The organism is Pseudotabrizicola sp., assembly GCF_030656345.1.
In the GTDB taxonomy this organism is placed as follows: domain Bacteria; phylum Pseudomonadota; class Alphaproteobacteria; order Rhodobacterales; family Rhodobacteraceae; genus Pseudotabrizicola.
On the sequence record NZ_JAUSNR010000042.1, the window covers coordinates 1 to 57,504 of the forward strand.

The following is a 57,504-nucleotide window of genomic DNA, read 5'->3' on the forward strand; positions in this document are numbered from 1 at the left end:
GAACTGGACGCAGCACCCTTGCTTGCAACCTGGTGCGCAGGTGTGATGGATCCAACACCACGCCTGTTCGGCAAGGTCACGGGTCATCCGCGCCTTCGCGACGGTGCGCGGATTATCACATCGCCCTATCTGCAAGTGAACCCGGAACAGGCTTGGGCGCGCACATGGAGCCGCTATTACAGGCTGGGCGATCATGAGCCCCGCTTTCTTGCAGAGCTGATCCTCGACGGCGTTGTCCCGTCCTCATCGGGGATGATCGATCTTCTGATCATGGGGTCCGTCTCCGGCAAATCCAGGCCCTGACAGTGTCGAACGCACATGCTGCGCGCGAGGTCGTTTTCCACGATGGCCTCAGCATGCCCAATCAGAGGGTCACCATGTCGCCTATTGTTGTCCCATATGTCACCGGCAGACTGATCATTCTGGCCGATCTGCATATGGATCATTATCCCAGGTCCAACAGAGATCCATTTGCTGCTCATGGCCTCGATCAGGTCGACTGGTCGGGCATAGACGCCCTCATTGTCGCTGGCGACCTTGCCAACAATCCGACACAGACCTGGCCAGACGTGTTCAGGTTCTTGCGCCGCTATATTCCGTCCGACCGGACGTATGTTTTTCCGGGCAACCATGATTTCTACCGGCACTCCCTCGACCGCGAAGCCGAGCTGCTTGAGATGACCAATGCTGCAGGCGCGACCTACGTGCAAAAGCGCGTGCTGCATCACGAATCAACCCGGGTCCTGTGCTGCACGCTCTGGACCGATTTTGCCTTGGGTGGAGACACAAGAAAGGCGATGCAGGAGGCGCGGGCCCTCATGAACGATTTTCGTCTCATCGCAAGCAAGTGGTCGTTCGATCCCTCATCGACTGTGCCGGGCCTAGCACGTCCGCGTGCTGTGACACCGGCAGACATACTGACATTGCATCTCGATCATCGAGAATGGCTTGATGCCGTACTTTCTGAACCAACTGCAGCAGGGCATCATAGAACAGTGGTTGTCACGCACCACGGGCCCCATCCCGCCACTGCGGGCAGCCAGGACACGCTGACGGCAGCTTTCCACTCGGACCTGTCGGACATGATTGCACGCCATCAACCCGACTACTGGTTCTTCGGTCATTCGCACCGCCGCCTTGCGGCCATTGTCGGCAAAACAGACATCCGCAATATCTCGATGGGCTACCCCGGTGAGGCGAGGTTTCCGGGAGATCATCCACTTCGAGATCTGTGCATTCTTGATGCAGACGATGATCGGAGCACAAAATGACCGATCCGGTGTTCCTGATAAGGGCAGCCGAATATCGCCATCGTTCAAGACTATCGAAGCCGAGGTCGGCAGGAATGCTATCCAGTTGACACATCAGCCCGACACGTTACAGCGGCGGCGCCCAAAGACACCCGATGCGCGATCCAGCAGCGCGGGCGTCGCAGTCAAAGGGCAACTGATCTAGGAGCCATGCTCCAGAAAGGTAGAGGCTACAAATTTGCGGCGTCCTGTCCACCAATCTTCTGCCTCTTGCATCAACAAATCGGCGCAGTGCCGTGCCAGCTGGCTTAGATCGATTGCCTGTCCTTCGCGGTCGCCTTCATCCTGCCCATCGGCATAAGAAAACCAGGAATCGCTGAAAAATCTGTCGCCAACAGGCTGCTGACCAACGCGCCAGCGGTCGGGCAAATAGATTCCGTTCCGGTAGAAAGCGCCGGTCATAGAGACACGGAGTTTATTTGGCGCGAAAGATTTGCAGTCGTCCACAACATTTCTGCGCTCAGGATCAGCGAAACCCAAGTTGATGCAAAACCTTTCACTGGGGGCATGGAACTGGAAGTTCACCAGCGACACAAAGCCATCGACATCCCTATAGAAATTTGGAAATGAGCCCTTGAGGCCCATTTTCCGCAGAGTAGGCACGCAGTGCGTTTTTAGTGCGCTGCTCATGTCTGCCGTATTCGTCATACTCAATGTCCAATCTTTCGCCCCCAGGCTCTTTGAGACAGTATCCCAGATTTCCGTCAGGGCTTTAGGATATTTCAAGTCACACTGTCCAAAAGCGGGCCGAGGGAATGGGCCAGCTCAGCGATTGTGCCAGCACGGCATCTGCGAGGATCAGGGTTGCAGTCTCGCCGCGCGGCGTTTCCTCCAGCCACGCCTCGAGTGCTTTCGCCGCGCGATCCACCGGGGTTGAGCCGCCGGCATCCAGACACTGAACAATCTGATCGGTCGCAGCGCCCTCCAGCGCGCGGCTCAGATGCGCCACGGAGATCGGCCTCGCCACGGCTTTGGACCAATGCCGAAAGATCCTTCCCGCCGGGCCCGGATCATCGCCCGCCTCAGCGGCACCAGCATCGGCAAGGGTTCTGATGGCTTGACGCGGGATTTTCTCATGCAGTCAGTTTAGATGATGGCGGCTCTTTTGTCTGGTATTTTTTAAAAAAAGCGCTGCATCATTCATATCCAAATTATGTCCGATAATCCTGCATTATCGGGTCTCAGAACAAAGGGGGCGAAATGCGCGCCCCCGTTCCCTCAGATGCCGTCGATCAGGATACCCAGCGCGCGCTTCAAGGCGTCCCGATGCTGGATCAGCGTCCCGACCCGCTGGTTCAGCTCGGGTTCAGACACCGCAGCCAGTTCCTGCACCCGGACAATCCATGCCGCACCCTCGGCCTCGACCATCGGGGTCAGCCCCGGAAGGCAGCATAGCGCCCGGCCTCGCGCAAGGGTGCCGCATCTGCTGCCTGCACCGGCCAAATGTTTCGCGCGCGAAACATTTCCCACCTCTGGCGGCTGCAGGGATCATTTTTGGAATGGCGATCAGACCGCGTCACCCGGGGGGGTTGAGATGAAACACACACCCTGTGCATTCAGCACCGCTGCCGTCAGGCAGCCAGTCCGCCAGGCCCCGGTGTCCACCGCGATGCGTCCGTTCCGGGCGCTTGGGGTGCGGGTGATCATATGACCATGTGCAACCCACAGCCCGTCGCTGCGGGAACGGGTCATGAAGCTGTGATGCCCCCAAAGCAGGCTGGTGCTTGTCTGAGCTTCCATCGGACGGCCGGGGTCGGCACCGGCATGCGTGACGACGATGTGATCTTCTTGCCAGATCAGCGGAAGCGCCAGAAGCCAGCTGTGCAGCCCGTCCGGCAGGGCCCCCAGAAGATCGTCGCGCAGCGCAACAAGTGTGCTGCCGGGGGCGCTGCCCGGCAGGCGGCGGTACGGCGACAGGCCAAAGCTTTCCAGCGTTGCATCCCCGCCGCTCGACAGCCAGCGCGGCCCGTGTGACACCGGGTCTTCCAGAAAATCCAGCATCATGCGTTCATGATTGCCCATCAGGCACCCGACCGCAGCAAAGGGCGCGGGGGCGGCACACCAGTCGCGCACACGGGCCAGCACCCCGGCGCTGTCTGGCCCGCGGTCAATCAGATCGCCCACCAGAATCACGCGGGTCCGGGCGGGATCGGGCTCATGGCACAGGTGCCGGACCAGAGTGTCCAGCAGATCAGACCGGCCATGAATGTCACCGATGATGCAGACCGGGTCTTTTGGGGCAGGCAGGGCGGCATAGGGGGGTTGCGGTTTGAGCCGCTTCAGAAAACGCGAAATCGCCATGCCTGCTCCATGAAGTCAGGGCTCCGTCTGGACTCAGGACGAAACCGGGTACCACAGGAGTGTCAGCGCAAATCCCGCCAGCCCCCCGGCCAGATAGGCCAGAGCAACATCCAGCGGCAAGGCCGTCTGAGGGTCCGACATTACCATCCATATGGCGCCGGTCATGCTGCCGGCAATTGTTGTTATGATCCTGCATATCATTCAGCCCTGCCCTCCCCGGTCGCGCTGTTTTATTGTTCTTTTGGAAACAATCTAGCTGAATTCTGATGCTCAGCGAAGCCTGAGGTTTATGCTTGTGACATATATTGAAGATATGTGGCTTTGCTGCGGTGCAAGGGGAATACGCTTTTCTTGCCCCGGTTCTTTGGATATGGCTACGGAATAAAGCAGCAATTTCACAAAGATGATTGAACAGGGAACAGATGCAATTCAAAGATCCGCGCCGCGTTCTGATCGTTGTCGAGAATTTGCCTGTTCCCCTTGACCGCCGTGTCTGGCTGGAGGCGACCTCGCTGACCGAAGCAGGCTATCAGGTGTCGGTGATCTGCCCGATGGGGCGGGGCTGGACCAAGGCCCGGGAAGAGATCGACGGCGTCCAGATTTACCGCTACCCCGAACCTGTCGAGGCGCATTCCGGGGCTGTGGCCTATGCCCGCGAATATCTGCATGCGCTGTGGCACATGTTCCGGCTGGCCCGCGTGGTCCGGCGCGAGCATGGGTTTGATGTGATCCATGGCTGCAACCCGCCCGATCTGATCTTCCTTCTGGGCCTGCGCTACCGGATGTCGGGCGTGCGCTATCTGTTTGACCATCACGATGTCTGCCCCGAGCTGTTCGAGGCCAAGTTCAACAAGCGCGGGCTTTTGTACCGGATCATGCTGATCTGGGAACGCATGACCTTTGCCGTGGCCGATGTGTCGATGGCCACCAATGAAAGTTTCCGTCAGATCGCGATCCGGCGCGGCAAAATGCAGCCCGAAGATGTCTTCGTCATCCGCTCGGCCCCCAAGGTGGAAACCTTTCTGCCCGGCCCCGGCAACCGTGACTATCGCCGCGGTGCCAGCACGGTGATGGGCTATGTCGGGGTGATCGGCCAGCAGGAAGGCATGGATCTGCTGGTGCAGGCGGCTGAGCATCTGATCCGCAAGCTGGACAAGCGCGATGTGCATTTCGTCATCGTGGGCTTTGGCCCGACGCTGGAAGAGGTCAGGGCCGATGTCGCGGGCCGCGGGCTGGAGCGGTATTTCACCTTTACCGGCGCCCTGTTCGGCGATGACATGCTGGCGGCGCTGAACGCGGTCGATATCGGGGTCTCGCCCGACCCGAAGAACGCGATGAACGACATCTCGACCATGAACAAGGTCATGGAATACATGACCCTGGAAAAGCCGGTGGTGCAGTTTGATCTGACCGAAGGCCGCGCCTCGGCCGGGGATGCCTCACTTTACGCCCGCGCCAATGATCCGGTGGATTTCGCCACGAAAATCGCCTGGCTGATCGACAACCCGGCTGAGGCGCAGCAGATGGGGAAGATGGGGCGGCAGCGGGTGCTGGACACGCTGTCCTGGCAACATTCGGTGCCACAGCTTCTGGCAGCCTATGCGCGGGTGTTTGACAAGCGGCGCTAGATTTCGGCGCGGCCTGACCTCGGCCTGCTAATGTTTCGCGCGCGAAACATTTCCCGCCGTCACCCGGTCGCGCAGCCAGTCCGGCGGCAGCACGGCCCAGGACCGCACCGCGCCAGTGGTTGCCGCCACCATCACGGCAGAGACCGACCAGCCCGCCTCCGACGACAGCAGGACAGGCGCACCGGAATTGCCCGACACCACCGGGCAATCAAAACCCAGCAGGCCCGGGACCACCCCGGTCAGACGGCAGGTCAGCTTGTCGCCGATCTGGTCCGGGGTCTGACGGTCAAAGCCAAACACCTCAAACACCGTGCCCAGGGGCGGCAGACGGCCCGGCGCGGTCAGCGCAAGCGGTGCCACCTTGTCCGGCATCACCAGCCGGTTCAGCCGGATCAGAGCCACATCTGCGGCCAAAGCCGCAAGGCCGGGCCCGCCCGGTGCCTCGGTCACGATCACCTCGACCCCATGGCGCAGGTCGAAAAAGCGCCGGTCTGCGGGGCCAAGGCTGCGCCCCGCCACATCCCTGCGCCAGCCAAAGTGAAACCGGATGCGGGTCGGATCATTGACCGCGCCGCGCACGCAATGCGCCGCCGTCAGCACCAGATCGGCGGCCACCAGCGCGCCGGTACAGACCGGCGTTCCGGGCTGCACGCTGGCCCCCTGACTGATCCGGCCAAGGCTGGCCGGAGGGGTCTGCGCAACCACCGGCGCGGCCAGAAGCGCCAGCAGGCTGACTGCGACAAGGGCCGCAGCGCTACCCACGGGTCGCCAGCCAGCGCTCCAGCGCGTCGCGGAAATCAGGGTCTACCCTTGGGCCGGACAGGGTCAGCACCGGCCGCGACCAGCCGCCGGAGACTTCCAGAAACACGCCCGGGCTGAACTCTTTGACAGACGGCGGCAGAACCTTGGTTTTCGCGGTGTCAGAGCCGGTTTTGCCCGAAACAAACGCCGCAAGCCGCGCCTGTTCGCCCGCCGGATCCGGGGCCGGATCGGCGGCAAGGCGGTCGACCAGCGCCTGCGCCTCTGCCGGGCGCTGGTCCAGCGCCTGCGCCAGGGCCAGACCCAGCCGTTCGGGCAGGGCGGCAGGAAAACGCAACACGCCATCCAGCAGCCGGTACAGCGACAAAAAGCTGCCGATCTTGGACCGGCGGGCCCGGCTGGCCGAGGCAAACAGCCGTTGCAGAGCCTGTTTTTCCGTCTCGAACACACCGGCATCGACGGCGCGCGCGGCAATGCGGGCGCGTTCGTAATAGGACAGGCCAAGGCGGATCTCGTTTTCCTCGACCATCGCGACATAGGCATCCTGCGCGCTGCCCGGCTGTCGCAGCAGGGCCTGCACTTCGGCAAACCGCTGCTCTCCGGTCTCGGAAAACAGCCGTGTCAGAGCCTGAATCCGCCGCCAGCCAGAGATCAGCCCGAAGCGCCCCGAGGCAAGCTCAACCACCTCGACCGGCGTGCGCTGGCCATGGCTGCGCAGCGAGGTCATCAGAGGGGCGAGCTCGTCTTCGTCAAGGCTGATGCGGTCGCGCATCAGATGGTCACAGTCGATCTGGTCGAGCGCGAGCCGCAGCACCAGCCGCCCCTCGGCCCGGGCCCGCGCCATGGCATCTGACAGCTCGGTCAGCGCGGCCTGCGCCGAAGCCTCGGCCACCACCTGCGCAATCGGGGCCGGTGATCCGAGACCCGGGCGCAGAAAGGCCTTGGTTTCCAAAGGCTCGTTTTGCGCCCGCTCAGAGCCGGTATCCTCGGCGAGAAAGGGAAAAGAGGTCAGACGTCTGCGCTTTGCCATGGGCAATCTCCGGAATGTGCTGCGCCAGAATCTGCGCAAATGGTCTGGCCAGTCTGTCCGGCGGATCTTGCCATTCTGTCAGACCAGCGTGCGCGGGCCGGACCCGGCAAATGTTTCGCGCGCGAAACATTTGGGGCAGGTCTTGTGCGCGCCCCCCTCACTCCGCCGCCGCCTTGTCACGGGCAAGATCATCGCGGCGCCAGATGCCGTAGAGCAGTTTCTTGAACTCGGCCCAGGTGGCATCAAAGGTTTCGCGCCCGCGGATATAGGTGTCGCGGTTGAAGTCGCGGTAATCGGCCTCATAGATGCCGTTGACCTGTTCACCCGCCTGCCCGATCAGCGCGGTGAATTCCTGCCGCTGCGGAGCCATGGCGCGGCCCATATAGGCCTGCATGAAGGCGGCAAGCTCGGCCTGCTGGCTGCCATCATAGCGGGTGATGACGGTGCGCACCGCATCCCATTCAAAGGCCAGCTCCGGTCGGCCAAGCGCGCGGGCGGCGATATTCTCGCCCTCCTCGATGCTGGCAAAGGTGGAATGCAGCATGTCGAAGAACCGGCCGGTGGAATCGAATTCCAGAAAGGACGCGCCAAGCGGCACCAGCAGGATATCGGCGGCGGCCAGACCGTTGATGGTCAGGTAGCCAAGGGCGGGGGGGGTGTCGAGGAAGATCAGGTCATAACGGTCAAGGATGCCACTGTCGGCCAAGGTATCCGACAGCGCATCCCACAGCTTCCAGCCCCGCGCCTGCATGCGCCAGACCGGGATCTGGAACTCGGCCCAGTACAGGTTCAGCTGGCTGCCGATCAGGTCGATATTGGGCCAGTGGGTTTTCTGAATGATCTGATCCGGGGTGATCTTCAGGGCCTCGGTCAGGGTGGCATCGAGCGGATGGGGGGTGTCGCCACGATCGGCACGGGCGCGGTTCTCGGCCTGCAGGTGGCGGGCATAATGGCCGGCGATCAGCGGGAAAGCGGTCTGCCATTCATCGGCAACCTTGCCACCGAAGATCGAGGTCATCGAGCCTTGGGCATCCAGATCAATCACCAGCACCCGGTAGCCATCCAGCGCCGCCGACATCGCCAGATGCGCGCAGGTCGAGGTCTTGCCGACCCCGCCCTTGAAGTTGGCCACGGCCACCATCTTGGCGGGCAGACCAGCGGGGCGGTAGGGCAGGTAGTCCTTGGCCTTGGACCCTTCGGCGGCAAAGAAGGCGCGCAGGCGCAGCACCTCATCGAGGCTGAACCATTTCGCGCCGCCTTCGGTCTCCGACCGGCCCTGCGGCAGGGTGGGGTTGGCTTTCAGCACCCGGCGGAAATGGCCCTGCGCCACCGGGATCAGATAGCGGCAGATCTCCCATGTGGAAAACTGCCGCAGGGTCTTGTGCCCGGCTGCGTCCATGCCGCGTGCCGCCAGCTCGTCCCGGCCCTTGCCGGCCCGGTCTGCGATCTGTGCCAGATCCCGGGTGCTGACCGGCGCCCCCAGCGCTGACAACGCCGCATCGGGCGAGAGGTTGAAATAGGGCGGAAGATCTGGGGATGGGTCACGGCTCGATTCGCGGGCCATAGCTGCCTCATATGCGTTGTTTTCATCAATATACACAAAAACACAGCACATGAAAGAAAAGGTGCTACCTTCTCGGGCGGTCTATATTTTCTATAGCATTATCAACAGGTTGCTTTGGGCGCATTGGGTGGCATGGCGCGTGGTCTGCGTCGCAGGTTCCCAAGGGTTTTGTTAGATATGTGTTAGTTTATTAGTTACGTGTCGACGAAGATTTTCAACCATATGATCTTAAAAGAAAAAAATGCCACATCGCTCCATGGGGCGACTCTGAAACCCCGATCATGCGATTCCGGAACCCCGAAGCCCCGACTCTGAAACCCCGATCAGGCCAAATTTCTGCTTGGTGCTTTGCCGCGCTGTGGATAAGTTGGGTGTTAATGAAACCACGAAGTTTCGACAGACCCCGGAACAGGGGTGCATGGCCGGCAGATCGAAGGATCCCAGGCGGCTGTGCAAGGCAGAGGGCAGAGCATGGCGGCGGTATTGGCGGGGCAGGGCGGTTTGCTGCCTGACAGGGTGCAGGCCCGGGGCGGCGATTTTTTCATCTGTGATTTTCTGGATGCGCTGCCCAAGGATGACATGGCCAGCATGGAGCATCCGCTGTTCTCGCTCTCGACCCGGACCGATCTGCGCATCCTGTCCTACAGCCACAACGGCACCGAGATCACGGTCACGCCCTCGGTCAGGGGGCTGGCCACGCTGTTTGACAAGGATATCCTGATCTACTGCATCAGCCAGCTGATGGCGGCGATCAATGCCGGGCGCGAGATCACGCGGCATCTGCGGCTGACCGCGCATGATCTGATGGTCGCCACCAACCGCGAGACCTCCGGTGACGGTTACGCCCGGCTGCGCGAGGCGTTCGAGCGGCTGGCGGGCACAAGGATCACCACCAACATGATGACCGGCGGGCAGGACGTCACCACCGGCTTTGGCCTCATTGAGAGCTGGCAGATCGTGCGCGCCACCAAAGGCGGGCGCATGGTGCAGGTGGCGGTCACGCTGTCGGACTGGCTGTTCCGCGCGGTGATGTCGAAATCGGTGCTGACGCTGAGCCGGGATTATTTCCGCCTGCGCAAACCGCTGGAGCGGAGGGTGTATGAGCTGGCGCGCAAGCATTGCGGGCGGCAGGCCGAATGGCACATCAGCCTGGAAGTGCTGGCGCGCAAATCCGGCTCGGCCAGCCCGCTCCGGGTGTTTCGCAAGATGATGCGCGACATGATCACGGCCGATCAGCTGCCGGATTATCACCTGTCGGAAGAGCCGGGCGATATCATTGCGGTGCGGCGGCGCGATGTGGTGGTGCTGCCGGGGCAGACAGGACCTGCGCTGAAACCCGCCACGCTCGAGTCCGCCCGCGCCATGATGCCGGGCTGGGACATCTATGCGCTGGAGGCGGACTGGCGCGAGATCTGGCACCGATCAGGCCGGCCAAAGCTGCGCAGCCCGGATGCGGCCTTTCTGGGCTGGCTGAAAAAGCGCGGCTGATGGCCTGTCTGCGCGGGCTTTGCCGCTGCGCTGCGGTTGCCCCGGGGCCAGCCAGCAAAAGACGTTTTGCCCCTCCCGCTTTTCCCTCTCCGGACCGGTCTGAGGGATTCGGTGGTTGCGCGGTCTGGCCGCCCCGTCTTTGTTAATGTTTTTATTAATGTTTTTGTTAACGGTTGGCCAAATGGAAACAATAACGGGGGTGCCGCGACAGCATAGTGCTTATTGGCTGGGCACAAGTGCGAAAGTTACGTGAAATAAGGCGTGAATGCTGCGATTTCCGATTTGGAAACTTGCGTATGGATGCCGTCGTGATAACTGGAATGAAAGAACGTCAACCCTCGAGGTATAGTTATGAAAAAGTTCCTTCTTTCCTGCGTTGCCGCGGCAAGCATTTCGGGTGCCGCGCATGCAGCGACCTACTCGGTTGATGTGACCGCAACGCCGTTCCGTGTTCCCGGTATGGATGGTCTGCAAACCCGCGCTGTTGTTCTGTCTCCTTCGGGACCGCAGACCTTCAACGGCGCGACCTACAGCTTTGACCTGACCAACGCAGGCGACAGCGTTTCGATGAATGTCTACGGTCTGGTGCATTACGACGGGCCGCTTGACCCTGATGATCTGATCCCGCGCCCAAGCACCGCCACCTTTGACTTTGGCGGCGCAATCGGCAGCCTCACCATCCTTGGCACAAGCTTTGGTGTTGCCGGAGCACCGGCAAGCGCCCTGGCGACCTTCATCAGTGGCATCATCAGCATTGCCCCCGGGCTCGGCATCAAGATCACCCTTGCGGATACCGTGTTCGGCACTGATGGCACGTCCTTCGTCCAGGGCCGTGCGGGTATTGGTTTTGTGAATGCAACGTTTGAGCTGGTGGCTGTCCCGGTTCCGGGCGCGCTTCCGCTGAGCCTGACCGCGCTTGGCCTGATGGGCTTTGTGGCGCAGCGCCGCAAGTCGCGCAAAACTGCTGCCTGAGGTTTCAGGTCTGCCCGCGTAAAAAGGCCCGGCATCACGCCCGGGCCTTTTGTATTTTCTGGTGTCGGGTCAGAAGGCGCGCTTTTGCGCCTCGGGCGACAGTCGCGCCCGCACGCGGGCAGAGGGCGGCAGGCCAAGACTGGCGGCCAACACGGTCCACCCCTCAACAGGATAGCCCTTGAGCAGCAACTGCCCCGCTTTGGCGACGGAATACAGCAAGGCCGTCGGCACCCCGGCCGGAAAATGCCGCCCCATAAACCGCAACCGCCCGCGATGCTTGAAGTAAAGCGAAAACGGGCTGGCCGGGCGCCAGGGTGTCGGCGATCCGATCGACGTTCCGGCGCGGTGATAGACCACGCCGCCCGGGCAATAGGCCAGAGGCAAAGCCCCCCGGCGCAAGGCCCAGTCCACCTCTTCGTAATACAGAAAATAGTCTTCCGGCATCGGCCCCGCGGTCGCGATAAAGTCGCGGGAGGCAACCATGCTGGCACCGGTGATGAAGGCCATGTCTGAAGGATCAGGCTCTGGTGCGCCCGGATGGGGCCCTCTCACGTTGAGATTGCCGGTCACGCCGGTCCAGCGGTTCAGGGTTCCGCCATCAATCTGGATCTGATCGGGCGTGTCAAAATAGACCACCCGCCCGCCCATCAGCGCAAAACCCGCCTCCGGTCCCTGCGCCAGGGCAAAGGCCCGCGCGGTGTCCGGCGGCACCATACTGTCCGGATTGAGAATCCAGAAACGGTCGACCTCAGGGTCCTCTGCCAGCACGGCAAGGGCCGCATTGACCCCGGCGGCAAATCCGCCGTTCACGCCGGTCTCCACCAGCCGGATCCGGTGGGGCAGCCCGGGGCTGGCGGTGCCATCCAGGGGCAGGGAAGCGGTGCGCGCGGCAGGGGTGAAGGCAAAGGGGCAGTTTTCCGGCATCAGATAGGCGTGCCGCCCCGCCGCCCAGTCCTGCAGGAGCGTGACGGTATCGTCGCCTGACGCATTGTCGGCAATGACGATCCGCAATGCGACCCCGGTGGAGGCCAACAGGCTTTCCAGACAGTCCAGTATGACATCGGCGGAATTGAAGGTGCAGATCGCCACACCAAGGCAGGGAGTATCAGCCATGTGAAATCCAGTGTTGTTGACTAGGCAGGGTGTGGCACGTCTCTTCGGTTCCGCTTGTCAAAACGGGTATAGGGCGACGCCAGGGCTTTCGGGTCTGCCGTGTCGTTGGAGCCGAGTGTTGCACCATCTTCGGATCTCTTGAGCGGGCTGGCTGTCATCAGCCAGACACCGGCACCGAAGATGAAGAACACAAACGAGAATATATTCGACCAGACATAGACCGTGGTAAGGGTAAAGGACAGGCCAAGCATGGTGAAAATCCAGGTCCGCTGGATGTTGATCAGCGCCTGATCACCGTCGAAACGGCGGCGCATGACATGAAAAATCACCAGGATCATACCCAGGCTGAGGAAAATCAACCCGGGCACGCCATATCTGATGGCGGTCACCAGCCAGAAGTTGTCCATGCTGCCGGAATACATGTACACGGGGCGGACCCAGTCGTTCAGGCCGATCCCGAACCAGACTGCGGCCGGGATGTTCTCTGCTGCGTCGCCGAGGATATTCTTGACACCCCATTCAAAGATGATCCCGCGCCAATAGGCGTTGTGGGCGGAGAACGTCGCATAGCTCATGAAGACCCGGATCGGTGAGCGGTTTGAGAAAATATCTATGACCGCATAGGCAAGCACGAACAGCCCGACCAGCAGCCACCACCGCCAGCGGATCCGCGCAAAGGTTGCCGCCCAGCCGATCAGGGCAATCTGCAGCAGGACCGCCAGCAGGGCACCGCTTGACAGGGCGAGAAATCCACACAGCATGATGCCAAAACTGCTGATCATCCTGCGGGGGAACGAGAACACATCCTTCAGCGCCACAAAACACATCGAGAAGACGACAGAACAGAACAGCCCGTAATGGATCGGGTGGGCAAAGACCAGTTGAACCCTTTCCAGACCCATACGCTGCTCAGCATATACAACCGCCACCGATGTCAGTCCCGGGATGCTGCGGATGGTTTCAACAATCAGCGGCCGCCCGGTCATGGTCTCGTGCAGGGCAAAGGGCAGAGACACCAGCACCAGCAAGACCAGCCAGCGGCACAGCGCCAGAAAGCTTGCCCGATCCCGGATGTAGCATCGGCCCATCAGATAGCCGCCGATGAACTCAACGCCAACAGAGCCGCTTTGCGTAATGACCTGCGCCGGTGTCGTGACCGCAAGTGCGAGAATCATCCAGATCAGATGCGCCAGAAACAGCCCGTCGGTCGGGATGAGTTTCCCGAACCGGCCCGCAAACAGGCCGACAAGCATCGGAAGGACCATGATCAGCAGGACTATGCGGACCAGTGTCATGACGATGGGGCCCAGGTTGAACACAACTGGAAAGACAACAGCCAGCAGATAGAGGATGACCGGCAGGGGAAGACTGGCCCGCGCGACCGGCACCTGCGTGGCTTCAATTCCCAGTCGAAGTACCATCTTTTCCAACCTTCAGAACCAAGTGCGCCATTTCTCCCTGAAAGCTGTTGCGGTTCTCAAAAGCAAACCCCAACGAAAGCCCCCAGTATTCAAGGGGGCGGATCTGCCCGGAGGATCGTCCCTGTGCTGCAACCTTGCCGTCCACCAGCACGCGCAGCATCTGGTCAGCATCCGAATAGTCGATGGTCAGATCCACCCAGTCTCCGGTCAGAATGGGAATTGGCGGGGTGCTGACCTTCAGAAGGCGCGCGGTTTCGGTGGTGAACTCCACATCAACGGTGCCGCGCCCGCTGATCGTGACGATCAGTGTCTTGTGCAGATGAAGGACGACACCTGCCGCCTTGTAGCCGCCATCCGTGCGCAGACGCGTCTGCAGGCTGAAGCTGCGTGCGCCGAAAAACGGGGTCAGGCTTTCGCGCGGCACTGTGATCAGGGCATTCCCGCCACCGAGCTTCAGGCTGCCGGCCTGAACCGGAATATCCAGCACACTTGGGTTTTCTTCCACGAAGGAGGTGATGGTTCCGGCCCGCGGATCATATTCGATCACCTCCGGCCGGCGCGGCGTGACCCGGGCCGAACTGGTCTGCACCTGACCGTCAGCAAGCGTCAGCGTCAATGCGACGTTGAACAGGCCCGGCTTGTCGAAGGTATGGCTGACAGTGATGCCTTCGGCATGGCTCCCGTCACCAAAGTCCCAGACCGCCCGGGTGCCAGTCAGGTCCAGGCCGGTTTTGGCGCTGCCTTCGGCAATGTCGAAGGTAAACCGGTTGGGGCGGTCAGGGTCGGGCAAGGTGCGGACGGCGGGCCCCAGACCGGAGAGATCCAGTTCGGGCAAAACAGCAGTTGAGGCATTGTCAAGCAATGCCGCCCCAAGCCCCGACCCGGCCAATGCGCCGCCCGGCAGATGGCGGAACGATCCGATGTCACGCGGATCGCCGTTGATCGGGGCCATGAACAGGGCATTGTAATGATTGGGTTGGTTTGCAAAACGGTCCTGAACCTCGGCATTGTTCCGGACGGTCCAGTCGGACTGCCGCTCATGGCCGCTGATCTTGTGCAGCACGTTGTTTTCGATCCGCACGTTGCGCGAGGTGCCGGCGACGCGCACCTGCGGGGTCCAGAGGCTGACATTCTGCCGTCTGCCGTCAGAGCGCGCGTTGTGCAGCACGCTGTTGTTGCGGATGATCAGCCCGTCGGTTTCGCCGACCGTAATCCCATGCATATGGGCGTTGATGATGACATTGCCCTCGATGGTGATGTTGCGGTAATACATTTCCGCTCCGGCCCGGCCGGTATCCACCTCTTCATTGCGCATGAAGATCGACTGCGTATACCCGCCCAGGCCTGAATTCAGCACGTTGTTGCGGATTGTGATGTCGCGGTTGGGACGTTCGGTCTTTGTGGTCCAGAACTGGATCATGTCGGCGTGATCATCGGAATCGAGGGCGCGCGTGAAATCGCGGACCAGGTTTTCCTCGATCAGGACCTGTTCGACCTGGGAAAAGTTCATCCCGTCCATGCGCATGGAATGAATGTCGTTGCGCACCACCGCCATGCCGACCGTGTCATGCACCACAAGCCCGCGATAAAAATCCCGGATATCGTTCCCTTCCAGCCGGATGTCTGCAGAGCTGCGGACCCCGATCCCGAAACCCGTGGGATAAGCGGCGTTCCCGGGGCTGTCGTCGGGCGCGCTGTCGCCGTCAAACAGGCTGTTGCGGATGGTCAGCCCGCGGGAGGACAAGAGCCGGAACGGCCGTATATTGTGCTTGTCCCCGGCGCTGTAGCGATAGTCGAAGACCAACCCGTCCAGCACCAGATACGTCATCTCGTGCAGAGTGAGTTCGGAGAACCGGGCCGGATTGGCCGGATCGGCCGATCTTACAGTTACCGGCAGTCCGGGCTCTCCCCCCGCTCGTCTGACCGTCAACGCGCCATAATCGCCGCCCCGGAGTTCCAGAACATCCCCTGGTCTTGCGGCTGTGATCGCCTCGGCCAGATTGTCCCCCGGTGCAAGCCGCACGGTGGTTTGCGCCGATGCCACAGTTAGCAGGCCCAGGCCAAACAGAAGGGCCAGTGTCCCGATGAATTTTCTGCCAGCGCTCAACATTCCGCTGTCCTCCACATCTGCCCGCGAGTCAGAGCGCTTTCCAAAACCCGGATAACCTGTCTGATCGTTGACTTGCAGATCGTGTCTGCCAAGTCAATTTTTCCCGACCCGTCAGATGCCGCCAGTCTTGCAAATGAGTGTTACTCCGCCGCCCCGGGTCCGTTGTTGCCGCAGCTTGCTGAGATGCTGTGCAGGCCGCTCATCCACATGCGTCGGCTGTGTGCGCAAAGGGCCGGGCTTGCGGCAGACGGAGTGCACTCTGATCCGGTTGTGTCGGTGGGGGTATTGTGGGGGGTATTATTGAGCCGGTAGCGGGCTGTCCTGATCGGGTCCGAAAATGCCCGTGATCTGGGACGTCCTGATCAGGTCTGCGATGCTTTGGTTCCACCATCTGCTCGCTTCCAGTTCTGCGATCCGGTCCGGGCCAAAGCGCATCCTGATCTGCCGTGCGGGAGTGCCGGCAACCACCGCATAAGCGGGGACGTCACGGGTAACGACTGCACCCGCTGCAATCACGGCACCGTTCCCAATGGACTTACAGCCCGGAAGGATCGTGACACGATCGGCGATCCAGACATCATGACCGATGCTCAGCGGGTTGTCATGGATGGCGTGGATCGTGTCCTGTTGCAGCAGACCCAGATGGCTGTTGTAAAAGAACGGGTGCAAGAAGGGCCGCCCCAGCGGATGATTGCGGCGCCGGACGATCAGTTGCATCCCCACCGAACAATAACGGCCGACAACGGTGCCGGGGGGCAGCAGGCCGGGCTTCAGGATATCGCCATAGCTGTAGCGCCCGATCTGGACGCCATGAAAGTCGTGCAGGATCTGGCGCCATGTCGCTGAATACATCTGTCCGCCTTCAAGGCGCAGGCAAATCCGTTTTATCAGATTACGCAGACGGTTGATCCGGTACAGTCGTCGCAGGGCGAGCGCCAGTCTGTGTCGGGCCTTGATGTCAGACATGAGAGCACGCGACAATGCGTCCGGTGTCCAAGGATTATCAGGAAGTACCCGTGTCATCGTATCCTCATGCGGCAAATTCCCCGTGCTGTTTCAGGCATGATGGCCAATGCAAAGAGCAGAGCAAGACTGCAGAAAAGCCATTCAGGCCAAGAGGCGATGTCGGCTCCGGGCGGTTGATACCAAGACCAGGCTCCTGCAGCTAGAATCAGGGCCACGATGATTGTCTGCTGCCCGAGCACTTTGGTGCGGGGCAAAGGCAGGTGCCGGACCAAGAGTAAAATGGAAACGATAAGACCCAAACCTTCGCCCACTAGCGCAACCATCAGTATATCCTGCAGTCCGCCACCTTGAAGGGCAAGCAACCAAGCCAGCGGCAGTGTGATCACCCTCACGATGTTGGCCACCATCGGATTGGTGGTATGCCCCAAGGCAAGGGCCACAATTGCTGGACCAGCCTTCATCACCCGCAGAGCCTGCGTGACGGCGAACCAGATGAGCAAAGGCAGAAGCGTGGCGTATTTTGTCCCGAGCAGAAGGGTCACAACTGGTCCTCCGATCAACAAAGTGGCCAGCGTGAACAGCAAGGCTGCCAGCGAGACAGTCTGCATTGTCTGCTGTGCGGTCATGCTGAAAGCGGGGTTCTCTGCCAGCTGTGACAGTTTCGGCAAAAAGATGTTCTGCGCCGATTTGGCCAGCACCAGCGTCGGCGTCAGGGTCAGGGTCACGCCCATGGCGAAGATCGCCAGCGCCTCCATCCCCATGACCCGGCCGACAATCAGCTTGTCGCCCTGAAACACCGCAAACATCAGAACCGCGTTCACCAGCAGGGGCCAGCCAAAGCGCAACGATCCTGCAACGATGGTCTTGTCCCAGGCCAGACGGTAAGGCCGCTCTGCCATCAGATGCGAGGTCAGCACGCTGATCCCGGACTGCGCGAGGATGGACCACAGCATCACACGCCAGTCACCGAACCAGACCGACAGGGGCCAGACCAGCGCAAGCGCCACCACGGCAGGCATGGCGCCCGTCATCAGCAGCGGGCCGAACTGCATCTGCCGGTTCATGCGGTGAATGTCGAAATGCACCAGCGCGTTCAGCACCGGCACGACGGCCAGCACCTGATAGGCCCAGATCACCTCGGGGATACCCATGAACCGCGCCAGAGGCCCGGCCAGCAAGAACAGGACCACACCGCTTGCCACGCCGCGCAGCAGCTGGAACCCCTGAAGTGCGGCCTGAAACCGGGGATCATCGCCGTCTTTGGACTGGACGATCTGCTGTTGCAGACCAAAGGCCGAGGCCATCTCGACCACCGCCATCGCCAAGGCAAAGGTTGCGGCAATGCCATAATCCGCCACCGGAATCATGCGGGCCACGATCAGATTGCGCGCCAGCAACAGCAAAGAGGCCGCCGCATTGCCCGACAGAATCAGAAGTGCGGTGCGCAGCATGAAAAGAACCGGACCCTGAAAAAGGACAATGCACTGCTTCTTGACCCTTGGACTATCAGGGTCAAGCATGAAGCGTGCGCTGCACCGAATTGGGGCTGGCAAAATCATGTGAATTCCGTCTTATAGGCAAATGTATTTCTCTCAGGATGCAAGATTGCGCCCAAGGAAATGACATTGACCCCCATCTCTGCCTCCCTGTCCCCGGTGCTGATCGCGGCGGTCTGTCCGGGCCTTGGGCAAAGCGTCGTGGCGGCAGGAGCAGGCGTGCCCAGCCACAGCGGCGCGCGTGGGGTGTTGGCCGCCCTTGAGGCGGATGCGGCCAAGACCGAGACCCTTGCCGCGATTCAACCCGGCCAGCGCGAACGCCGCCGCGCCCTTTTTTTGCGCCTTGCGGCCTTGCGTCTGGCTGGCTGGCCTGTTCCCCGCTATGAGGGGTTGCAAATCTCTGCCGCCGCCAGACAAAATCCGCTGCGACGGAATCTGAAGGATTTCGCCGGAATGCAGCGCCGCGCGTTGCGCGCTTGAACCTGAACGGACATTCATAATGACGCCTCGCCCGATCCGTGTCTGCCTGATCATGCACTCCACCCGGTCCGACAATCTTGGGGTCGGGGCCCTGACGGTGTCGCAGATCGAGATCCTGCGCGGCATCGGCCGCAGTCTGGGGCGTGACATCGACATCACCGTGCTGGACTGGAAAGATGCCCGCACCCCCTATGTCAGCGGCCCTGATATCCGCATCCTTGATCTGGACGGGCGGTTCCTGAAAAATCCGCGCGGGTTCTTTGCCACCGTGCGCCGGTCTGATCTGGTGATCGATATCGGCGCAGGGGACAGCTTTGCCGATATTTACGGCCGCGGACGCCTGATCCGCATGTTCGTGATGAAATTCCTGACCCATCTGGCGCGGACGCCGCTGGTGGTGGCCCCGCAGACCATCGGGCCGTTCACCAAAGGGTGGTCAAAAACGCTCGCCCTGCTGTCCTTGCGGCTGTCGGCGCTGGTCGTGACGCGGGATGCAAAATCAACGGCCGCCCTGCGGGAACTTGGCTATCGGGCCGCAGCGATTGAGGCATCGGATGTGGCGCTGCGGCTGCCCTATACCGCCCCGCCGCCCCGGGCAGACGGCCCGCCACGTGTTGGCATCAATGTCTCCGGGCTTCTGATGGCCGGAGGCTATACCGGCAAGAACGAACTGGGCATCGGACTGGATTACCCGGCCCTGATCCGCAATCTGATCCGCCGGTTTCAGACCGCCGGGGCAGAGGTGCATCTGGTGCCGCATGTCATTGTGCGGTCGGGTGCCATGGTCAAGGAGGACGACTACCGCGCCAGTGAAGCCCTGGCGGCCGAATTCCCCGGCACCATCCTCGCCCCGGCGTTTGACAGCCCGTCCGAGGCCAAGTCCTATATCGCAGGGCTTGATTTCTTCATGGGCGCGCGGATGCATGCCTGTATCGCGGCGTTCTCTTCAGGCGTGCCGGTGGTGCCGATGGCCTACAGCCGCAAATTCGAAGGCCTGTTCGGCACGCTGGGTTATGGCCGCACCGTGGATTGCACATCCGAGAGCGCGGCAGTGATCGAAGAAAAAATCATGGCCGCCTATGAGACGCGCGCAGATCTGGCCGCTGAGGCATCAGTTGCCCTTGCCTTGGGTCGGGACAAACTTCTGGCATATGAGCAGGGTCTCGAACATCTGCTGGAGCGTGCTGGTGCCTGATCCTGCCGTTATCATTCCACATTACAACGACACAAAGCGCCTGATCAAATGCCTGCACTCCCTTATGCCTCAGGTGGCGTCCGGGGCGGAGGTGGTTGTGATCGACAATGGCTCGACCGACAGCCTGGACCAGATCCGTGCGCTTTGGCCAGACCTGCGCATCGTCACCGAAGCCCGCAAAGGGGCCGCCAATGCCCGCAATCGCGGGGTGGTGGAAACCACGGCAGAGACCCTGTTTTTTCTGGATTGTGACTGTATTCCGGCCCCGGATTGGTTTGCCACGGCGATGACCCTCGCCGCCACGGCTGATGTGACCGGGGGCCGGATTGATGTCTTTGATGAAACCCCGCCCCCGCGCACCGGCGCGCAGGCCTTTGAGGCGGTGTTTGCCTTCGACAACCGGGCTTATGTCGAGACCAAGGGGTTTTCGGTCACCGCCAATCTGCTGACGCGGCGCGATGTGTTCGAGGCGACCGGCCCCTTCATCCACGGTCTGTCCGAGGATTTGGACTGGTGCCGCCGGGCGACGGCCCTTGGCTACCGGCTGGTCTATGCCCCGGAGCTGCGGGTGTCGCATCCGTCCCGCGGGGACTGGCCGGCCCTTGTCCGCAAATGGCGGCGACTGACCGAGGAAAGTTTCGGGGTGAACGGGCGGGGGGCTGTCGCACGGGCGAAATGGGGCTTCAGGGCTCTGGCCATGCCTTTCAGCAGTCTGGTCCATCTGCCCCGCGTTCTGACCAGTCCGGCCCTGTCCGGCCCGGGCGAACGTCTGCGCGCGGCGGTGACCCTTTTCCGGCTGCGGGTCTTGCGGATGTATTGGATGCTGGGGCAGGCGCTGCGCGGGCGATAGACTAGCCGCGCATCCGCAGCACCCGGGCCGGCACCCCGGCGGCGATCGCGCCGGCGGGGATATCGCGTGTCACGACAGACCCTGCGCCGATGACACAGCCTTCCCCCAGGGTCACGCCTGCGGTGATGATGGTCTTGGTGCCGATCCAGCAGTCAGGGCCGATGATGACATCACGCTCGCGCATCTCCTGATCGGTGATCCGGGTCCCGGCGGCCAGCCCGTAATCGGCGGCGGTCACATAGCAGTTCGGGCCAAAGGTCGTGCGGGCCCCGATCCGGATCCACGACGTGCTGCGGCCTGCCCAAAGCGCTGTATATTCGCCAAGCTGCACCTGATCCCCGAGCTCTATCCGTTCGCCATTGCGGAACGAGGTGTTGGGGGCCAGCCGCACATCACGGCCCAGCACCATCTTTTGCCGTTCCAGCACATGCGAATAGCCGTAATAGTGCAGCATCCGGAACGGATGCAGCAGCACCTGCGGATGCAGGAAGGACCGGATCAGCCGCCCGATACGTTTCGGAACCGTTTGCTTTTTGACGGCCATGCGATCTCCTGCCTCTTGCCTTGCTTACCTGATGGCCTTGTACATCAGTATCCTGGCCCTTTGCTGGATTTTTTGCGCTGCAGCAGCCGGTTTGTGCGACGCAGGCCGTCATCGTGACCCTCAGCCTGCCCGCTGCAAAGCCCCCACATGCCAGCCCTCGCCAAGCGCCCGGCCCAGCATGTCGTGGCTGTGGGGGGCAAAGGCTGTGGCCACCGTTGGCAGGGCCGTTGCGGCCCCCGGTGTGTAGTCGCCCGCCCCTGCGCCAGTACCGTCGAAAGAGGCGTCCAGCGCCCAGTCCGCGACCAGCGGTGTGGCTTCGGTGCCGTAGGATTCTCCCGGTGGCTGCACTTCGCCATCCATGACCCGACACCATAATTGTCGCTCTGATCAGACCCTTGCAGCCAGGCATTGTAGCGCGACCCGACATTGTGGACGGCAGGCCAGTTGCCGGTCAGGTTCGCATTCGCCCCGAACACATCGGACTTGGTGTTGCGCGACCGCATGACGTTGAAGGCAAGGTAGCCCGACTTCGCAACCGTCACCGTTCCGGTATCCTGATACAGATAATTCAGGCGCGATCCGACAGTGGTGTTTGCCAGCACAACCAGGTTCTGCACTGCGTTCACATTGTTGTCCGCGTTCACATAGAACGCAGGGGAGGTAGCCCCTGCCGCCGCCTCAACAACGCATCCCACCACCCCAAACCCGCGCGGGCCTATGACGTCGCCGTTGCCTATCGTCTGGCTCCCGTTGGTAAGTTGGGTGAAATGGCTGAACGCAGCCAGACACCCCGCGCCCGCTGGCGTTCCCGTGGTTGCCGCAGGTTGACCGAAAAGCGCCCCGCCGCCACGGGCACACCGCGACCCTATGACGGCATGGCTTGTGGACACATTGGCGAAATCCCCGTTGCAGCCGATGGCCTTAACGGTCTTGTTGTTCGTGGCAAGACGCCCGGCCTGACTGAATGAGGAGAGCTGGCCGCAGTTGATGAAATAGCCGTTGCCCATGCGCTGAATATAGCCAGTGTAGAGGCCCGCCCCGTTGGCGTCGAAACGCATCCGTCAAAGATCATCACGGGGGCGTAATTCAGGTTTCCGGCAGCGTTGTCATAGGCAACGAAAGACCCCGTGCCGCTGCGCTGGAGGGTCAGATTCCTGATCACGCATTGGTTCGGCAGGCTGCTTGCCATGGTGGTTCCCCGGTCGCGCAGGATCGTGGTGGCCACCGCCGCAGGGTTTGCCGCCTCAATGGTCAGCGGCCATTCGGTGGTCACGCCCGGTGTGCGGATCGGGCGCTGAAAATATGGGTGCCTTCCAGCAGCCGGATCACGCCGCCATCAGTGAAGTTGCGCCCGAAATTGGCGTTGTTGAACGCCCGCAGCGCCGTTGCCGCTGCGTCCAGTGTAGCGTAAGGGTTCGCTGCCGCCGTGGCCGGGTTGGTGGACACGGTCGGGGTGGCCCCGGCCCCGGCGGCATCGACATAGGCATAAGCGGTGCCGAACGCCCCGGTGCGGTTGCACAAGGCGCGCAGCGTGGTCAGGTTCGGGCTGGGGTAGGCGTCGGCATCGGTGCTGATGGTAAAGGCAGCCCCGACCCAAGGATAGATCACCGCATCGACCGTCAGGGTGGCCCCATTGGCAAAACCCGACAGGTCCAGCCCGGCGGCAAAATGCGGGACAGTGAAGCCCGAGGCGGAATAGGTGATCGGCGTCAGCACGGAGACCGTCTGTTCTACGGTCGTAGCACCATCGGTTATGATGAACTTTACAGCCGCCACCGGCCGGCCGTTGCGGGCATGGGCATGGGCCACAACCAGCCGCGCGGTATAGGTCGAATCCGCGATGATTTCCCGGTCAGGCCGCAGCCAATGCGCGATGGGTGCGGGATAGGGCCGTTCGCTGGCGTTCGTGACCCCGGCGATCATGTCACCGGCATAGACGTAATCAGACAGCACCGCCCCGCCCGCCGTCAGACTGGCCTGATCCGGGAAAGGCAGCCGCAGCCGCTTGGTGCAGGTCAGCCCATTCGTGACCGTCACCGCCGACCCTGCCGCATCGAACCCCTGACGCTGCACGGTGACCGCTTGCGCCACCGCCGCCGCAGGATCGGATGCGGCGACCGTCCATCCGTCCGCATTGACCGTCTGGAAGGGGGTATTGGCGGGGGCCTGGCTGCCGTGCTCCGGCAAAATGACGGGGACCAGCCCCAGCGACAGCCCCGGCATCAGCGCAACCCTACCAGGCCGCTGGCGGTGGTTCCGGTGGCCAGCACATGGCTGACGCGCAGCGGATAGATCATGCCACCCAGCACACCTGTCAGTGTGACCGTATCCCCGCTGACCATGGTGACCCGCAGAGTGCCGGGGCCACCGACATAAATTGCGCGCGTTGCAAGGGTCAGGGGCTGCGTGTCGCTTGCAGAGATGGGGGTCGCGCCTTCTGCCGGGGAATCCAGTCCGGCCTGATGGGTCTTGAAAACATCTGACATATCTTTTGCTTCCTGATTGTGGCCGCCTGGGCCGGTCAGGAGCAGAACTCGCACAACAGGACTAAAGAAGCTGTCGGCCAGCGCACAACCGCTTTACACACCGTTAATGCTTTACACATGGTTAACCATGCACTTCGCATCCTGTCCGGTGCCGGACGATCCGCCCGACACTCAGCCGTAGTAGCTGTAGCCGTATTCCTTGCCCATGAACCGGCACTTGTTCAGCACGACGCCCATCACATTGGTCTGGGTGGCAAGCTCGCGCTCGCAGGTGTCGATTTCCTTGACCGTTGTGGTCTCGGCCTCGGCGACCAGCAGCACACAGTCAACTTGCCCGGCAAAGGCCATGGCATCGTCGCTGACCAGCATGGGCGGCATGTCAAAGATCATCAGGTCAGGCGCATAGCGGGCCTCGATGTCGGCCAGAATGGCCTGTACGCCAGAGCCGTGCAGCAGTTCTGCCGGATTGCGCACCGCAGCATCGGTCAGGGCAAAGGCCAGATTGTGATTGAAACACAGCGCGGCCTCGGCAAAATCAGCCTGCCCCTGCAGCACCTCGGCAAAGCTCTTGACGGGTTTCTGACCCAGCGTCCGGGCCAGAGAGGGGCGGCGCAGATCGAGTTCTGTCACGATGGTGCGGAGGTCGGGCTGCCGGGACAGGCTGAAGCCGAGGTTCAGGGTGATCGTGCTTTTGCCGCAGCCAGGGGTGGGCGAGGTGATGGCTAGCCTGCACCACTTGTTGGCGCGCATGGTCTGCAACACCTTGGTCCGCATCACGTCAAACGGGGCGGCGTCCTGTCCGCCCGTCAGGGTCATGATCCGGGCCTTTTTCAGCACATCCGCATCGGGCGACAGGGGCGACAAGGCAAGCCAGGCTGCGTCAGCGGCCATCTCCGGGCCTGACTGCAAAGCCTCCAGCACCGCTTGCGCCTCGGATCTTGCGGGCACGGCGGGCGCATCTGCGCGGGCATCTGCGCGCGCAACGCGGGCTTTGGCCAGGGCTTCCTGTATCTTTTCCATCGTCTGTCTTCCCTTATGTCCCGCCTGCCGCGTCAGTAAAAGCGTTGCAGTGTCTGCTCCAGCAGCAGGTCAAGCGGCATGTAACGCACATGAATCACCCAAAGCCCTGCAGCAATCACCAGCAGCACCAGCACGACCCCGCCCCAGATCGTTAGAGTGCGCCGCAACACTTCACCCTTTGTGCGCAGATAGGGCAAAGTGGCAAAGGGCGTGATGCCAAGACCGTTGCTCAGATCCACCGGGCGGCGGATGCCGGCCTTGAAGGCCTCCAGCAAGGCCACCAGCGCCAGCCCAAGGAACAACCCGCCCCCCACACCACCGGCGGCAATCAGCGGGCGGTTCGGGCTTGTGGGTTCGCGCGGTGCAATCGCCTGTTCGATCACGGAGATCCGCTGGCCTTTGGACAAGGCCTCGATCATGTCGCCGGTTTCCGCCTTTGCCTTGTTCTGGACGGCCGCGTTGTATTGCTGGCGCGTGGCCGCATAATCGCGCTCGAGGGTTTCCAGCGACACGGCATTGCTGGGGGTCGCCGCGATGGACGCCGTCACGGCATCAATCTCGGCCTGGATCTGTGCCCTTTGCTGGTCCAGAAAGCCCAGCTGACCATCCAGATCGGCAAGCTGGACCTCAAAGGCGGACAGCCGTTGGCCATCCTCTCCGACAGCCGCGCCGGTGACCTGCCCTTCCACCACGCGTTCCAGTGCCGCGATCTGGGACGTCAGAAGCCTGACCCTGGGGTTCTCGGGGGACAGCACGGCCAAAGCCCCGGACAATTCATTGCGCAGGGTCTGCAGCTGGGCCTGTTCAGGGGTGCGCTGACTGGCAGGGACAGTCTCATTTGCACCGGCGGCAGCCTCGTGCAGCCGCACCATCCGTGCCCGGCGGTCACGCAGTTCTGCATCCGTGCGTTCGATCTGCAACAACCGCTCCTGTGCGGCCGCCTGCTGGGTGCGGCGGAAATCAAGGCTGTCGGGCAAAGCGGTCATGTTGCGCTCGGTGAACTCAAGGATCACGGCGGCCTTCTGCGCCAGTTCCCGGTCCAGCCGTGCCACCTCCTGCACAAAGAAATCCAGTGTCTGCCGGGCCACCCCGGTCCGCATCGCCACGTCTTCGCGCAGGATCAGGGTCACGATCTCATTGGTCACCGCGGCTGCCAGATCCGATGATGGCGCGGTGAAGCCAACCGTCACAATGGTCGCCTGCACATCGCTGCGCCGCTGTGCCGGAGAGCTTCCGACCGTCCGGATGGAAATACGCTGCCGCAGATCTTCGACAATCTCTTCCGCGCTGAGCGGCCGTCTGCCATCCGCGGTCCGCGCGGCATAGATCCCCAGCCGGTTGGCCATCTCGATCAGAATGTCGCGGGTCAGGATGCGCTGCTGGATGATCTGCAGCTGCTCTGTGGCCTGGGTGCGCACGGTCGAGGCTGCCAGCTCATCGGGAATCTGTTCGGATTCCACCACCAGCCGCGCTTCGGCGGAATAAACCGTGGGCAGCATCCGCGCCAGGGTGATGCCAAGCGCCGAACAGAGGATGACGATCAGTATGAACCAATGAAGCCGCCGCAGAAAAAGCGTGGCGTAGAAACGCAAATCCATTCTTCAGGTGCCCTTCTGTTGGCTGGTGACGCTTACAAACGCCGGGCCTTGTTCTTCCAGACTGCCCGCAAAGAACACGCCGTCATCCAGAACCTGCTGTACCGTCAGGCGCGTAACCTTCAGGGTATTTTTCGTATACGCATAGACCATTGCAAAATCACAAAGTTGATTGACCAGCCGGGGCACGCCGCCAGACGCATCATGCACCAGATCGGCGGCGGGCAGGCTGAAGATGTCGGGCGCGCCGCCGGCAACCTCCAGACGATGCCGGATATAGGCACGCACCGTCTGCGCGTCCATCGCCGGCAGGTGAAACGCGGCCGAGACGCGCTGTGCGAACTGGCGCAGATCGGCGCGGCGCACGATGTCGCGCAATTCGGGCTGGCCGACCAGGACCAGTTGCAACAGCTCGTCCTTGTTGGCGTTGATATTGGTGAACATCCGCAGCTCTTCCAGACTTTCCCGGCTCAGGTTCTGGGCCTCGTCGAAAATCAGGATCACCCGCTTGCCGGCCGCATATTCGTCGATCAGATACTGCTGGAAACGTCCGAACAGATCAACATAGGTTTCCCCCGGCAAGGCCGGCTGGTCCAGTGCCAGCAGGACCCAGCGCAACAGCTCCCCCCGGTCGCCATGGGCATTCGACACCAGACCGATGCGCACATCTTCGGAAACCGTTTTCAGAAGGTGGTGCAGAAGCGTGGTCTTGCCGGCCCCGACCTCTCCGGTGATCAGCGTGATCGGCGCACGGGTCAGGATGCCGTATTCCAGCATGGAAAACGCACGGGCATGCGGCTTGGACCAATACAAAAAGTCCGGGTCCGGGACGAGCGAGAAGGGGCGCTCTTTCAGCCCGAAAAACTCTGTATAGATGTTCAAACTGCTGCCCATACCCGCCCGGCCACTACTGTATCACTCAATGCCCTGCAGATCCTTGACGAAAATAGAGGCCAGCGTGTGGCGATCGGAAAAAAACTCAGCGCCGCTATACAGGAAGTCAGGCCATGACGCGAGGCTGTGCTCTGCTGCAGTGCAGTATACACAAACACCCTCACCGACAAGATGAAGCCGCCGCAACCAGGGCGGGATTTCCCGAGACCCCGTGCCGCAATGCACCGGCGGCCTCATTTTCGGGCGCCTTGATCAAGACTTGCACCGATAGGGGTATGATTGCACAGGATGTGGAAACAATACCCGGTGTCAGCTTTTATTATTCTATTTCAAAGCCAAACGGATCTTATATGATGCCATGAAGATGACGAAAGGATTGTTGTCGAGGTTAAAAGTGTGTAAAGAATGAGAAGCTGTTGAATGAGATTCGAAGGATCGATTTCAGCGGTCAGCGCCTGAAAGTATGTATGTCCGCGGCGCAGGACCTTGTGAGTTTACAGTCGCTTGTGCTGCGTTGCGGCGACATTTGAGGCATTTATCATGACCGCGCATTATCATAATATTTTCGGATCTGCTGACGACGCCCACCCTGTGCTGCCAAGCCAGGAAACAATCCCCCGCCGGCGGCGGCTCTACCGCGGGATCGGCAAGCGCATCGTTGATGTGACGCTGGTGCTGATGGCGGCGCCGGTCATTCTGATTGTGATCGGCCTGCTGGCCTTGCTTGTCGCCCTGGATGGCGGACGGCCGTTTTATGTCCAGAAACGCGTTGGTCGCGGCGGCCGCATTTATACAATGTGGAAGCTGCGCTCGATGGTTGTCGATGCGGACAGCCGACTTGAGGCGCATCTGCGCCAGAATCCGGTCGCGCGGACAGAATGGGACAGCACGCAGAAGTTGAAATCCGATCCGCGGATCACGGCGTTCGGCCGGTTTATCCGGAAATCCTCGCTGGACGAGCTGCCACAGCTCTGGAACGTCTTCAAAGGCGACATGAGCCTTGTGGGGCCACGCCCCATGATGGTCAACCAGCAGGATCTTTACCCCGGCAAGGACTATTACGCCCTGCGTCCCGGCATCACCGGGCTTTGGCAGGTTTCGGCGCGCAACGACTCCACCTTTGCGGACCGCGCCCGCTTTGACGCGGAGTATAATCGCGACCTGTCCTTCGGGGCCGACATACGGCTCATTCTGGCCACTGTGCGCGTCGTGCTGCGGGCAACCGGGCACTGATTTCACCGCACTGTGCGGGCGGCCAAAAGAAATTTTGGAATCGCATATTTTGTCAATGCTGACTTATGCTATGTGCATGAGCATCAGGCCCAGACGGGCCCTTTCCAGGAAAGACGGACCCTCATATGCCCATGTTGCGCGCTTCCGCTCTGCTTCTGAGCACGTTTCTGGTCCTCTCCGGATGTCAGAGTTCTGAAGAGAAGGCCGAGGGCTATTTCCAGTCTGGCCTGACCCTTCTGGCCGCTGGCGATGAAGAGCGCGCGCTGGTCGAATTCCGCAATGTGTTCAAATATGACGGCTTCCACAAGGACGCCCGCAAAACCTATGCCGATATCCTGGTGAAACGGGGCGATCTGCGCGAGGCTTATGGCCAGTATCTGCGACTGATCGAGCAATACCCCGACACGGTCGAGGTCCGTCAGACACTGGCCGAAATGGCTCTGGCGCAGGGCAATTTTGACGAGACGGAACGTCATGGGCGTGCCGCCCTGCAACTGGCCCCGGATGCACCCGACGTGCAGGCGATTGGTCTGGCCCTCGACTACCGCGCTGCCGTCCTCGCCCGGGATGTTGGGGCGGAAGCCGACATCGCCCGCAAGGCCGAAGCCTTGCAGGCAGGGCTGCCGCAAAATCTGGTCCTGCGGCGCATCCTGATCGACAACAGGATGCGTGGCCCCGAGCCGCAGACCGCCCTTGCGCAAATCGACGCGGCTCTGGAGATTGAGCCGGAGAGTTTCGAGTTTCACAGCATGCGGCTGAGCCTTCTCGGGCAGGCCGAGGATGTCGCGGGATTTGGGCAACAGCTGAAAACCATGGTTGCGCTGTTTCCGGAAAACGAAGAGCTGAAAGCCTCCATGATCCGCTGGCTCATGGTGCAGGGCGATACCGCCGGTGCCGAGGCCTTTCTGCGGGATCAGGCGGGCGATCTGACAGCTGACCCCAAGGGCCATCTGGAGGTGGTTTACCTGCTCAGCACAACCAAAGGCCGGGAGGCGGCGCAGGCCGAGCTGGAACAGCTGATCGCGGCCAATGCCGGGACTGCGAACGCTGATCTTTATGGGGCCTTTCTGGCCACCATGACTTTTGAGGACGGGCAGAACGATCAGGCCATTGCGCAACTTGGCGCCATTCTGGAAACAGCCGCGCCTTCGGATCAGACCCGCAAACTTATGACCATGCAGGCCCAGATGCTGGATCGCACCGGCGCACGCGACAAAGCCGAGGTTCTGGTTGAAAAGATCCTGACCGAAGACGCCAGCAACGTCGATGCCCTGAAACTCCGGGCCGCCTGGCATATCGCCGCCGACCGCGCAGGTCTGGCGATACAGGATTTGCGGACCGCCCAGGGTCAGGCCCCGCGCGACCCGCAGATCATGACCCTGATGGCCGCCGCCTATGAGCGGGATGGCAACCGTGATCTTGCCGCCGAACAATTGGCCAAAGCGTTTGAGGTCTCCCGGGCCGCACCGGACGAATCGCTGCGTTACGCCAGTTTTCTGCTGCAGCAAGGCCGGCCACAGGTGGCAGAGACTGTCCTGACGGATGCGCGCCGGGCGTCTCCGGCCCATGTCGGGGTCTTGCAGGCCCTGGCCGAGGTGCTGCTGGAAAATGCGAAATGGCCGCAGGCGCGTGAAGTGGCCGACACCTTGCGCCAGCTCGGCACCCCCGAAACCCTCGCAGCCGCCGAACGGATTCAGGCGGCCACGTTGTTCGGGCAGGACAGGATGGATGAAGGCCTGGCCTTGCTGGAAGCCCAGGCGGCGGCCAGCAGCGATGATGTCCGGCCTTCGGTCACCGTGGTGATGATCCAGATCCGCGCAGGCAGAACCAATGAGGCCCGCAGCTTTCTGGACGAGGCGCTGAAGAAGGCGCCAAATGATCCGACCCTTCGCGTGCTGAGCGCAAATGTCGATGCCCTTCTGGGCAAGACCACCGAAGCCGAGGCCGCGTATCGTGCCCTGATCTCTGATGATCCGACAGCCGATCTGCCGGTCCGCATGCTGTATGGGCTGCTGGTCAGCGAGAGCCGCGATGCCGATGCCCGCGCGGTGCTGGACGCCGGTCTGGAGGCGCAGCCCGACAATGAAAGCCTGCTCTGGACCCGGGCGGGCCTGCTGGAACGGGACGGCAGGTTCGACGAGACGATTGCGATCTACGAGAAACTTTATGAGCGCAACAGCTCGAACATTGTAGCCGCCAACAACCTTGCCAGCATGATCACCAGCTACCGGGACGATCCCGAAAGTCTGGAGCGGGCCTATGCGATCGCGCGGCGCCTGCGCGACAGCCCGGTGCCCGCCTTTCAGGATACCTATGGCTGGATCGAATACCGGCGCGGCAATCCGGACGTGGCCCTGAAATATCTGGAACCCGCGGCAAAAGGCTTGCCCGACGATCCGCTGGCACAGTTTCACCTTGGCATGGCCTATGCTGATCTGGGCCGCAAGGACGAGGCCATCGCACAATTGCGCCGGGCTCTGGAGCTGGGGGCGGGGCGTGATCTGCCGCAACTCAGGCAGGCCGAAGAGAAACTGGGCGCGCTGACCGCAGCCCCGTAAAAAGCCGGCAGACCCTGCACCTCCCTATGGTTAAGATCTGTGGATAAGTTGTACTCCTGCCACGTTGCGCAGATGAGATCCGTCACGCGAAGGTTCCATGCCATTCTCACTTTCGGGATTTTGAGTTTCCGTCTACAGATAAAAACAACAGCCTTGCCACATCACGGACCGGCAGCACCGCAAGGGCAGGCCCCCGTAGGAGAAATGACCATGTCACGACAGATCTTCACTTTGTGTGCCGGGGTCCTTGCCCTGCTTGCCAGTTTTGCCACCGGAGCCATGGCCCAGGACGGCTACCGCCTGCGCAGTGGCGATACGTTGCGCGTCGAGGTGCTGGAAGATCCAAGCCTCAACCGTGCGGTCCTTGTGGCACCCGACGGGCGCATCGCCCTGCCGCTGGCGGGCGGTATTCCGGCAGCAGGCCGCACCCTCGAAGCGGTGCAGGGTGAGCTTGCCTCAAAACTCGCCCCGAACTTTGCCGCCCCGCCCACCGTGTTTGTGGCACTGGAGCGCCAGAGGGACATCGTCCCGTCCGGCCAGTCGGCAAAAGAGGCGGTGATTTCGGTCTTCGTGATGGGCGAGGCCACCCGGCCCGGCAAGCTTGACCTGACGCCCGGCACCACAGTTCTGCAGGCTTTTGCCCAGATGGGCGGATTCAGCAAGTTTGCGGCAACCAAACGCATTCAGCTGCGCCGCGGCGCACAAAGCTGGACCCTGAATTACAAGGCGATCGAGGCCGGAACCAGCACGGCGGGCGACACCGTTCTGGCGGAAGGCGATGTCCTCGTCATCCCGCAACGAAAACTGTTCGAATAAGGACAGATGGATATGGACCGGTTCCTGCCTGCAACCCTTGGTGCCGCCTGTCTGGTGGCAGGGCTTGTCCTGCCCGGCATGGCGCAGGCGCAGGAGCCGGGCGGTCTGCGTCTGACCTTCGGGATCGATCAGGGCCTTCACTGGCGCGACAACCCCGACCTTGATATCCCGTCTTCCGGCACTGAGGCCACCAGCCGCACCCAGCTGCGCTTTGGCCTTGTGGCTGAAACCCGCATCCAGCGTCTGGCTTTCGATCTTGGCGGAACGGTGGTTGCGGGCAATGGGTCAGAAAAAGGCCTCACCACGCCCTCTGCCACGCTGGCCTATCGTCTGGAAAGCGCCGCGACCGCCCTGGAGCTGGAGGCGTTTTTGCGCGAGGCGGATGTTGATACGCTGGATTTCATCTTTGGCGGTGACGATCTGGATGCGCCTGTCGTGACAGCGGTCACAGGGTCCGGCACCCGCCGTCAGACCGGGGCCACGGCTTCGGTCGAATTCGGTCGTGATGCGCCGTTCGGGGGCCGTTTCTCTTTGGGGCGCACCGAAACCGATTACGTTGACACAACCGATCCCAGCCTGATCGACAACCACCGTACCACGGCACGGCTGGCCTTGCGCTTTGATCTGACCGAGGTCACCAGCGCGACCACCACCCTGTCCGCCACCCGGCTGGAAGAGGCGGGCGCGCCGCGCGAGGACACCGAAACCCTGACGATCGGCCTGACCCACAGCCGGCCCGACGGGGCCTATAGCGCCAGCATGACCATTGGCCGCACTGAGGATGGCACGCGCGAGTCGCTCAGCTTTGGCCGCAGCCTTGATCTGCCGGCCGGGCAACTTTCGGCCAGCCTCGGCCTCAGCCGTCCGGTCACCGGAAAGACCCAAGGGATCGGCACGCTGGACTGGCAACAGGATCTGGCGCACGCGACCTTCCGGCTGGGTCTGGCCCGCTCTGTCACCGGCAATGACCGGGATGAAGAAACCCGCGTCTCGCGTCTGACCCTGTCTTATGCGCAGGAACTGACGCCCACCCTTGGCCTGAACCTGTCGGCAGGTCTGCAGGACAGCAGCGAAACCCAGACCGGCCTGTCCAGCCGCACCACCAACCTGAGCGCCAGCCTGCGCCAGGAACTGGCACAGGACTGGGGACTCAATCTGGGGGTCACCCACAGGATCAAGGATGACAGCGCTGCCGGACGGGCAAGATCCAACGGTGTGTTCCTGTCGCTCAGCCGGGATTTCGTGTTTTATCCCTAAGCTTCCCGCCGCGCGTGCGAAGGCTTCCCCGGATGCAGGCCATCACAAGCTTGCAGCCCGGCGAATCACGGTTTCGCGACCGGCCGGGGCCGCTGTGGCCCGGCAGACATGACAGCACATCGCCGGAGCAGGACATTGCAGGAACAGAACGGTTGTCCACGATTTGCGCGATACTCGGCGCGCGCCATCGTGACTGTCAACCATAAAGAAACAGTGTGCCTGAAAGACGTGAAAAACAAGGCTGATCGCGATCTGATCTCAGCAGATTGCCCTTGAAATTATCGCCATTTTGCCTCATTGTTAACTCAAGTTAACGGCAACGTGTTTCGAATCAAAAGACGATGCCGTTACGAGGAAAAGCAATGTATTTCCATTAGGGAGCTTAGGCTATGCTTGATTTTATTCGTACTACGGCACTGGGCGCTGTTGCGGCCCTCGCAATCGGTGCAACCTCTGCAGGGGCTGTCACCTTCGCATTTGACAGCAACGGCGGCAGCGGCACCGGTGTCGACAACGGCCCGGTCGGTGCATATGACTTCCAGATCTCGTTGGTCAGCAACAACAATGGCACGGGTGGTATCTACACCACCGCCACTGGCGTCGCAGATCAGGCCTATGAAGTCAGCGGTGTGTGGCAGTATTCGACATCTGATGTCGACGGATCAAGCTTCGACCCGTTCGGCTACTTCATCGACTCGGTTTTCATCAATCTGGTGCAGCTGAGCACGAACGGTATGCCCGCTCCGGCGTTCCAGAACGGTGTCTTCTCGTTCCTGGTTGCTGCTGGTCAGGCCTTCGGCTTCTACGCCTATGCCAATGACGGCATCCTCGGGTCGTCCACCAGCATTGCCTATGGCAACCTGACACCGGTTCCGCTGCCAGCTGGCGGCCTTCTGCTCCTGACCGCTCTGGGTGGGGTTGCGCTGGTGCGTCGTCGCAACAAAGCTGCAGCAGCAGCCTGATCGGTTCGCCATCACAGATCTTATGAACAGGGCACCTTCGGGTGCCCTGTTTGTTTTGCTGTGAAATCTCCGGGCCTCCCGCGGTTGTGAGCGGTGCGGCAAGCCAGAATATGGGCAGGCCCGGGGCCAGACGTCCAAAAGATAAACACTCCGTTTCCTGTGCCTGATCCTTGTGTATCCTGCTGGCCGGACAAAGCTTTTTCCCCTACAGTAAGCGCGATTTCATTCCAGTCCGGATACCCCCCATGACCTTTTCCACCAGTCAAAGCCCGTCCTTTGCCGTGAACCCGATCGGCCTTGGCTGGTTTGCGCTTCTGGTCGTGGCGGCGATCCCGGTGTACTGGATCGGCTTTGTCTCGCTCGGGGCGGCCTGGATCACCCCGGAATACAGCCACGGGCCGCTGATCCCGCTGATTTCGCTGTATCTGTTCCTGCGCGAATTGCGCGACTCCCCGGCCCCCGCACACCACAGCGTCATCAACCGCAAGCCCGGCATTGCCCTGATCCTGTTTTCCCTGGCGTTCGGCATTTTCGGCAACATGATCCGCATTCCCGATGTGGTGACCTATGCCTTTATCCTCTGGGTCGGCGGCGTGGTGCTGACCGTGATGGGATGGGAGCGTGGCAAGCGCCATCAGCTGCCGGTGCTGCACCTGATCTTCATGCTGCCGCTGCCGCAGATGCTGTTCTGGAAAATGACCATCTTCCTGCAGCTGGTGTCGTCCAACATCGGCGTCTGGTTTATTCAGCTGATGAACATCCCGGTGTTTCTGGAAGGCAATATCATCGACCTTGGGGTCTACAAACTGCAGGTGGCCGAGGCCTGTTCGGGGCTGCGCTATCTGTTCCCGATCCTGTCGTTCTCCTACCTGTTCGGCATCCTGTACCGGGGACCGTTCTGGCACAAAGCGGTGCTGTTCCTGATGGCAGCACCCCTGACCGTGCTGATGAACTCGTTCCGGATCGGGATGATCGGGGTTCTGGTCAACAGCTATGGCATTGGCCAGGCAGAAGGATTCCTGCACTTCTTTGAGGGCTGGGTGATCTTCGGCGCCTGTATCGGCATTCTGTTCCTGACCGCCATCGCCCTGCAGCGGCTGACGCCGAGCCCGATGTCCCTGTCGGAAACCATCGACCTTGATACCGCAGGCCTTGGCACGCAGATGCAGCGTATCACCGGCCTTGCCCCGGCGCGCGGGCTGGCCGTGGCCGCCCTGCTGACGCTGGTGATCGGGGCCGCCTTCGTGCTGACGCCCGAGCGCCCGGTGCAGACCGTGGCGCGCGAAGGCTTCTCCGGCTATCCGCGCGATCTGGGCGAATGGTCCGGCGCGGTGCAATCGCTGGAACCCGAGGTTGAACGGGTACTGGGCGCCACCGATTACATCAACGCCACCTATATGGCGGCGGGGGAACGCAGCTATGTGAACCTGTTCTCGGCCTGGTATGAAAAGCAGACCGAAGGCTCTGGCATCCACTCGCCCGAGGTCTGCCTGCCCGTCGGCGGCTGGGAGATTTTCTCGCTGACGCAGCACACGGTCAACCTGCCGGATTCGCCTTACGGCAGCTTTCCGGTCAACCGCGCCGTGATCCAGAAAGGCCTGTCCAAACAGCTGGTCTATTACTGGTTCGAACAGCGCGGCAAGCGCCAGACCAATGACTACGCCGCCAAGATCGGCGTGGTCTGGGACAGCCTGACCATCGGCCGCAGCGACGGTGCCATCGTCCGCTTTGTCACCCCGATTGAGGAGGGTGAAACCGAGGCAGAGGCAGAGGCCCGCATGCTGCGCCTGATGGCTCTGGCCCTGCCGGGACTGCCCCGGTTCATCCCGGAATAGCCGCGCGCGCCCCTTGTGCAAGCTGCGCAGGGCACTGTCCTGATCCAGAAAAGCGGAAACCGCCGGGGGAAAATGCAGCAGCGTTGTGACCAGCACCGAAACACTCACAGGGCATGAAAAGCCGCCTCCCGGGGTGGTTGTGGGCGGGGCCGCAAAAATGGGCGAAACCTGAAGCGTCAGGCGACGCGAGAGGGACGCAAAATTGCAGACAAGCACCCGCAACCGGGGCAGACGGGTCTGATCCCCGGCCGGGATGCGGACAGAGCCGACGTGCGGCATCGGGCAGAGAATCTGTTTTTGCTTTGGCAATGCCATCATCCAGAAGCTCATCTTCCGGCAGGACAACGGTTTTCCGGCTCTGAAACGACCTGAAGCGCACTAAAGCGCTTGACACCGATCTCCAGCGCGTGATTTTCGCGGGGCGGTACCCAATCTTGTCCGCCTTGCGTTGAATGGTTATAATCTTTGATTATTAAGGTGCCTGTCCCATGTTCAGCTATGTCATCATGACGCGGTTCAACCTGGCCACGCCGGGAAAGGAAGCCGCGATCCGGACACAAGCCGGCTGGCTTGAAGGCAGGTTCCACCTATTCGAGACTTACTGCCTTCCCTCGATTGCGGCGCAGCGTAACACGGCTTTTGACTGGATCATCTATTTCGATATCGACACGCCCGATATCTTCAAGCGCCACATCACGGCGTTGCAAAAGGTTTTCCCCTTTCACGCCTATTACACGCCGCTCTTCCGCAGCGAAGGCTGGAACCGCTCCTTGCGGGAAACCTATCCGTTGCAGGAAAAGCTGCTGCTGACCACGCGGCTGGACAATGACGATGCCTTGCCGGTCGATTTCACCGACCGGCTGCAGGCGGCGGTCCGGGCCAACCAGTTCCGGCCGGGGGCCTATAATTTCCGCAATGGCCTGATCCGGCAAGGCGATGCGCTCTATGCCATTGACCACCCCAAAAATGCCTTTTTCAGCCGTCTGGAGCCTGTCGAGGGCGCGTTGTGCCCGGCCCCGGCGATCCAGCACATGCAGCTCGACACTTATGGACCGATCCACCAGATTGATGGCGCGCCGGGCTGGTTGCAGATCGTGCACGAGACCAATGTGTCCAACAAGGTCCGCGGCAACCGCGTGGCACCCGACCCTTATCTGCACCTGTTCCCGCCGCAGGTCATGGAGGGGCTGTCGCATCCGTCGTCCTTCGAGATCATGGCGCAGAATTTCATCCAGACCCCGCTCTGGTCTCTCCGCGACCGCATGGTCGAAATCTGGCGTATGAGGGGATCACGCCGCAAACAGGGCTGAGGCCGTCTGGCCGGACCCGCGCAGGGCTGTCGCGCAAGGTGCAGAAATGGGCCACACTGTGCAGAGGTGCTCAAGGCCAGCCTGCAGAGGTCAGGTCTGTCCTTGAGTGGACCTGTGATTGTTTCCACTACAGCCACAAACTTGCCGCATTTTCCACCTGCAGTTGCCGCTTTCCCGGATCACCACAGTCCCTGAATCAAAAGATCCGGGGCCGATATGACTGCAGTTTCCCCCTCCCCCTACCGTGATGCCCTGCGCAGCCTGCGCCGTGGGCTGATGATGACAGCGGGTCTGTCCGCCATCATCAGCGTGCTGATGCTGACCGGGTCGATCTACATGCTGCAGGTCTATGACCGGGTGCTGAGTTCCGGGTCGGTGCCCACATTGATGGCGCTTTTTGCCATTGTCGTGATGCTCTACAGTTTTCTGGTGGTGTTCGACGGGTTGCGGATGCGGCTGTTGTCGCGGCTGGCGCTGCAGCTGGACGACCGGCTGTCGGGCCTGACCTTCCGCGCCGATCTGGCCACGGCCCGTGCAGGCACCCCCGGCAGTCTGGGCCGCGATCTGGAAGTGCTGCGCGGCTTTCTGGCCGGTCCGGCCACGCTGGCGCTGTTCGATCTGCCCTTCACGCTGCTGTTTGTCGGGGTGCTGTTCGTGATCCACCCGATCTTAGGCTGGCTGACGCTGGGCGGCATGGCCCTGGCGGCGGCTCTGGCCGCGGTGAACCGGCTGGTGCTGAAGGCCCCCACCGCCAATGCGCATCTGCCCGATCTGGCGCGCCAGCGTCTGGCCGAAGCGGCCCGGCGCGGGGCGGCCACAGTGGCGGCGCTTGGCATGGAACGGCACGTGCTGGGCCGCTGGCTGGGGCATCACCGCCAGACCCTTGGCCATCAGCAAAAGGGGGCCGAACCGTCCGAGACGCTGTCGGCCCTGTCGCGCGGCCTGCGCATGCTGTTGCAGTCGGCGCTGCTGACGGCGGGGGCCTGGCTGGTGATCGGCGGGGCGATTTCGGCCGGCGCGATCGTTGCCGCCTCCATCCTGTCAGGGCGCGCCCTGGGTCCGGTGGATCAGCTGATCGGCCAGTGGCGCAGCCTGACCCAGGCCCGCGCTGCCCATGACCGGCTGGCACAGCTGCAGGCCCCGGCACCCGCCGTGATGAGCCTGCCCGCGCTGACCGGCGCGCTGGAGGTGCAGGATCTGACCTGCTTTGCCCCAAAACGCGAGGATGGTGCAGCGCCTGCAAAACTGCTCGACGGGGTGTCGTTCACTCTGGCGGCGGGCGAGGGGCTGGGGCTGGTCGGGGCGTCGGCCAGCGGCAAATCCACCCTTGCCCGGGCCATTGTCGGCGCGCTGCGCGCCGATTCCGGCGACATCCGCTTTGACGGGGCCAGCCTGCGGCATTGGGACCCGGACCGTCTGGGCCGCCAGATCGGCTATCTGCCCCAGCGCATCGACCTGATGCCGGGGTCCTTGCGCGACAACATCGCCCGCTTTGACCCGCAGGCCACCGATGCCGGGGTGATCGCCGCGGCGCAGGCGGCGGGCGTGCACGACATGATCCTGCGCCTTCCCGGCGGCTATGCCACCGACCTGAGCCAGAGCGACCTGCCGCTGTCGGGCGGTCAGATCCAGCGCATCGGGCTGGCCCGCGCGCTGTATGGTGATCCGCGGCTTCTGGTGCTGGACGAGCCCAATGCCCATCTCGACATGGCGGGCGAGGCGGCACTGATCCGCACCCTGACCGCCCTGCGCGCGACCGGGGTCACCGTCATCGTCATGGCGCACCGGGCCGGGGCTTTGGCCGCCGTGGACCGGCTGATGGTGATCGAAGACGGGCGCATCCTTCAGGACGGCCCCCGCGATGCGGTGCTGACCAACCTTGGCGGTGCCCGCACAGCGCCGTCGCCGACGGTTCCTGCCAAGCTCACCGTCCGCGCGCTGCCCCCCCGCACAGCGCCGGGGCAGGGCACGGGTGCTGCCGGGCAAAAATCCACAGTCTCCGCACAAAGCACCCGGGCGATGCTGTTCCGGGTCCTGCAGCAAAAGAGCGCATCATGACAGCGATAGCCGATCCCGCCGTTTCCGGTTTTGGCCCCGGTTTTGGGCCGGTGATCCGGACCACCCCTCTGATCCGGGCCGGGGCCATCGGCCTTGCGCTGCTGGTGGGGGGCCTGGGTGTCACCTCTGCCCTGATCCCGATTGACGGTGCCGTCATCGCCAGCGGCCAGCTGATGGTTCAGGGCAAGGCCCAGCCGGTGCAGAGCCTTGATCCGGGGATTGTCACCCATGTTGCGGTCAGGAACGGCGATCATGTGGCGGCCGGTGCGGTCCTTTTGTCGCTTGATCCGACGGTCGCAAAGGCCCGGCTGGACATCGCGCGCGACCAGCTTGCCAATGCGCTGGCCGAAGAAGCCCGGCTGATGGCCGAGGCCAATGGTCTGGACACCCCCGATTTCACCAGCCCCCCCCTGCCCTTTGACGCCCCCGATCTGACCCGCGCCATTGCCCGCCAGCAGGCCATGTTCGCCGCACGTCAGGCCCAAAGGGCCGAGGCGGTGGCAAGACTGGCCGAAACCAATGCCCAACTGACCGCCCAGATGGCCGGAATCGCCGCCCAGACCACGGCCGCGCAGGAAGAATCCCGTCTGCTGCAAACCGAACGCGAGCGGATGGCGACATTGGTGGCGCAGGGTCTGGCCCGGCAATCGCCGCTCAGTGATATTCTGCGTCAGGAGGCGGCGCTCACGGGGCGTCTTGCCGGTCTGGAAGCCGAAGCGATCGGGCTGGAAGCGGCGCGGCGCGATGCGGTCCTTGCCCTGAACCAGCAGGATCGCCAGATTGCAACCGAAGTGGCCGAAGGGCTGCGCGACAGCGGGGCGCGGATTGCCGAACGCACGGCGGAAATCCTGTCGCTGACCGAGGCCTTGGTGCGCAGCGACCTGCGCGCGCCGGTGGCGGGCGTGGTGCATGAACTGGCGGTCACCGCCCCGGGTGCCGTGATTGCAGCCGGGGCCACCGTGATGCAGATCGTGCCCGCCGACCGCGCGATGGAAATCGAAGTGGCTGTCGATCCGCGCAGCATCGAAAACATCCACCCCGGCCAGAGCGCCGAAATCATGCTGGGCCTGACCAATGCCCGCTCGCTTCCGCGTCTGCCTGCGCATGTCACCAACGTGCCCCCCGGTGCGATCACGGATGAAGCCACCGGGCGCAGCTTTTACCGTGTCACCCTGATGCTGGATGACACCAGCCTGCTGCAAGGCATGCAGCTGGTGCCGGGCATGCCGGTCGAGGCTTTCCTTGCCACGGGCGAGCGGCCCTTGCTGTCCTGGCTGCTGGCCCCGCTGTTGCGGCCCATGGCGCATGCGCTGCGCGAGGACTGACGCGCGCGCCGGCATAAGTGGCACGGCAAAGGCACATCCTCAGGCAAAAATTGCAGCCCGGTGACGGGCTGCTTGCCTTGCCACAGCCCCGGCGGCATCGTGTTTTCCATTGGCGGCAACCGGCGCAAGACCGGCCCGCCCTCACGAGCAGGTGCCTGACAGGTGGCAACGCCATGGATCTTTCCGCCCTGTTTCAGGGCGGCTATCTGGCCGCAAACGGCCAGCCTGCGGCTTTGGGCCGGGGGGCTGAGCCTGTGCCTGCTGACAGCCTGCGCGCCCGCGACGGACAGTGCAGCCCCCGGTTTTCCCTTCGCCAAAAGCTGGCAGGGCAAGACCTCCGGTGCGCCCCGCCTGATGGACAATGCCCTGTGGTGGCACGAATTCCGCGATCCCACGCTGGATGCGCTGATCGCGCGCAGCCTGCGTGGCAGCCCGGATCTGGCCGCGGCACAGGCCCGCGCCACAGCCGCGCTTGCCACCGCCCGAAGCATTCCCGGTGCCCTGTCGGTGACCGGCGGCGGATCGGCTCTGGCAACCGGCGGCAACGGCGCTGCGGGCAATGGCACCCTGTCGGCAGATGCAGGCATTGATCTGCTGTTCGATCCGGGGCGCGGACGCGACGCGGCGCGGCGCGGTGCACAGGCCGGGGCAAGGCAGGCCCTCGCCGAGGCCGCTGGCGCGCGCCTGTTCCTGATCGGCAGGCTGACGGAAACCTATCTGTCGCTGCGCCATGACCAGCGACGGCTTGCCCTGTCCCAGACGGAGGCCGGGCGGCAGCGCCAGACACTGGAAATGGCCCGCACGCTGGCGCAGGCCGGCGAAGGCACGCAGATTGAAACCCTGCGCAGTCAGGCGCGGCTGGCCAGTCTGGACGCCGCGCGCCCGCAGCTGGAAGCCGCCGTTGCCAAAGGCATCCTTCAGCTTTCGGTTCTGGCCGGCGATGCCCCCGGGGCCTTGCCGCCGGATCTGACCGCAAGCCTGCGCAGCCTGGGCGCGCAGCCGCGTGCCCGGCTGGCACCCGATCCCGGCATTCCGGCGGATCTGATCCGCAATCGCCCCGACCTGCAAGTGGCCGAGGCACGCTATGACGCTGCCCGCGCCGCGCTGGGTCAGGCCCGTGCCGCGTTTTTCCCGCAGCTCTCGCTGTCGGGTACCATCGAGGCCGGCCGCACGCTTGGCGCCCCCGGAACCGGGGGGCGCGGGCTGGTCTCGGTCGGCCCGTCCCTGCGCCTGCCCAGCCTGCCGCAAGGCCCGGCCCGCGCCCGCGCCGATGCGGCGGAAGCACAGGTTGTCGCCGCCCATGCGGACTGGACCGCCGCCGTGCTGGGCGCGCTTTACGAGGTCGAGGCCGCCCTGGTGGATTACCAGACAGCGGCAAAAGCCGAAGCCGCCGCCGACCGGGCGGTCGGCCTGCATGCGAAGGCCCGCAGCCTGACCCGCGAGGCGACAGCCGCAGGCGAGGCCACGCTGAGCGATCTGATCGCCGTCGAAGACGCCCTGTCAAACGCGGAATCCGCCTTTGCCAGTGCCCGGCTGTCGCGCGCTCTGGCCTTTGCCCGGCTCAATCAACGGCTGGGGGCGGGGGGGCACCCGCCAGCCCCTGCCGGACAGTGATGTCCCGGCTGTAACGCTCCATTATTTTTTGACTGGCCACAGGACAGGCGCAATAGCAGCATGTTTTGGACATTTTCCGGCAGGATAGTTTCCATATCAAGACAAATGCCTCCAGACCGGATTTCATGACATGTCAAAGACCATCACAGTCTCGACCCACGCCGAACTGATCTCTGCCCTTGGAATGGCAACGGGCGGTGAAACCATCCTGCTGAACCCGGGGAATTACGGCGACCTGAGCCTGGTCGACAAACCGAAGTTCGATCTGGATTTCACGGCCCCGGTCACCATTGCCGCAGCCGATCCTGCAAACCCGCCGGTTGTCACCGGCTTGAAAGTGCACGGCGCAACGGATCTGCATTTCGAGAACATCCTGTTCGACTATACCTATCAGGACGGCCAGCCGAACTGGTACAAGCCCTTCACGGTCTCGGGCAGCGAAAGCATCAGCTTCACCGACTGCACCTTTGACGGTGATGTGGCCCGCGGCCTCACAGCCGCGGACAATGGCTACCCGACAGGCTTTGGCCTGAATGTCACCGGAACCACTGGTATCACGGTCGACAATTGTGAAATCCATGGCTTCTTTCGCGGACTCCTGGTTTCCAATAGCGACGATGTTGCCATAACGGATAACGACATCCATTCCATCCGCATGGACGGCATGAACTTTGCCGCAGTGCAGGGCGTGCTGATCGAAGGAAACCATATCCACGACTTCCTGCGATCGATGGACTCTGACGATCATGCCGACATGATCCAGTTCTGGACATCCGGAACGACCCGTCCCTCAACCGACATCGTCATCCGCGACAATATTCTGGACATCGGCAACGGACATTACACCCAGTCGATCCTCATGCGCAATGAACTGGTCGACCGCGGACTTGCTGGCGAAGAGATGTTCTACCGCAATGTCACCATTGAAGGAAACATCATCGTAAACGGCCATCTTCACGGCATTACCGTCGGTGAAACCGCCGGCCTGACCATCACCAATAACACGGTCCTGCATGATGACGGTGCCAATCCGGACGGGCCAGATTCGTCGGTCGAGATTCCGCGCATTTCTGTCGCCGTGACCTCGACCAATGTGACCATCACCCATAACGCCACCTCCGCGATCAGCGGCCACAACGGCCAGTCAGACTGGACCGTCGGTATGAACGCCTTTGTGCAGGATCAGAACCCGAACGCTCCCGGCTGGTATGGTGACGTGTTCATCGCCTCGACCCTGACCAGCCCTGAGGGGGCAAAGGCCATAAAGGCGCATCCGGACGGGATTCTGGCCCACCTGAATGCGGGTGCTGCTTCGACCATGCCTTCGTCTGACTCTTCCGGTCTTGACGCGGCCTTCCACAGCAGTTCGGACATCACGGGCGGGAAAACGGTTACATTCGATGCGTCCCATTCCACCGGCCCCCAGCCCGAGGGCACGAAATATGTCTGGGACTTCGGCGATGGCACGAAAGCGACCGGCGCCACTGTGACCCATACCTACACGGACGGCGGCAAATATGACGCCCGGCTGACGGTCATTCTTCCCGACGGCACATATGATACGGCCATGGCACGCGTTGTCGTGAATGACACCGAACTGGTCTCGCTTACCGGCAAAGGCACCTTTGTTGCCTCTGTGGCAGGAACAGATACCGTGCTGACCACGATTGCCACACCGGACGCAGGCGGCGGCATCCAGCTGGGCGGACCGGGCGTTTCGGCCAGTGTCGCCCGGACCTACCTGACCCCCGTCTTCGGCAGCGACGATGTCACCATCTCGCTGCGGCTCGATGCCGATGCCGCCGGCGCAACCGGCGAAGTCGTCCGGCTGCACAACAGCTTCATCGTCTCGGTCAATGCCAAGGGCGAAGTTGCGGTCCGTGCCTGGTCGTCAGCAGGCGAAGCCGTCACCCTCACCTCAACCGGCATCCGCGTGAACGATGGCAGCAGCTATGACATCGACATCCGGCTGGAAGAGGGCCGCCTTTCGCTCTGGGTGGACGACAAGATGGTTCAGGACACCGCCTTCAACGGCACCTTTGCCGATGTCGGCAACCATAACCTGACCTTCGGCAACCCTTGGAACAGCGGCTTTTTCAACGGTGATGTCACCGAATTCACGATTGCGGTGAATGACGGGCCGACACTCTTCGATCCGCCCGGTGAGCCTGAAAAAGACGCGGCGGTCCCGCCGGTTCCGGTTCCGCTGCCTCCTCCGCCTCCCCCCCTTCTGCACCTGAGCGACAACGGAACACTTGTTGTCACCCAGGACGGAGCACGGGATGCAATTCAGATTACCGGTCCGCTGGATCCAGAGGGCGGCATTCAGCTTGGCGGTCCCGGTATTTCGGCAAGCGTGGCAAGATCACACCTTGCCCCCATCCTCGGCAGCGACGATGTCACCATCTCGTTGCGCCTCGATGCCGATGCCGCCGGAACAACCGGCGAGGTTCTGCGCCTGACCGGCAGTTTCATTGTCTCGGTCGACTACAAGGGTGAAATTGTGTTCAGGGCCTGGTCGTCAGAAGGCGAAGCCGTCAAGCTCACCTCAACCGGCATCCGCGTGAACGATGGCAGCAGCTATGACATCGACATCCGGCTGGAAGAGGGCCGCATGTCGCTCTGGGTGGACGGCAAGATGGTGCAGGACACCGCCTTCAACGGCACCTTTGCCGATGTCGGCCGCCATGACCTGACCTTCGGCAACCCATGGCACAGCAGCTTTTTCAACGGCGATGTCACCGAATTCGCGATTGCGGTGAATGACGGGCCGACACTCTTCGATCCGTTCAGCGCGCATGCGATGGATATGGCCGCGCCGCTGATGTGACCGGGCCGCAAAAGCCTGTATCCGCAGGCCCTGCCGGGCGCTGCGGATACACACTCAGAACGTGCAATCATGGCTGGTCCCGTCAGGTGCCCGGATACGGCACCCGGATCAGGCGGCCTGACGGCCCCGGCGGCGCAGCAGGCCAAGGCCAAGCAGCGCCCCCGCGAGCAGCGCCAGCCCGGCAGGCAGCGGGACAGGGGCCACCGTCAGGTTGGCGTATTCCAGCGCGGCCTTGCCCGCCGTGAACACCAGCCGGTCGAACGTGACACCTGTCACTTCGGTAAACACCGACAATGCCCCGGTCTGCCCCTGCGGCACCGCCCCGGTCAGGACCAGTTGCGACACGCCGCCCAGAAACAGCTCTGCCCGGTTCAGCGGCCCGGGCGTGCCCCAGACAAAGCTGAGACCACGCATGACCGTGTCAAAATCGAAATAGGCACTGGCGAGGTCTGCCGTCGTGCTGCGGATCGCGGAATAGACCGAGGTGGCGGCCAACGGGTCCAGCGTGGAATTGGCCGCCGCCCAGGGGCTGGCCCGCTGGTTGAGGATGGAGCCGGTCACATTCTCATCCAGCACCGCCGCAGCCCCAAGGGTGCCGTTGGCGATCAGGTTTGGGGTGGCCATCCCCGGCAAGGTGGTGGAATAGGTCACGGTCGCGGCACTGGCCACACCAAGGCTCAGCACCAGGGCGAGGCCGGTGGCCACAAGCGGCCGCATGAAGCGGGATAGGAAAGCAGACATGCACTGATACTCCCGGAAATGAAATGTACTCTGCGTCAAAATCCCATGATTCCGCGCCGTGTCAGTGTACGCACGCGCGCCGCGCCGGGCAACCCTGGGCCCCCGCCGTTATCGCCAGCCCCCTGCCCGGCATCCGCCCCATGCCTGCTATCGCCCCGGGCGAGGCGGATGACGTGCATTTTTTCCATTTTTTGCCTTTTATATCATCCAGAGCAAAGGGGCCGGCATCCCTTCGCCCGAAGTCTGCATGGCCGCCGGCGGCCGGGCGATCTTCTTGCTTGACCCGCACCGCGTCACCATGGTGGATACCAGCCACAGCAGACCCGAAGCCGCTGCCGGAGCCCGCCTGTCGCGGCTGATAAACCGCGCCCTGAAAGATCTGCCGCGCTGCGTGCCCCTGTCAGGGACAGCGGCCACCCAACCAAGGCCAACCATCAAGGCCACTGTCAAGGAGCGTCAAGAGTGCCCAAAATTGTCGTTGTCGGACTGGGCTATGTCGGCCTGTCCAATGCCATTCTTCTGTCGCGCCAGAACGAAGTTGTGGCGGTCGAGGTGGTGCAGGCCAAGGTCGATCTGATCAATGCCGGAAAATCCACGATCATCGATCCGGAATGTGAAGACTATCTGGCCAAGGGCGGGCTGAACCTGACGGCCACCACCGATGCGGCCTCGGCCTACAGGGGTGCGGACTATATCGTGATCGCGGCGCCCACCAATTACGACGTGCAGACCAACCGCTTTGACACCAGTGCGGTGGAATCCGTGATCCGCGACGCGATGCGGCATGCGCCGGAGGCGCTGATGGTGATCAAATCCACCATTCCGGTCGGCTACACCGAAGCCACCAGCGCCGCCCTTGGCACCGGCAACCTGATCTTCAGCCCCGAATTCCTGCGCGAAGGCCGCGCGCTTTATGACAACCTGCACCCCAGCCGCATTGTGGTGGGCGAGAACAGCCCGCGCGGTGCCGCCTTTGCCGAGTTGCTGCGCCGCGCCGCGCTGAAGGCGGATGTAGAGGTGCTGCTGACCGGCCCGTCAGAGGCCGAGGCGATCAAGCTCTTTGCCAACACCTATCTTGCGATGCGGGTGGCCTATTTCAACGAGCTGGACAGCTATGCCCTGTCGCGCGGGCTCGACAGCCGGCAGATCATCGAAGGCATCGGGCATGACCCGCGCATCGGCATGCATTACAACAACCCCTCCTTCGGCTATGGCGGCTATTGCCTGCCTAAAGACACCAAACAGCTGCTGGCCAATTACCATGAGGTGCCGCAGACCCTGATCCGCGCCATCGTCGACGCCAATTCGACCCGCAAGGATTTCATCGCCGACACCATCCTGCAGCGCAACCCGCAGGTGGTTGGGGTCTACCGGCTGACGATGAAGGCGGGGTCGGACAATTTCCGCGACAGTTCCATTCAGGGCATCATGAAGCGGATCAAGGCCAAGGGGATCGAGCTGATCATCTATGAACCCAGCCTTGAGGCGGAAGATTTCTTCCGCTCGCCCGTCATCCGCGATCTGGCCGAGTTCAAGGCGCGCGCCGATGTGATCATCGCCAACCGTCACACGGCGGATCTGGCCGATGTGACGGCCAAGGTCTTTACCCGCGATATCTTCGGGTCGGACTGAATCTTTCGGTCAGACTGAGCTTTTGCTTGCAGACGTCCCTCGCATCAGGCACCGCTTAAGGCCAACCAAAGGCCAGGACGTATGACACCGGGCACCAAGCCGCCACAGACCCCTGATGCGCCAGAAAAAGCCTGGCGCATTCCTGTCCTGCTGATGCTGTTCGTGCTGTGCCTGTTGCCCGAACTGGTGCTGTCGGGGGCCGACTGGGGGCTGTGGGGCACCGCGCGCTGGCGGATGCAGGCGCTGCAGCTTGCCGGATTCTGGGCCGGGCTCCTGGGCAACTGGCGCCCGGCATATGCGCTGCAACCCGGCACCATGTTTCTGACCTATGGCTTTCTGCATGCCGGGGCCGTGCATTTTGCGGTCAATATGGTGACCCTGTTCTCGCTTGGCCCCGATCTGGTCGGCCGTTTCGGGCAACGCTGGTTCTTGCTGCTTTACGCCCTGTCGATCCTGGGCGGTGCCATCGGCTTTGCGCTGCTGTCGTCGCAGGTGTTGCCGATGGTGGGGGCCTCGGGCGCGCTGTTCGGCCTTGCCGGGGCCCATGTCGGCCTGCACGCGCGCGAACGGCGCCAGAGCCATGACACGCTGGTGCCGGTGGCAAAGGCGGTGGCGGGGCTGGTGGCGCTTAACCTGGTGCTGTGGTGGGCGATGAACGGCCAGCTGGCCTGGGAAACCCATCTGGGCGGCTTTGTTACCGGCTGGATCGCCGCCGTCGTCATCGACCGGCGGCTTGGGCCGGTCTGAAGTGCCGGTTGAGCTACGGGGCCTGATCCGCACCTGATCTGGCGCGATGATGGCCCGCCGCCGCCCGAAAACACTGTCAGAAGTCTTGCTCCGCCGGGCCACCGTTTACGTTTTGTAAACGATGTCCCCGCAAGATACGGCCAGACATGACCCTGATGGCACCGCGTCGCGCACCGCCGCCGGGAACAAAATGGCGGTCAAGGGCGTTGAATACGGGCATTGAATACAGGCATCGGCGGGTTTTGCCCTGAATCGGCGAAAAACCGGTCAAACCCCGGCCCCTGCGCAAAAGGTACAGGCATTTGCTTTTTGACACCGCCAAAACCGGTTATTGTTTCCAGAATGCGGGTGACACCCTGAAGGTGAAGGCCCCAGGATGAGACCCTGCACCGCCCTTGGACAGACAGTCACTGAAGGACCGTCCCGCCATCCTGTGACCTGCGTTCTGCCTTTTTCACGCCACAAGACTGCGGATAAATGCATCAAGAAGGAGAATGATCTATGGAAGTCCTCGCCCTGCTCGCTCTCACCCTTTACGCGTTCATCGCGGTTTTCTCATTCTACATGACCTTTCAGGAACGCCGCCGCACCGGATCGGACGGCGTGGCCTACACGATCGGCGGCTACGCGCTGTGCCTGATCTGGCCCCTGACCGTTCTGGCCGTCCTGCTCTCCCCCCGCCTGCGCTCGGCGTAAGGGCAATGACAGCAAAGGCATGATCGGCCCATGATGGCAAAGTCAAACAGCACAAGCTGAGTAACCTTCCCGATCAGGCCGGCCGGGCGCGTTTCGCTGCCTGCGTACGTGCATTAAGATATGCCGGAAGCCACAGCGACAATACACCCAGTATCAGGAGAATGCTGCCTGTCAATTCGGTCGGCGGGCCGGCGTCAAAGATGACCGCTGCGACATAGACCACCAGAATGTGGAATGAAAAGACATGCAATGAATGCTGGCCCAGCAAAACAAGCGCGGGGCGGGTAAATACCCAATGAACCATATTGGACATCCAGAAAAACACTCGAATACCGCTTTCGCGCCCAGCGACAAGAAGCCATGTTACAAGAAAAAGGTCGAAGCCAAAATTGATGACATGCACTGGAGAGAGATCTTGACGTGATGACTTCGCCAAAAACCTTACCGAAAACTCTTCCGAGACAAGGTTCCAATACACAAGCCGGTCGAGCAGTGCAAAAGCCACGAACCCCATTGCTGCCATGATTGCAACAACAGTCCATGGCCGGTCCTTCAGAACCAAGAGGTTAAGTTTACCCGTCGCGGTCAGGAAACCGAGCCAGAGACCGCCGAAAAACAAGACCTGCCAGCCGAAAACATTGAAGAAAATCCCCAATTTGATCGGATGACCGGTGCCTGCCAGCAATTGCTGCGCATGAAGCGTAAACAAATCAACCAGACCCGTCTGCGCAAACATCCACAAAAGCACCGAAGACACCAGAACAGCCACTGCGTATCCTGACGCAAAGGCCCGCAGCACCAGGGGCGTTATCATCATAAACCAGATATACATTGGCAAAATGCCCATATGCTTCGAAGCCGCCACCAGCATAAGAGAAGCTGTCGTAAACGCTATGGGCTCAGCATTATATGGAGCAAAGACAGAAGCCGGGACACCCAAAGCAGGCAAGGACAAGGCAGCCAGAAGGAACAGAAAGATCAATCCTGCCTGATGGCTCCATATTGTACCGATACGCGCCCAGATTGCCCCCTGCATGGCCAGTTCAGACCGGCGGAGCATTATCCCTGTATAGACCAGCCCCACGACAAAACCAGAAATGAACACAAAACCCTGTGCGTCCTCGACCCAACCGAGATAGTGATGATTCAGCTTGCCCAATATGGTATCAAGCTCAAGATTCAGATGGACAACCATCATGAAAATGAGAAAAAATCCTCGAAAACCATCTATAACCGGGTACCGCATCGCACATTTCCTCAACCACTGAGGAAGCTAGAGACTTCACGTTATCGTGAAGTCAACAAGTATTTTTGATGCGTGCAGAGTTGTGCACAGTTTTCCGGAAGAGCGCGGTTTCAACAGGCTTTGCGGTCAGCGCATGGGCAGATCTGATATCATTTGAGAAGACCTGTGATCATGGCCACCGTTTTTGCCGCTCTTGGCGACAAACTTCCATACTTTGTCGCTAACAGCGTTGTTTGGAGGCTGAACAAATTCAAAGCGGCACAGCACATGCGATGGTTTCAGCCGCATGTGCCCGGAAGCTTTCCGCCCTTTGGCTGCCCCCTACGACCGCAGCCCGCCAAAGGCACGTGCCACCGTTTTCCGGCCCGCAGCGCGGCTGGCCGACAGGCGCAGGGCGCTTTCGATGGCGGTTTTGGCGCGCAGGGTGCGGCCTGATCCGGGGCGGACGGCCATGCCGACGTTGACGGTCAGTCCGGCGGCGAGGGTCGGGCCGGTCTGCGTGCGCAGCGCGTCTTCGATGGCGCGTTCAAGCGCGGACGGATCGGGCATGCTGGCGCTGTTGGAGACCACAATGAACTGCCCGTCGCCGGCATAAGACAGGACGCAGGGTTGCTTGGTGAAGGCTGCGCTGATGGCGGCCACCACCGGCGCCAGAGCCACAGGCCCCTCGGCCAGACCGGCGTTGCGTTCCACCTCGACCGCCAGGACATAGGCCCCCGACAGCGCCACGCCCGACAGGCGGATCAGATAGTTCTGCAGCGCCGCGTGTTCGATCAGGGTCTCGACGCCCGCAATCGACCCGGGTGCCGGCACGATCCAGTCCTCAGCCTCAGGTGCCGCGGTTGTGGCGGGTGCGGCCTCTGCTGGCGGTTCCATCTGCGACAGCAGGATCTTGTCCTGAACATTGCGCAGGCAGGTGCCGAAAGCGATCACGTCGAAGGGCTTGGAGATGTAATCCGACGCCCCGGCCCGGAACGCGCGGTCAAGGTGATCAAGGTCTTTCATCGCCGTCAGCATGATGATCGGGGTGTCACGGTAGGCTGCGATCTGGCGGATGCGGCCACACAGCTCGATCCCGTCAATGCCCGGCATGTTGATGTCCAAGAGCAGGCAGTCATAGGGCCGGAACGACTGCTCCAAGAGCGACAGCGCCTGCGCGCCCGAGCTGGAAATCGTGGTATCGGCACAGCCCACTTCGGCCGCGATGCGCGGGATCAGACCAAGGATGATCGGGTCATCATCAACCGCCAGAATCCGCATGCCCCCCTGTGCCAGATAGGCCTGTGGTTCGACAACAGCTTCGCTGACAGGCTCCGGCACCGGCAGATTTTGCGGATCTTCCGCCCCGCGTGCCGTTTTTTCGCCAACAATCAGCGGTATCACGGCGGCGACCAGAACCGAGGCCGCGCCAACCAGACTGTAGAGCATCAGGGCAAACCAGAACGACGCGCCCATGAACAGGGCGGTTGCAAAGCTCACCGCTCCAGCCAGAATGCCGATGGCTACGAAAGCTATCATGTCTTGGTCACCCTTAAGTCTTGTTCAATCAGGGAAAGCATCAAAGATGCCTTTGCCAATCCCTAGTTGAGCAGTGGGGCAAAATAATGGCAAGCGCGGGGCAGGTCCGGCTTATTGTACCAAGGTCGCAGTTGGCCCGGGTTTGTGGGGCTTTGGCGCGGGGGAGTGGCGTTATCGTCCGAACAGGCGCGCGATCAGGCCCTTTGGTGGCTGATGACCGGCCAGCAGCGCCGTTGCCTGCTGGCGCCACCGGTCGCGGTCTTCGCGCAGATCCGCGAGGGCGGTTTCCTTGTCGGACAGACGGTCCTGCGTGGCGTCCAGCCGGGCCTGCAAGGCGCTGATCGCGGCTTCCAGACCGCCCTTTTCCGGGGGGGGTTCCGGGGTCTTGTCCGGGAGAGGCGCAGCTGCCTGCCTGTGGTCACTGTACACCGTGCGCGGGTAGATCCGGTGCAGCTCGGCAGGGTCGATGTGGAACGTGCCGCTGTCATCCCTGCGCGCCGGAATACGGCCGCTTTTGATCGCCGCCGAAAGCGTCGCCTTCGATTTTCCGGTTACTTTTTCTGCCTCACCCAAGGTGTACGCCATACACTCCTCCTGTCACTCATACGGCTGTGATTTTGACGGGTTTGACAGCCTGCGTCCAGTGTCTGCATCCAGGGTCTGCGGGAGTGGATCTGCGCGGATCTTTCACGAGGCCACATGCCGGATCACCACATTCGGCAGGCCGACCGGCGTCACCCCGAAATCGCGGCACGACCGCCCAAAACCCTCGGTCTCGAGCAGATCCTCATAGGGCAGATCCGGAAAGCGCAGGCCGCTGCGATGCACATCTGCATCGACCAGCAGCATGGTGCCGCCCACCGATGACAAAGGCACCCGGTGCAGAAACCGCAGATCGTGCAGGTGTTTGCGATAGCCATGGCGCGCGGGCGGCATGTACAGCCCGCGATGCACATGCTTGTAATAGCGCAGGTCGCGGCGTTCGCCCGGATCGGTAAAGGCGTTCAGATCGTAGCTGGTGCCCTCCGGTTCCAGCCGACAATCGGGGGTGACCACCTTGCGCCGCTCGCTCAGCAGGCGGCGCAGGATGCCGGGATCATAGTCGCAGACATCGGCATCAAGCCAGAGCGCCCAGTCATCTGCCGCTGTCAGGCCATGGTCAATCAGGTGATTGCGGACCCGCGCCAGATGCCCGCGCCGCGCCCGCTGCAAGGACGGCCACCATCGTTGCGCCCGGTTCAGCTCCGGGCCGCCCGAAAGCTGCGTCACGCCGATCTGACGGAACCGGCCCGCATGACGGTCACACAAGGTTTTCAGCCGGGCCAGAGTATCGTCGCGGCTGTCACCTTCGCAAAAGGTCACGGACAGCTGGTCCGCCGGGTAGTCCAGCGCCGAGAGCAGCTCAAAGCACCGGTCCAGAAACGGGGCCGCATCGCGCACCGGGATCAGCACCGCAACCTGTCCGCCTTTGGTCACGGGGCGGCGCAGCAGCTCCATGTTCAGCCTGGCCTGAAGCTGGCCCCGGGTCAGGTGCGGCCCGCGGGTCAGGTGGTATCTCGCGCTGCGCAGATATCCCTTAAGCGCATGCGCCAGACCGGTGCGGCTGCGGGCAGGCGGAACCCAGCTGCCCCGCCAGTCGTGATTGACCAGCCGCAGCGGTGCCAGCGGACCCTGCTCTGCCCCCGCGGTTTCATACCCCGCCGAGGTCAGCGGCGTGAACAGATGGCACGAATGCAGCGCCAGATCCGATGGCCTGTCATAGTCCAGCACCGCCCCGGTCAGCACCAGCGGGCCGGTCGATTCCAGCACGTGGTCGCGCGCGGGCGCACAGCGTTCGACCGTGCGCAACAGATGCGCCCAGAACGGGTGCCCCGCAGGCCCCGCCATCACCCCGTTGAAATAGAGCCGCTCCAGCCCCAGCGCGATGCCATGGTGCCAATGCTCCATCGGCTCTTCGCACAGGACGATCCGGGACTCAGCGGCCAATGGCTCCAGCGATGCCAGGCATTGCGTGTCTATATCGGCATAAACCCCGCCAAAATGATGCAACAGCAGATAGCGCCCCAGATCGGCGCGCTGCACATTTCTGGGGTAGGACAGATACAGCGCTTCCAGCGCCGGGTACTGTGTGCGCACCAGATCAAGCAGATCGGCGTCGGTCCACAACCGCCAGCTCCAACCCGGATTGAGCCTTTGCCAGCTGTCGCAGGCATAGCCGGGCAAATGCGCATCATGCCAGATCTGGTGGATCAGTCGGGGGATCATGCGTCTGCTTTCCTCAGCTCTGTTTTGTCACCACGGCGCGCAGGGCGTGACCAACGGCGGTTTGCAGGGCGCGTGGCCCGTGGTGGGCGTGCACAAATTCCGCTGCCGCCTGCCTCAGGCTCTGGCGCAACGCGCTGTCCCGGGACAGCCGCAGGGCACAGGCCGCGAAGTCCGCATCCGACCCGGCCTGCAGGAAATGCACGCCGGGGCGCAGGCCCAGCCCTTCGACGGCAATCCCGCTTGCGACGACCGGCAGATGGCAGGCCATGGCCTCAAGGATCTTGATCCTTGTGCCGCCACCTTCGGTCAGGGGCACCAGCACCATGTTTGCGCCGTGATACAGCGGGGCCAGATCCGCCGGATCTGCCACCAGCCGGATCTGCGCGGTCTGAAGCGCCTTGCGCAACCGGCGGTCGGGGGACCGGCCCGCAACCGTCAGCACCGCCTGCGCGTCGCGCGCGCGGATCTGGGCGGCAATGCCCCTTGCCAGCCGCAAGGCGGCAGTGATGTTGGGTCGATACCCCAGATGCCCGACAAACAGCGCCGCAACGCCGGGGCGGTCCGGCGCGGGGGTGACGCTGTCGCACCACTGCGGCACAGGGTTGGGCACCAGCTGCGCCTGCGGGGCCTGCGGCGCAAGCCTTGCTATCCGCTCTGCATCCTGCGCCGAACAGGCCCAGATGCCCGCAACCGCCCCGAACAGCTGCCGTTCGGCGTCAGCGGCGCGCTGCCAGCGCCGGTGCCGGATGACCCGCGCCCAAAGCCCGTGTCTGGCACTGTCGATCTGACGCAACAGAACGCTTTCGACATTATGCGCATCCAGAACCACCCGGTGCCCGTCGGCGATCAGCCGCTGCGCAAGATCGGCAAGATAGACCCCTTCCACCACGACAAGACCGGGGCGTTGCGCCGCAATCTTTGCGGCAATCGGGGCCAGAACCTCTTCCGGCAGGGCCCCCACAATAAAGGCCGGGCGCCGTGCAGGATGGGCTTTGCCCGAGGTGAAAAACGCCTGCACCACATGGGTTTCAACCTGCCCCTGATGGTGCAGCGCCGCATTCAGGGCATGACTGCGCAACTGCGCGCCCGAGCCGGAACCGGAGGGCGGCTCAAAAACGCAATGCGCGATCCGCATGTGCCCGCCTTTTGCCGATGCGCGCGGCTGCATAGGACAGCAGTTTCGCATGGAAATAGAGCCAGAGGCGCACCCGCAGCCCATGGCCTGATTGTGTGTTGATAAAGCCAAGCGCCTGCGGGCGCAGGTCCACCTTGGCGCAATGGCGCAGATAGCTTCTGCCCAGATGCGCCACCATCGCGGGATAGCGCTCGCACACCAACCGCATGGACCGGGCCCGTTCCAGCGCATGGGTCCGCCGGGTGATGTTCGCCAGATTTCCTGTGATATCATGCTGATAGATATCAACCCCGGGGCTGGCCTCATACCAGCCGCGCTTGTTGCGGTCGATCAGCCGGCAGACGAAATCGGTGTCTTCGTTGATCTGCAGCCCGCTATCGAACGGGCCGGTCTCCTCAACCACCCGGCGATGGATCCAGAACCCCATCCCCATGCCACACAGCTGCTTGCGCAACGGCGCATCCGGCGGAATGGCCCCGGTGGCAAAACGGGCGCGCGGCACCATGATCGTGCCATCGCTGCGGATCAGGCGATAGGCGGAAAACCCATAATCGCAGTGCTGCGCCGGTCCTGCGGCAATGCGGGCGCAATAGCCGGGCTGCAATGCGTCATCATCATCAAGAAAGAAGATCAGCCGGCCCCGCGCCGCCGCGATCCCCGTGTTGCGCGCCGCCGAAACCCCGGTCGCGCGCGCGTCGCGCAGCACTCTGACCCGGCCGCTTTCAAATTCCGGCAGATCCTTAAGAACCTGCGCGGCGGGCAGCAGGCTCATGTCGTCGATGACAAGGATCTCGCAGTCTGCACCCTGCCCCTGACAGGCCGAGCGCACCGCGCGCAGCAGCAAGGCGGGACGGTCCTTGGTGGGGATGATGATCGAATGCGTCACAGTCATGATGGGGGATCGGACAGACTCTCTGAGGGGGACGTCATTCGCGTTAACGATTTAGCGTGGTCTGCATCGCCCCACAATCGCCATAATCTGATTCGCGCAAACGGACTGTTTGCAACCAGCGGTTTTCGCTGCGCTTCTTCTTGTACGGCAGAACAGCAGTTGGCAAATGTCGCAGGACATTCCAACCGGCGCAGCACCCGTTCACACCCTTCCAATTTACCCTGCTGCCACATTCTTGCCACAGATGCGGCGGCACCATAGCGGTTCAAAGAGAGCACTTTTAACCTATGGAGGCCACACGATGATGAAATTGTTACCGCCATTGGGCCTGGCTTGTTCACTGGTCCTGACTGCCGGAGTGTCCGGCCCGGCACTGGCTGACGGGCTGAGTCTCGGGATCGGCGGAGTCTCTGTCGGCCTGAGCACCTCCAACGGCATTGAGGCCAATGTCGGGGTCGGATCGCTGGCCGATGTGGACGCGTCGATCGGGTCCGGCGGCGTCAATGCCAATGTCGGGGTCGGCACACAGGGGTCTCTCGCGTCGGTCGGGGTCGGCGTCACGACCGGGGTCGCGCCCGGAACCCCGCCAGGCACAGTCCCGCCGGGCACAACGCCGGTGGGTGTGGTCATCCCGGGGGCCAGTGAGGTCCGCACGGCAAAGGCCCGCAGCTGCCCTGCAGGCGGCAACAGCAGCGTCTACAACGACTATATTGCCTTTGCCTCGAACGGCGTGGCTGTCGGCGTGGTGAAATCGGCCACCGTCGGATCGGACATGCGGATCCACCGCCTGACCCTCTCTACCCTGGACAGCTTTTCCCCCGCCAAATGCCTGACGCTTTCAGACAATGGCATCACTGTCGGGGCGGCCGCTTTGAAACTGTCCTACAATGGCAATCAGCTGCACAACACCCTGGCCGCGCGCTGAAGGGCAGACCGGTTAACACCCCCGATCAACACCCCAGGGGCCGTATCCGGAAGGATGCGGCCCTTTTTCGACAGCTCAGCCCAGTCGCTGCCCGTCGGCGTCGAAGCAATGAACATCGTCCGCTGCGATCCCCAGCCGGATCTCCGCACCGCGCGTGAGGGGGCAATCCCCGGCCAGCTTGGCAATGACCGTCTTTTCAGCGGCTGTTTTCACATGAACCAGCGTCACCTCGCCCAGATGCTCGACCAGCAGGACGCGGCCTTCGATCACCGCAGGGGTCTGCGCATCGGCCAGCACCAGATTTTCCGGCCGCATCCCCAGATGCAGCGGGCCGTCCGGGTCTGACACCGGCCGCCCGTCCATCATACGGCCGCGCACAATGTTCATGGCCGGAGATCCCACGAACTGGGCGACAAACAGATTGGCCGGACGGTGGTACAGATCCATCGGCGTGCCGACCTGTTCGATGCGTCCGGCGTTCATCACCACGATACGGTCGGCAAGCGTCATCGCTTCGACCTGATCATGGGTCACGTAAACCATCGTGGCCTGTGGCAGACGTTCATGCAGGCCGGCAATCTCTACCCGCGTCGCCACCCGCAACGCGGCATCAAGGTTGGACAGCGGCTCATCGAACAGGAAAATCCGCGGCTCGCGCGTGATGGCCCGACCGATGGCCACGCGCTG

General features: G+C 62.4%; 50 protein-coding genes (1 of these 50 only partly in view). 23 read left to right on the top strand and 27 right to left on the bottom strand.

The annotated features are described in order from the left end of the window. Positions 1-303: DUF6634 family protein (locus tag Q7J44_RS20065; protein WP_370693045.1), on the top strand; the 303-nt coding region annotated here is incomplete at its 5' end. Between the two features lie 74 nt (positions 304-377). Continuing rightward, positions 378-1,271 carry a metallophosphoesterase gene (locus tag Q7J44_RS20070; protein WP_304882892.1) on the top strand — a complete coding sequence of 298 codons (894 nt, stop codon included), beginning with the start codon at positions 378-380 and terminating at the stop codon, positions 1,269-1,271. Positions 1,272-1,451: 180 nt separating this feature from the next. On the opposite strand, the gene Q7J44_RS20075 is transcribed toward Q7J44_RS20070, so the two are convergent. From Q7J44_RS20075 to Q7J44_RS20090, 4 genes are all read right to left on the bottom strand, one after another. After that, positions 1,452-2,036 carry a DUF4304 domain-containing protein gene (locus tag Q7J44_RS20075; RefSeq protein WP_304882893.1) on the bottom strand — a complete coding sequence of 195 codons (585 nt, stop codon included), beginning with the start codon at positions 2,034-2,036 and terminating at the stop codon, positions 1,452-1,454. A gap of 1 nt (position 2,037) precedes the next feature. After that, a complete protein-coding gene (locus Q7J44_RS20080) occupies positions 2,038-2,391 on the bottom strand; it encodes a DUF1403 family protein (protein WP_370693047.1) in 354 nt (117 codons plus the stop codon). A 137-nt stretch (positions 2,392-2,528) separates the two neighbouring features. Further along, positions 2,529-2,678, bottom strand: a complete 150-nt coding sequence (locus Q7J44_RS20085) for a hypothetical protein (RefSeq protein ID WP_304882894.1) — start codon at positions 2,676-2,678, stop codon at positions 2,529-2,531. Between the two features lie 138 nt (positions 2,679-2,816). After that, the gene (locus Q7J44_RS20090) at positions 2,817-3,611 is read right to left on the bottom strand and encodes a metallophosphoesterase (protein ID WP_304882895.1); all 795 of its coding nucleotides are present in this window, start codon (positions 3,609-3,611) and stop codon (positions 2,817-2,819) included. A gap of 422 nt (positions 3,612-4,033) precedes the next feature. Here Q7J44_RS20090 and Q7J44_RS20095 point away from each other — a divergent pair, with 422 nt between their 5' ends. Further along, positions 4,034-5,239, top strand: coding sequence for a glycosyltransferase family 4 protein (locus Q7J44_RS20095; RefSeq protein WP_304882896.1), 1,206 nt, complete (start codon positions 4,034-4,036; stop codon positions 5,237-5,239). Between the two features lie 27 nt (positions 5,240-5,266). Here the strand turns inward: Q7J44_RS20095 and Q7J44_RS20100 are convergent, their stop codons facing one another. From Q7J44_RS20100 to Q7J44_RS20110, 3 genes are all read right to left on the bottom strand, one after another. Then, complete coding sequence (locus tag Q7J44_RS20100; protein ID WP_304882897.1) at positions 5,267-6,001, bottom strand: serine protease; 735 nt, start codon at positions 5,999-6,001, stop codon at positions 5,267-5,269. After that, positions 5,994-7,028 carry a ParB N-terminal domain-containing protein gene (locus tag Q7J44_RS20105; RefSeq protein ID WP_304882898.1) on the bottom strand — a complete coding sequence of 345 codons (1,035 nt, stop codon included), beginning with the start codon at positions 7,026-7,028 and terminating at the stop codon, positions 5,994-5,996. Before Q7J44_RS20105 ends, Q7J44_RS20100 begins: the two co-directional genes overlap by 8 nt. Before the next feature lie 157 nt (positions 7,029-7,185). Further along, complete coding sequence (locus tag Q7J44_RS20110; protein WP_304882899.1) at positions 7,186-8,592, bottom strand: AAA family ATPase; 1,407 nt, start codon at positions 8,590-8,592, stop codon at positions 7,186-7,188. A gap of 471 nt (positions 8,593-9,063) precedes the next feature. Between Q7J44_RS20110 and Q7J44_RS20115 the strand changes: the two genes are divergently transcribed. Both Q7J44_RS20115 and Q7J44_RS20120 read left to right on the top strand, forming a co-directional pair. Then, a complete protein-coding gene (locus tag Q7J44_RS20115; RefSeq protein WP_304882900.1) occupies positions 9,064-10,080 on the top strand; it encodes a replication initiator protein A in 1,017 nt (338 codons plus the stop codon). A gap of 351 nt (positions 10,081-10,431) precedes the next feature. After that, a complete protein-coding gene (locus Q7J44_RS20120; RefSeq protein ID WP_304882901.1) occupies positions 10,432-11,052 on the top strand; it encodes a hypothetical protein in 621 nt (206 codons plus the stop codon). A gap of 69 nt (positions 11,053-11,121) precedes the next feature. Here Q7J44_RS20120 and Q7J44_RS20125 read toward each other — a convergent pair whose 3' ends face one another. The 5 genes from Q7J44_RS20125 to Q7J44_RS20145 all read right to left on the bottom strand — a co-directional run bounded on the left by Q7J44_RS20125 (position 11,122) and on the right by Q7J44_RS20145 (position 18,113). Next, a complete protein-coding gene (locus tag Q7J44_RS20125; protein ID WP_304882902.1) occupies positions 11,122-12,165 on the bottom strand; it encodes a glycosyltransferase family 2 protein in 1,044 nt (347 codons plus the stop codon). A 20-nt stretch (positions 12,166-12,185) separates the two neighbouring features. Beyond that, positions 12,186-13,586: an O-antigen ligase gene (locus Q7J44_RS20130; RefSeq protein ID WP_304882903.1), complete on the bottom strand. Its 1,401-nt coding sequence runs from the start codon at positions 13,584-13,586 to the stop codon at positions 12,186-12,188. Continuing rightward, positions 13,564-15,696, bottom strand: coding sequence for a right-handed parallel beta-helix repeat-containing protein (locus Q7J44_RS20135; protein ID WP_304882904.1), 2,133 nt, complete (start codon positions 15,694-15,696; stop codon positions 13,564-13,566). Before Q7J44_RS20135 ends, Q7J44_RS20130 begins: the two co-directional genes overlap by 23 nt. Positions 15,697-15,993: 297 nt before the next feature. After that, complete coding sequence (locus tag Q7J44_RS20140; RefSeq protein ID WP_304882905.1) at positions 15,994-16,719, bottom strand: CatB-related O-acetyltransferase; 726 nt, start codon at positions 16,717-16,719, stop codon at positions 15,994-15,996. Further along, on the bottom strand, positions 16,716-18,113 hold the full coding sequence (locus Q7J44_RS20145; RefSeq protein WP_304882906.1) for an oligosaccharide flippase family protein: 1,398 nt from the start codon (positions 18,111-18,113) through the stop codon (positions 16,716-16,718). Before Q7J44_RS20145 ends, Q7J44_RS20140 begins: the two co-directional genes overlap by 4 nt. 168 nt (positions 18,114-18,281) lie before the next feature. Here Q7J44_RS20145 and Q7J44_RS20150 point away from each other — a divergent pair, with 168 nt between their 5' ends. From Q7J44_RS20150 to Q7J44_RS20160, 3 genes are read left to right on the top strand one after another with little or no spacing between them, the layout of a single operon-like run. Then, positions 18,282-18,638 (top strand): hypothetical protein, encoded by a 357-nt coding sequence (locus Q7J44_RS20150; RefSeq protein ID WP_304882907.1) that lies wholly within the window; start codon positions 18,282-18,284, stop codon positions 18,636-18,638. A 19-nt stretch (positions 18,639-18,657) separates the two neighbouring features. Then, positions 18,658-19,833: a polysaccharide pyruvyl transferase family protein gene (locus Q7J44_RS20155; protein ID WP_304882908.1), complete on the top strand. Its 1,176-nt coding sequence runs from the start codon at positions 18,658-18,660 to the stop codon at positions 19,831-19,833. Then, entirely contained in the window at positions 19,826-20,683 is an 858-nt protein-coding gene (locus tag Q7J44_RS20160; RefSeq protein ID WP_304882909.1) for a glycosyltransferase family 2 protein, read from the top strand. Before Q7J44_RS20155 ends, Q7J44_RS20160 begins: the two co-directional genes overlap by 8 nt. Before the next feature lies 1 nt (position 20,684). On the opposite strand, the gene Q7J44_RS20165 is transcribed toward Q7J44_RS20160, so the two are convergent. The 7 genes from Q7J44_RS20165 to Q7J44_RS20195 all read right to left on the bottom strand — a co-directional run bounded on the left by Q7J44_RS20165 (position 20,685) and on the right by Q7J44_RS20195 (position 27,210). Then, a complete protein-coding gene (locus Q7J44_RS20165; RefSeq protein ID WP_304882910.1) occupies positions 20,685-21,227 on the bottom strand; it encodes a DapH/DapD/GlmU-related protein in 543 nt (180 codons plus the stop codon). A 120-nt stretch (positions 21,228-21,347) separates the two neighbouring features. Then, positions 21,348-21,587: a hypothetical protein gene (locus tag Q7J44_RS20170; RefSeq protein ID WP_304882911.1), complete on the bottom strand. Its 240-nt coding sequence runs from the start codon at positions 21,585-21,587 to the stop codon at positions 21,348-21,350. A gap of 909 nt (positions 21,588-22,496) precedes the next feature. Then, entirely contained in the window at positions 22,497-23,450 is a 954-nt protein-coding gene (locus Q7J44_RS20175) for a hypothetical protein (protein WP_304882912.1), read from the bottom strand. Then, positions 23,450-23,713, bottom strand: coding sequence for a hypothetical protein (locus Q7J44_RS20180; protein ID WP_304882913.1), 264 nt, complete (start codon positions 23,711-23,713; stop codon positions 23,450-23,452). Before Q7J44_RS20180 ends, Q7J44_RS20175 begins: the two co-directional genes overlap by 1 nt. A gap of 171 nt (positions 23,714-23,884) precedes the next feature. Continuing rightward, positions 23,885-24,733 carry a CpsD/CapB family tyrosine-protein kinase gene (locus Q7J44_RS20185; protein ID WP_304882914.1) on the bottom strand — a complete coding sequence of 283 codons (849 nt, stop codon included), beginning with the start codon at positions 24,731-24,733 and terminating at the stop codon, positions 23,885-23,887. A gap of 32 nt (positions 24,734-24,765) precedes the next feature. Then, positions 24,766-26,331, bottom strand: coding sequence for a Wzz/FepE/Etk N-terminal domain-containing protein (locus Q7J44_RS20190; protein ID WP_304882915.1), 1,566 nt, complete (start codon positions 26,329-26,331; stop codon positions 24,766-24,768). A gap of 3 nt (positions 26,332-26,334) precedes the next feature. Beyond that, positions 26,335-27,210, bottom strand: a complete 876-nt coding sequence (locus Q7J44_RS20195; RefSeq protein WP_370693046.1) for an ExeA family protein — start codon at positions 27,208-27,210, stop codon at positions 26,335-26,337. A gap of 552 nt (positions 27,211-27,762) precedes the next feature. Here Q7J44_RS20195 and Q7J44_RS20200 point away from each other — a divergent pair. The 11 genes from Q7J44_RS20200 to Q7J44_RS20250 all read left to right on the top strand — a co-directional run bounded on the left by Q7J44_RS20200 (position 27,763) and on the right by Q7J44_RS20250 (position 45,020). Continuing rightward, positions 27,763-28,455: a sugar transferase gene (locus Q7J44_RS20200; protein WP_304882917.1), complete on the top strand. Its 693-nt coding sequence runs from the start codon at positions 27,763-27,765 to the stop codon at positions 28,453-28,455. Between the two features lie 125 nt (positions 28,456-28,580). Next, positions 28,581-31,013, top strand: a complete 2,433-nt coding sequence (locus Q7J44_RS20205) for a tetratricopeptide repeat protein (protein WP_304882918.1) — start codon at positions 28,581-28,583, stop codon at positions 31,011-31,013. A gap of 210 nt (positions 31,014-31,223) precedes the next feature. Continuing rightward, on the top strand, positions 31,224-31,829 hold the full coding sequence (locus tag Q7J44_RS20210) for a polysaccharide biosynthesis/export family protein (protein ID WP_304882919.1): 606 nt from the start codon (positions 31,224-31,226) through the stop codon (positions 31,827-31,829). Positions 31,830-31,841: 12 nt separating this feature from the next. Beyond that, entirely contained in the window at positions 31,842-33,086 is a 1,245-nt protein-coding gene (locus Q7J44_RS20215; RefSeq protein WP_304882920.1) for a hypothetical protein, read from the top strand. Between the two features lie 389 nt (positions 33,087-33,475). Next, complete coding sequence (locus Q7J44_RS20220) at positions 33,476-34,048, top strand: VPLPA-CTERM sorting domain-containing protein (RefSeq protein WP_304882921.1); 573 nt, start codon at positions 33,476-33,478, stop codon at positions 34,046-34,048. A 245-nt stretch (positions 34,049-34,293) separates the two neighbouring features. Beyond that, a complete protein-coding gene (xrtD, locus tag Q7J44_RS20225; RefSeq protein WP_304882922.1) occupies positions 34,294-35,883 on the top strand; it encodes a VPLPA-CTERM-specific exosortase XrtD in 1,590 nt (529 codons plus the stop codon). 488 nt (positions 35,884-36,371) lie between these two features. Then, positions 36,372-37,193, top strand: a complete 822-nt coding sequence (locus Q7J44_RS20230) for a glycosyltransferase (protein WP_304882923.1) — start codon at positions 36,372-36,374, stop codon at positions 37,191-37,193. A 216-nt stretch (positions 37,194-37,409) separates the two neighbouring features. Continuing rightward, positions 37,410-39,251 carry a type I secretion system permease/ATPase gene (locus Q7J44_RS20235; protein WP_304882924.1) on the top strand — a complete coding sequence of 614 codons (1,842 nt, stop codon included), beginning with the start codon at positions 37,410-37,412 and terminating at the stop codon, positions 39,249-39,251. Beyond that, positions 39,248-40,576, top strand: coding sequence for an HlyD family type I secretion periplasmic adaptor subunit (locus tag Q7J44_RS20240; protein ID WP_304882925.1), 1,329 nt, complete (start codon positions 39,248-39,250; stop codon positions 40,574-40,576). The genes Q7J44_RS20235 and Q7J44_RS20240 overlap by 4 nt, the downstream gene beginning before the upstream one ends. A 162-nt stretch (positions 40,577-40,738) precedes the next feature. Next, a complete protein-coding gene (locus Q7J44_RS20245) occupies positions 40,739-42,190 on the top strand; it encodes a TolC family protein (protein WP_304882926.1) in 1,452 nt (483 codons plus the stop codon). Between the two features lie 130 nt (positions 42,191-42,320). Further along, positions 42,321-45,020, top strand: a complete 2,700-nt coding sequence (locus Q7J44_RS20250; protein WP_304882927.1) for a PKD domain-containing protein — start codon at positions 42,321-42,323, stop codon at positions 45,018-45,020. Between the two features lie 108 nt (positions 45,021-45,128). Here Q7J44_RS20250 and Q7J44_RS20255 read toward each other — a convergent pair whose 3' ends face one another. Continuing rightward, on the bottom strand, positions 45,129-45,761 hold the full coding sequence (locus Q7J44_RS20255) for a hypothetical protein (RefSeq protein WP_304882928.1): 633 nt from the start codon (positions 45,759-45,761) through the stop codon (positions 45,129-45,131). A gap of 462 nt (positions 45,762-46,223) precedes the next feature. On the opposite strand from Q7J44_RS20255, the gene Q7J44_RS20260 reads away from it, so the two are divergent. The 3 genes from Q7J44_RS20260 (at position 46,224) to Q7J44_RS20270 (ending at position 48,836) form a co-directional block, all read left to right on the top strand. Further along, positions 46,224-47,393, top strand: coding sequence for a nucleotide sugar dehydrogenase (locus Q7J44_RS20260; protein ID WP_304882929.1), 1,170 nt, complete (start codon positions 46,224-46,226; stop codon positions 47,391-47,393). A gap of 81 nt (positions 47,394-47,474) precedes the next feature. Beyond that, positions 47,475-48,140: a rhomboid family intramembrane serine protease gene (locus tag Q7J44_RS20265; RefSeq protein WP_304882930.1), complete on the top strand. Its 666-nt coding sequence runs from the start codon at positions 47,475-47,477 to the stop codon at positions 48,138-48,140. 501 nt (positions 48,141-48,641) lie between these two features. Further along, positions 48,642-48,836 carry a hypothetical protein gene (locus tag Q7J44_RS20270; RefSeq protein ID WP_304882931.1) on the top strand — a complete coding sequence of 65 codons (195 nt, stop codon included), beginning with the start codon at positions 48,642-48,644 and terminating at the stop codon, positions 48,834-48,836. Between the two features lie 73 nt (positions 48,837-48,909). Here Q7J44_RS20270 and Q7J44_RS20275 read toward each other — a convergent pair whose 3' ends face one another. From Q7J44_RS20275 to Q7J44_RS20300, 6 genes are all read right to left on the bottom strand, one after another. Next, positions 48,910-50,082 carry an OpgC family protein gene (locus Q7J44_RS20275; RefSeq protein WP_304882932.1) on the bottom strand — a complete coding sequence of 391 codons (1,173 nt, stop codon included), beginning with the start codon at positions 50,080-50,082 and terminating at the stop codon, positions 48,910-48,912. 321 nt (positions 50,083-50,403) lie between these two features. Then, on the bottom strand, positions 50,404-51,600 hold the full coding sequence (locus Q7J44_RS20280; protein ID WP_304882933.1) for a PleD family two-component system response regulator: 1,197 nt from the start codon (positions 51,598-51,600) through the stop codon (positions 50,404-50,406). 171 nt (positions 51,601-51,771) lie between these two features. Further along, positions 51,772-52,185 carry a hypothetical protein gene (locus Q7J44_RS20285; RefSeq protein ID WP_304882934.1) on the bottom strand — a complete coding sequence of 138 codons (414 nt, stop codon included), beginning with the start codon at positions 52,183-52,185 and terminating at the stop codon, positions 51,772-51,774. A gap of 102 nt (positions 52,186-52,287) precedes the next feature. After that, positions 52,288-53,865 carry a glycosyltransferase gene (locus Q7J44_RS20290; RefSeq protein ID WP_304882935.1) on the bottom strand — a complete coding sequence of 526 codons (1,578 nt, stop codon included), beginning with the start codon at positions 53,863-53,865 and terminating at the stop codon, positions 52,288-52,290. A 13-nt stretch (positions 53,866-53,878) separates the two neighbouring features. After that, entirely contained in the window at positions 53,879-55,000 is a 1,122-nt protein-coding gene (locus tag Q7J44_RS20295) for a glycosyltransferase family 4 protein (protein ID WP_304882936.1), read from the bottom strand. After that, positions 54,975-55,892, bottom strand: coding sequence for a glycosyltransferase family 2 protein (locus Q7J44_RS20300; RefSeq protein ID WP_304882937.1), 918 nt, complete (start codon positions 55,890-55,892; stop codon positions 54,975-54,977). The genes Q7J44_RS20295 and Q7J44_RS20300 overlap by 26 nt, the downstream gene beginning before the upstream one ends. A gap of 301 nt (positions 55,893-56,193) precedes the next feature. Between Q7J44_RS20300 and Q7J44_RS20305 the strand changes: the two genes are divergently transcribed. After that, positions 56,194-56,817: a hypothetical protein gene (locus tag Q7J44_RS20305; protein WP_304882938.1), complete on the top strand. Its 624-nt coding sequence runs from the start codon at positions 56,194-56,196 to the stop codon at positions 56,815-56,817. Positions 56,818-56,892: 75 nt separating this feature from the next. Here Q7J44_RS20305 and Q7J44_RS20310 read toward each other — a convergent pair whose 3' ends face one another. Beyond that, positions 56,893-57,504, bottom strand: partial view of an ABC transporter ATP-binding protein gene (locus Q7J44_RS20310; protein ID WP_304882939.1) — the 3' portion only. Its footprint extends 417 nt past the window's final position; only the last 612 of its 1,029 coding nucleotides appear in the window; its start codon lies beyond the right edge, outside the window — the gene reads right to left on this strand; the stop codon is at positions 56,893-56,895.

Excerpts from the sequence above, each read along its gene's own strand:
- Q7J44_RS20070 (WP_304882892.1), top strand. The coding sequence starts at position 378 with ATGTCGCCTATTGTTGTCCCATATGTCACCGGCAGACTGATCATTCTG.
- Q7J44_RS20085 (WP_304882894.1), bottom strand. The coding sequence starts at position 2,678 with ATGGTCGAGGCCGAGGGTGCGGCATGGATTGTCCGGGTGCAGGAACTG.
- Q7J44_RS20090 (WP_304882895.1), bottom strand. The coding sequence starts at position 3,611 with ATGGCGATTTCGCGTTTTCTGAAGCGGCTCAAACCGCAACCCCCCTAT.
- Q7J44_RS20095 (WP_304882896.1), top strand. The coding sequence starts at position 4,034 with ATGCAATTCAAAGATCCGCGCCGCGTTCTGATCGTTGTCGAGAATTTG.
- Q7J44_RS20105 (WP_304882898.1), bottom strand. The coding sequence starts at position 7,028 with ATGGCAAAGCGCAGACGTCTGACCTCTTTTCCCTTTCTCGCCGAGGAT.
- Q7J44_RS20110 (WP_304882899.1), bottom strand. The coding sequence starts at position 8,592 with ATGGCCCGCGAATCGAGCCGTGACCCATCCCCAGATCTTCCGCCCTAT.
- Q7J44_RS20115 (WP_304882900.1), top strand. The coding sequence starts at position 9,064 with ATGGCGGCGGTATTGGCGGGGCAGGGCGGTTTGCTGCCTGACAGGGTG.
- Q7J44_RS20120 (WP_304882901.1), top strand. The coding sequence starts at position 10,432 with ATGAAAAAGTTCCTTCTTTCCTGCGTTGCCGCGGCAAGCATTTCGGGT.
- Q7J44_RS20125 (WP_304882902.1), bottom strand. The coding sequence starts at position 12,165 with ATGGCTGATACTCCCTGCCTTGGTGTGGCGATCTGCACCTTCAATTCC.
- Q7J44_RS20130 (WP_304882903.1), bottom strand. The coding sequence starts at position 13,586 with ATGGTACTTCGACTGGGAATTGAAGCCACGCAGGTGCCGGTCGCGCGG.
- Q7J44_RS20135 (WP_304882904.1), bottom strand. The coding sequence starts at position 15,696 with ATGTTGAGCGCTGGCAGAAAATTCATCGGGACACTGGCCCTTCTGTTT.
- Q7J44_RS20140 (WP_304882905.1), bottom strand. The coding sequence starts at position 16,719 with ATGACACGGGTACTTCCTGATAATCCTTGGACACCGGACGCATTGTCG.
- Q7J44_RS20145 (WP_304882906.1), bottom strand. The coding sequence starts at position 18,113 with ATGCTGCGCACCGCACTTCTGATTCTGTCGGGCAATGCGGCGGCCTCT.
- Q7J44_RS20150 (WP_304882907.1), top strand. The coding sequence starts at position 18,282 with ATGACATTGACCCCCATCTCTGCCTCCCTGTCCCCGGTGCTGATCGCG.
- Q7J44_RS20155 (WP_304882908.1), top strand. The coding sequence starts at position 18,658 with ATGACGCCTCGCCCGATCCGTGTCTGCCTGATCATGCACTCCACCCGG.
- Q7J44_RS20165 (WP_304882910.1), bottom strand. The coding sequence starts at position 21,227 with ATGGCCGTCAAAAAGCAAACGGTTCCGAAACGTATCGGGCGGCTGATC.
- Q7J44_RS20170 (WP_304882911.1), bottom strand. The coding sequence starts at position 21,587 with ATGGATGGCGAAGTGCAGCCACCGGGAGAATCCTACGGCACCGAAGCC.
- Q7J44_RS20175 (WP_304882912.1), bottom strand. The coding sequence starts at position 23,450 with ATGCCGGGGCTGTCGCTGGGGCTGGTCCCCGTCATTTTGCCGGAGCAC.
- Q7J44_RS20180 (WP_304882913.1), bottom strand. The coding sequence starts at position 23,713 with ATGTCAGATGTTTTCAAGACCCATCAGGCCGGACTGGATTCCCCGGCA.
- Q7J44_RS20185 (WP_304882914.1), bottom strand. The coding sequence starts at position 24,733 with ATGGAAAAGATACAGGAAGCCCTGGCCAAAGCCCGCGTTGCGCGCGCA.
- Q7J44_RS20190 (WP_304882915.1), bottom strand. The coding sequence starts at position 26,331 with ATGGATTTGCGTTTCTACGCCACGCTTTTTCTGCGGCGGCTTCATTGG.
- Q7J44_RS20200 (WP_304882917.1), top strand. The coding sequence starts at position 27,763 with ATGACCGCGCATTATCATAATATTTTCGGATCTGCTGACGACGCCCAC.
- Q7J44_RS20205 (WP_304882918.1), top strand. The coding sequence starts at position 28,581 with ATGCCCATGTTGCGCGCTTCCGCTCTGCTTCTGAGCACGTTTCTGGTC.
- Q7J44_RS20210 (WP_304882919.1), top strand. The coding sequence starts at position 31,224 with ATGTCACGACAGATCTTCACTTTGTGTGCCGGGGTCCTTGCCCTGCTT.
- Q7J44_RS20215 (WP_304882920.1), top strand. The coding sequence starts at position 31,842 with ATGGACCGGTTCCTGCCTGCAACCCTTGGTGCCGCCTGTCTGGTGGCA.
- Q7J44_RS20220 (WP_304882921.1), top strand. The coding sequence starts at position 33,476 with ATGCTTGATTTTATTCGTACTACGGCACTGGGCGCTGTTGCGGCCCTC.
- xrtD (WP_304882922.1), top strand. The coding sequence starts at position 34,294 with ATGACCTTTTCCACCAGTCAAAGCCCGTCCTTTGCCGTGAACCCGATC.
- Q7J44_RS20230 (WP_304882923.1), top strand. The coding sequence starts at position 36,372 with ATGTTCAGCTATGTCATCATGACGCGGTTCAACCTGGCCACGCCGGGA.
- Q7J44_RS20235 (WP_304882924.1), top strand. The coding sequence starts at position 37,410 with ATGACTGCAGTTTCCCCCTCCCCCTACCGTGATGCCCTGCGCAGCCTG.
- Q7J44_RS20240 (WP_304882925.1), top strand. The coding sequence starts at position 39,248 with ATGACAGCGATAGCCGATCCCGCCGTTTCCGGTTTTGGCCCCGGTTTT.
- Q7J44_RS20250 (WP_304882927.1), top strand. The coding sequence starts at position 42,321 with ATGTCAAAGACCATCACAGTCTCGACCCACGCCGAACTGATCTCTGCC.
- Q7J44_RS20255 (WP_304882928.1), bottom strand. The coding sequence starts at position 45,761 with ATGTCTGCTTTCCTATCCCGCTTCATGCGGCCGCTTGTGGCCACCGGC.
- Q7J44_RS20265 (WP_304882930.1), top strand. The coding sequence starts at position 47,475 with ATGACACCGGGCACCAAGCCGCCACAGACCCCTGATGCGCCAGAAAAA.
- Q7J44_RS20270 (WP_304882931.1), top strand. The coding sequence starts at position 48,642 with ATGGAAGTCCTCGCCCTGCTCGCTCTCACCCTTTACGCGTTCATCGCG.
- Q7J44_RS20275 (WP_304882932.1), bottom strand. The coding sequence starts at position 50,082 with ATGCGGTACCCGGTTATAGATGGTTTTCGAGGATTTTTTCTCATTTTC.
- Q7J44_RS20280 (WP_304882933.1), bottom strand. The coding sequence starts at position 51,600 with ATGATAGCTTTCGTAGCCATCGGCATTCTGGCTGGAGCGGTGAGCTTT.
- Q7J44_RS20285 (WP_304882934.1), bottom strand. The coding sequence starts at position 52,185 with ATGGCGTACACCTTGGGTGAGGCAGAAAAAGTAACCGGAAAATCGAAG.
- Q7J44_RS20290 (WP_304882935.1), bottom strand. The coding sequence starts at position 53,865 with ATGATCCCCCGACTGATCCACCAGATCTGGCATGATGCGCATTTGCCC.
- Q7J44_RS20295 (WP_304882936.1), bottom strand. The coding sequence starts at position 55,000 with ATGCGGATCGCGCATTGCGTTTTTGAGCCGCCCTCCGGTTCCGGCTCG.
- Q7J44_RS20300 (WP_304882937.1), bottom strand. The coding sequence starts at position 55,892 with ATGACTGTGACGCATTCGATCATCATCCCCACCAAGGACCGTCCCGCC.
- Q7J44_RS20305 (WP_304882938.1), top strand. The coding sequence starts at position 56,194 with ATGATGAAATTGTTACCGCCATTGGGCCTGGCTTGTTCACTGGTCCTG.